55 protein-coding genes (2 of these 55 cut by a window edge) are annotated in these 56188 nt (G+C 63.6%); 33 read left to right on the top strand and 22 right to left on the bottom strand.

Annotation, left to right across the window (positions count from 1 at the left end; all coding sequences use genetic code 11):
• Positions 1-348 carry the end of a phosphatase PAP2 family protein gene (locus ACFPFW_RS14990; RefSeq protein WP_114958082.1) on the top strand. 465 nt of this gene lie to the left of the window's left edge, so only the last 348 of its 813 coding nucleotides appear in the window; the start codon falls outside the window, past its left edge; it ends in the stop codon at positions 346-348.
• Between the two features lie 3 nt (positions 349-351).
• On the opposite strand, the gene ACFPFW_RS14985 is transcribed toward ACFPFW_RS14990, so the two are convergent.
• Complete coding sequence (locus tag ACFPFW_RS14985) at positions 352-1221, bottom strand: MurR/RpiR family transcriptional regulator (protein ID WP_379771327.1); 870 nt, start codon at positions 1219-1221, stop codon at positions 352-354.
• Between the two features lie 166 nt (positions 1222-1387).
• On the opposite strand from ACFPFW_RS14985, the gene ACFPFW_RS14980 reads away from it, so the two are divergent.
• From ACFPFW_RS14980 to ACFPFW_RS14915, 14 genes are all read left to right on the top strand, one after another.
• On the top strand, positions 1388-2914 hold the full coding sequence (locus ACFPFW_RS14980; protein WP_114958084.1) for an amino acid permease: 1527 nt from the start codon (positions 1388-1390) through the stop codon (positions 2912-2914).
• Between the two features lie 67 nt (positions 2915-2981).
• Positions 2982-4346: a glutamine synthetase family protein gene (locus ACFPFW_RS14975; RefSeq protein ID WP_379771324.1), complete on the top strand. Its 1365-nt coding sequence runs from the start codon at positions 2982-2984 to the stop codon at positions 4344-4346.
• Between the two features lie 159 nt (positions 4347-4505).
• Positions 4506-5891, top strand: coding sequence for an aldehyde dehydrogenase family protein (locus ACFPFW_RS14970; RefSeq protein ID WP_114958085.1), 1386 nt, complete (start codon positions 4506-4508; stop codon positions 5889-5891).
• A 7-nt stretch (positions 5892-5898) separates the two neighbouring features.
• The gene (locus ACFPFW_RS14965; RefSeq protein ID WP_114958086.1) at positions 5899-7077 is read left to right on the top strand and encodes an iron-containing alcohol dehydrogenase; all 1179 of its coding nucleotides are present in this window, start codon (positions 5899-5901) and stop codon (positions 7075-7077) included.
• Positions 7074-7943 (top strand): type 1 glutamine amidotransferase, encoded by an 870-nt coding sequence (locus tag ACFPFW_RS14960; RefSeq protein ID WP_114958087.1) that lies wholly within the window; start codon positions 7074-7076, stop codon positions 7941-7943. Before ACFPFW_RS14965 ends, ACFPFW_RS14960 begins: the two co-directional genes overlap by 4 nt.
• 136 nt (positions 7944-8079) lie before the next feature.
• A complete protein-coding gene (gene gnd, locus ACFPFW_RS14955) occupies positions 8080-9078 on the top strand; it encodes a phosphogluconate dehydrogenase (NAD(+)-dependent, decarboxylating) (RefSeq protein WP_114958088.1) in 999 nt (332 codons plus the stop codon).
• A complete protein-coding gene (gene zwf / locus ACFPFW_RS14950; protein WP_114958089.1) occupies positions 9065-10591 on the top strand; it encodes a glucose-6-phosphate dehydrogenase in 1527 nt (508 codons plus the stop codon). The genes gnd and zwf overlap by 14 nt, the downstream gene beginning before the upstream one ends.
• Positions 10588-11295, top strand: a complete 708-nt coding sequence (gene pgl, locus ACFPFW_RS14945) for a 6-phosphogluconolactonase (RefSeq protein WP_114958090.1) — start codon at positions 10588-10590, stop codon at positions 11293-11295. Before zwf ends, pgl begins: the two co-directional genes overlap by 4 nt.
• 45 nt (positions 11296-11340) lie before the next feature.
• Positions 11341-12060: an energy-coupling factor ABC transporter ATP-binding protein gene (locus ACFPFW_RS14940; RefSeq protein ID WP_114958091.1), complete on the top strand. Its 720-nt coding sequence runs from the start codon at positions 11341-11343 to the stop codon at positions 12058-12060.
• Positions 12057-12680, top strand: coding sequence for an energy-coupling factor transporter transmembrane component T family protein (locus ACFPFW_RS14935; RefSeq protein WP_114958092.1), 624 nt, complete (start codon positions 12057-12059; stop codon positions 12678-12680). The genes ACFPFW_RS14940 and ACFPFW_RS14935 overlap by 4 nt, the downstream gene beginning before the upstream one ends.
• Positions 12671-13228, top strand: a complete 558-nt coding sequence (locus ACFPFW_RS14930) for a biotin transporter BioY (protein ID WP_114958093.1) — start codon at positions 12671-12673, stop codon at positions 13226-13228. The genes ACFPFW_RS14935 and ACFPFW_RS14930 overlap by 10 nt, the downstream gene beginning before the upstream one ends.
• Positions 13229-13231: 3 nt before the next feature.
• Positions 13232-13786 carry a biotin transporter BioY gene (locus tag ACFPFW_RS14925; RefSeq protein ID WP_114958094.1) on the top strand — a complete coding sequence of 185 codons (555 nt, stop codon included), beginning with the start codon at positions 13232-13234 and terminating at the stop codon, positions 13784-13786.
• Positions 13783-15273 carry an AMP-binding protein gene (locus ACFPFW_RS14920; RefSeq protein ID WP_114958095.1) on the top strand — a complete coding sequence of 497 codons (1491 nt, stop codon included), beginning with the start codon at positions 13783-13785 and terminating at the stop codon, positions 15271-15273. Before ACFPFW_RS14925 ends, ACFPFW_RS14920 begins: the two co-directional genes overlap by 4 nt.
• Entirely contained in the window at positions 15270-16397 is a 1128-nt protein-coding gene (locus tag ACFPFW_RS14915) for a thiolase family protein (RefSeq protein ID WP_114958096.1), read from the top strand. Before ACFPFW_RS14920 ends, ACFPFW_RS14915 begins: the two co-directional genes overlap by 4 nt.
• On the opposite strand, the gene ACFPFW_RS14910 is transcribed toward ACFPFW_RS14915, so the two are convergent.
• A complete protein-coding gene (locus tag ACFPFW_RS14910; protein WP_114958097.1) occupies positions 16381-16887 on the bottom strand; it encodes a hypothetical protein in 507 nt (168 codons plus the stop codon). The genes ACFPFW_RS14915 and ACFPFW_RS14910 overlap by 17 nt on opposite strands.
• 168 nt (positions 16888-17055) lie before the next feature.
• Between ACFPFW_RS14910 and murI the strand changes: the two genes are divergently transcribed.
• Together murI and ACFPFW_RS14900 are read left to right on the top strand one after the other, a co-directional pair.
• On the top strand, positions 17056-17913 hold the full coding sequence (gene murI / locus ACFPFW_RS14905; protein WP_114958098.1) for a glutamate racemase: 858 nt from the start codon (positions 17056-17058) through the stop codon (positions 17911-17913).
• 2 nt (positions 17914-17915) lie between these two features.
• Positions 17916-18479 carry a GNAT family N-acetyltransferase gene (locus tag ACFPFW_RS14900; protein WP_114958099.1) on the top strand — a complete coding sequence of 188 codons (564 nt, stop codon included), beginning with the start codon at positions 17916-17918 and terminating at the stop codon, positions 18477-18479.
• A gap of 109 nt (positions 18480-18588) precedes the next feature.
• Here ACFPFW_RS14900 and metF read toward each other — a convergent pair whose 3' ends face one another.
• From metF to ettA, 4 genes are all read right to left on the bottom strand, one after another.
• On the bottom strand, positions 18589-19503 hold the full coding sequence (gene metF / locus ACFPFW_RS14895; protein WP_114958100.1) for a methylenetetrahydrofolate reductase [NAD(P)H]: 915 nt from the start codon (positions 19501-19503) through the stop codon (positions 18589-18591).
• The gene (locus ACFPFW_RS14890; RefSeq protein ID WP_114958101.1) at positions 19500-20519 is read right to left on the bottom strand and encodes an ArsR/SmtB family transcription factor; all 1020 of its coding nucleotides are present in this window, start codon (positions 20517-20519) and stop codon (positions 19500-19502) included. Before ACFPFW_RS14890 ends, metF begins: the two co-directional genes overlap by 4 nt.
• A 61-nt stretch (positions 20520-20580) precedes the next feature.
• Positions 20581-21231: a histone gene (locus ACFPFW_RS14885; protein ID WP_162799751.1), complete on the bottom strand. Its 651-nt coding sequence runs from the start codon at positions 21229-21231 to the stop codon at positions 20581-20583.
• Positions 21232-21422: 191 nt separating this feature from the next.
• Entirely contained in the window at positions 21423-23075 is a 1653-nt protein-coding gene (gene ettA / locus ACFPFW_RS14880; protein ID WP_114958102.1) for an energy-dependent translational throttle protein EttA, read from the bottom strand.
• Positions 23076-23744: 669 nt separating this feature from the next.
• On the opposite strand from ettA, the gene ACFPFW_RS14875 reads away from it, so the two are divergent.
• Positions 23745-24476, top strand: coding sequence for a cytochrome c biogenesis CcdA family protein (locus ACFPFW_RS14875; protein ID WP_114958270.1), 732 nt, complete (start codon positions 23745-23747; stop codon positions 24474-24476).
• Positions 24477-24561: 85 nt separating this feature from the next.
• Here ACFPFW_RS14875 and ACFPFW_RS14870 read toward each other — a convergent pair whose 3' ends face one another.
• From ACFPFW_RS14870 to ACFPFW_RS14845, 6 genes are all read right to left on the bottom strand, one after another.
• The gene (locus tag ACFPFW_RS14870; protein WP_114958277.1) at positions 24562-25668 is read right to left on the bottom strand and encodes a branched-chain amino acid ABC transporter substrate-binding protein; all 1107 of its coding nucleotides are present in this window, start codon (positions 25666-25668) and stop codon (positions 24562-24564) included.
• A 97-nt stretch (positions 25669-25765) separates the two neighbouring features.
• A complete protein-coding gene (locus ACFPFW_RS14865) occupies positions 25766-26119 on the bottom strand; it encodes a DUF6867 family protein (RefSeq protein WP_114958269.1) in 354 nt (117 codons plus the stop codon).
• Between the two features lie 10 nt (positions 26120-26129).
• On the bottom strand, positions 26130-26849 hold the full coding sequence (locus ACFPFW_RS14860; RefSeq protein WP_114958268.1) for an ABC transporter ATP-binding protein: 720 nt from the start codon (positions 26847-26849) through the stop codon (positions 26130-26132).
• Entirely contained in the window at positions 26846-27751 is a 906-nt protein-coding gene (locus ACFPFW_RS14855; RefSeq protein ID WP_114958267.1) for an ABC transporter ATP-binding protein, read from the bottom strand. The genes ACFPFW_RS14860 and ACFPFW_RS14855 overlap by 4 nt, the downstream gene beginning before the upstream one ends.
• Positions 27751-29142, bottom strand: coding sequence for a high-affinity branched-chain amino acid ABC transporter permease LivM (gene livM / locus ACFPFW_RS14850; protein ID WP_114958266.1), 1392 nt, complete (start codon positions 29140-29142; stop codon positions 27751-27753). Before livM ends, ACFPFW_RS14855 begins: the two co-directional genes overlap by 1 nt.
• Position 29143: 1 nt before the next feature.
• Positions 29144-30058, bottom strand: coding sequence for an ABC transporter permease subunit (locus ACFPFW_RS14845; RefSeq protein WP_114958265.1), 915 nt, complete (start codon positions 30056-30058; stop codon positions 29144-29146).
• 201 nt (positions 30059-30259) lie between these two features.
• On the opposite strand from ACFPFW_RS14845, the gene fliK reads away from it, so the two are divergent.
• Both fliK and ACFPFW_RS14835 read left to right on the top strand, forming a co-directional pair.
• Positions 30260-32419: a flagellar hook-length control protein FliK gene (gene fliK / locus ACFPFW_RS14840; RefSeq protein ID WP_379771306.1), complete on the top strand. Its 2160-nt coding sequence runs from the start codon at positions 30260-30262 to the stop codon at positions 32417-32419.
• Positions 32416-32679, top strand: a complete 264-nt coding sequence (locus ACFPFW_RS14835) for an EscU/YscU/HrcU family type III secretion system export apparatus switch protein (protein WP_114958263.1) — start codon at positions 32416-32418, stop codon at positions 32677-32679. The genes fliK and ACFPFW_RS14835 overlap by 4 nt, the downstream gene beginning before the upstream one ends.
• Here the strand turns inward: ACFPFW_RS14835 and bcsS are convergent.
• The gene (bcsS, locus tag ACFPFW_RS14830; RefSeq protein ID WP_379771497.1) at positions 32676-33359 is read right to left on the bottom strand and encodes a cellulose biosynthesis protein BcsS; all 684 of its coding nucleotides are present in this window, start codon (positions 33357-33359) and stop codon (positions 32676-32678) included. The two genes, ACFPFW_RS14835 and bcsS, sit on opposite strands and share 4 nt — an antisense overlap.
• Before the next feature lie 169 nt (positions 33360-33528).
• Positions 33529-35733: an esterase-like activity of phytase family protein gene (locus ACFPFW_RS14825; protein ID WP_114958261.1), complete on the bottom strand. Its 2205-nt coding sequence runs from the start codon at positions 35731-35733 to the stop codon at positions 33529-33531.
• Positions 35734-35925: 192 nt separating this feature from the next.
• Here ACFPFW_RS14825 and ACFPFW_RS14820 point away from each other — a divergent pair, with 192 nt between their 5' ends.
• The 4 genes from ACFPFW_RS14820 to ACFPFW_RS14805 all read left to right on the top strand — a co-directional run bounded on the left by ACFPFW_RS14820 (position 35926) and on the right by ACFPFW_RS14805 (position 39768).
• Positions 35926-36531, top strand: a complete 606-nt coding sequence (locus tag ACFPFW_RS14820; protein WP_114958260.1) for an exopolysaccharide biosynthesis protein — start codon at positions 35926-35928, stop codon at positions 36529-36531.
• Between the two features lie 39 nt (positions 36532-36570).
• Complete coding sequence (locus ACFPFW_RS14815) at positions 36571-37458, top strand: NAD(P)-dependent oxidoreductase (protein ID WP_114958259.1); 888 nt, start codon at positions 36571-36573, stop codon at positions 37456-37458.
• A gap of 144 nt (positions 37459-37602) precedes the next feature.
• Positions 37603-38049, top strand: a complete 447-nt coding sequence (gene cueR, locus ACFPFW_RS14810; protein WP_114958258.1) for a Cu(I)-responsive transcriptional regulator — start codon at positions 37603-37605, stop codon at positions 38047-38049.
• Between the two features lie 147 nt (positions 38050-38196).
• The gene (locus ACFPFW_RS14805) at positions 38197-39768 is read left to right on the top strand and encodes a CYTH and CHAD domain-containing protein (protein ID WP_114958257.1); all 1572 of its coding nucleotides are present in this window, start codon (positions 38197-38199) and stop codon (positions 39766-39768) included.
• A gap of 47 nt (positions 39769-39815) precedes the next feature.
• On the opposite strand, the gene radC is transcribed toward ACFPFW_RS14805, so the two are convergent.
• The 3 genes from radC to ACFPFW_RS14790 form a co-directional block, all read right to left on the bottom strand.
• The gene (radC, locus tag ACFPFW_RS14800; RefSeq protein ID WP_114958256.1) at positions 39816-40526 is read right to left on the bottom strand and encodes a RadC family protein; all 711 of its coding nucleotides are present in this window, start codon (positions 40524-40526) and stop codon (positions 39816-39818) included.
• Positions 40523-41353 (bottom strand): type I methionyl aminopeptidase, encoded by an 831-nt coding sequence (gene map, locus ACFPFW_RS14795; RefSeq protein WP_114958276.1) that lies wholly within the window; start codon positions 41351-41353, stop codon positions 40523-40525. The genes radC and map overlap by 4 nt, the downstream gene beginning before the upstream one ends.
• A 66-nt stretch (positions 41354-41419) precedes the next feature.
• Positions 41420-42058 (bottom strand): glutathione S-transferase family protein, encoded by a 639-nt coding sequence (locus ACFPFW_RS14790; protein WP_114958255.1) that lies wholly within the window; start codon positions 42056-42058, stop codon positions 41420-41422.
• A gap of 162 nt (positions 42059-42220) precedes the next feature.
• Between ACFPFW_RS14790 and ACFPFW_RS14785 the strand changes: the two genes are divergently transcribed.
• Positions 42221-43423, top strand: a complete 1203-nt coding sequence (locus ACFPFW_RS14785) for a pyridoxal phosphate-dependent aminotransferase (RefSeq protein WP_114958254.1) — start codon at positions 42221-42223, stop codon at positions 43421-43423.
• 225 nt (positions 43424-43648) lie between these two features.
• Positions 43649-45694 carry an elongation factor G gene (locus tag ACFPFW_RS14780; RefSeq protein WP_114958253.1) on the top strand — a complete coding sequence of 682 codons (2046 nt, stop codon included), beginning with the start codon at positions 43649-43651 and terminating at the stop codon, positions 45692-45694.
• Positions 45695-45897: 203 nt separating this feature from the next.
• On the opposite strand, the gene ACFPFW_RS14775 is transcribed toward ACFPFW_RS14780, so the two are convergent.
• Together ACFPFW_RS14775 and trxB are read right to left on the bottom strand one after the other, a co-directional pair.
• Complete coding sequence (locus tag ACFPFW_RS14775) at positions 45898-46791, bottom strand: LysR family transcriptional regulator (RefSeq protein WP_114958252.1); 894 nt, start codon at positions 46789-46791, stop codon at positions 45898-45900.
• Positions 46792-46803: 12 nt separating this feature from the next.
• A complete protein-coding gene (gene trxB, locus ACFPFW_RS14770) occupies positions 46804-47769 on the bottom strand; it encodes a thioredoxin-disulfide reductase (protein WP_114958251.1) in 966 nt (321 codons plus the stop codon).
• Between the two features lie 175 nt (positions 47770-47944).
• Between trxB and rfbF the strand changes: the two genes are divergently transcribed.
• Genes rfbF through ACFPFW_RS14735 form a run of 7 tightly spaced genes read left to right on the top strand, consistent with a single transcriptional unit; the run spans position 47945 to position 53587 of the window.
• Positions 47945-48712, top strand: a complete 768-nt coding sequence (rfbF, locus tag ACFPFW_RS14765; RefSeq protein WP_114958250.1) for a glucose-1-phosphate cytidylyltransferase — start codon at positions 47945-47947, stop codon at positions 48710-48712.
• Between the two features lie 2 nt (positions 48713-48714).
• The gene (gene rfbG, locus ACFPFW_RS14760; RefSeq protein WP_114958249.1) at positions 48715-49758 is read left to right on the top strand and encodes a CDP-glucose 4,6-dehydratase; all 1044 of its coding nucleotides are present in this window, start codon (positions 48715-48717) and stop codon (positions 49756-49758) included.
• Positions 49742-50983, top strand: coding sequence for a methyltransferase domain-containing protein (locus ACFPFW_RS14755; RefSeq protein WP_114958248.1), 1242 nt, complete (start codon positions 49742-49744; stop codon positions 50981-50983). The genes rfbG and ACFPFW_RS14755 overlap by 17 nt, the downstream gene beginning before the upstream one ends.
• 4 nt (positions 50984-50987) lie before the next feature.
• Positions 50988-51512, top strand: coding sequence for a dTDP-4-dehydrorhamnose 3,5-epimerase family protein (locus ACFPFW_RS14750; RefSeq protein WP_114958247.1), 525 nt, complete (start codon positions 50988-50990; stop codon positions 51510-51512).
• Positions 51509-51997 (top strand): acyltransferase, encoded by a 489-nt coding sequence (locus ACFPFW_RS14745; RefSeq protein ID WP_114958275.1) that lies wholly within the window; start codon positions 51509-51511, stop codon positions 51995-51997. The genes ACFPFW_RS14750 and ACFPFW_RS14745 overlap by 4 nt, the downstream gene beginning before the upstream one ends.
• Positions 51994-52806, top strand: coding sequence for an NAD-dependent epimerase/dehydratase family protein (locus ACFPFW_RS14740; RefSeq protein WP_379771295.1), 813 nt, complete (start codon positions 51994-51996; stop codon positions 52804-52806). The genes ACFPFW_RS14745 and ACFPFW_RS14740 overlap by 4 nt, the downstream gene beginning before the upstream one ends.
• 4 nt (positions 52807-52810) lie before the next feature.
• Entirely contained in the window at positions 52811-53587 is a 777-nt protein-coding gene (locus ACFPFW_RS14735; RefSeq protein ID WP_114958246.1) for a cephalosporin hydroxylase family protein, read from the top strand.
• A gap of 307 nt (positions 53588-53894) precedes the next feature.
• Here ACFPFW_RS14735 and ACFPFW_RS14730 read toward each other — a convergent pair whose 3' ends face one another.
• From ACFPFW_RS14730 to ACFPFW_RS14720, 3 genes are all read right to left on the bottom strand, one after another.
• Positions 53895-54107, bottom strand: a complete 213-nt coding sequence (locus ACFPFW_RS14730) for a hypothetical protein (RefSeq protein WP_379771293.1) — start codon at positions 54105-54107, stop codon at positions 53895-53897.
• Between the two features lie 388 nt (positions 54108-54495).
• Positions 54496-55200, bottom strand: coding sequence for an FkbM family methyltransferase (locus ACFPFW_RS14725; protein WP_114958245.1), 705 nt, complete (start codon positions 55198-55200; stop codon positions 54496-54498).
• A gap of 61 nt (positions 55201-55261) precedes the next feature.
• Positions 55262-56188, bottom strand: partial view of a glycosyltransferase family 2 protein gene (locus tag ACFPFW_RS14720; protein ID WP_114958244.1) — the 3' portion only. It continues 96 nt past the right edge of the window; only the last 927 of its 1023 coding nucleotides appear in the window; its start codon lies off the right edge, out of view — the gene reads right to left on this strand; it ends in the stop codon at positions 55262-55264.

The following is a 56188-nucleotide window of genomic DNA, read 5'->3' as shown; positions in this document are numbered from 1 at the left end:
TGCTCCTTCGTCTCCGGCGAGGCCTCGTCGTCGATCTGCATCCTCGCTTTCGTGCTCGTCATGGCGAAGGAATGGCGGGCGAGGGCCGCAACATGGCTGTTCGGCTATGCTTCCGTGATGTCGATGAACAGGTTGGCCTTCGGCGGACATTTCATGTCCGACATCCTGCTGAGCTGGTGCGTGACCCTGATCGTCGTCATCGCCTGCTATCGTCTCTGCTATTGGACCGAATACCAGCCGATGCGTGCCGGTTCGCTTCGCCTGGTGCGCGAAATTCCGGGAGCAATCAGGCAAAGGATCGCCACCGTTCGAGCGCGGAAGCCCGTCGAGGTCGGCGCAACGGCCTGATTTTTACTCCGTCCGGCTGCCCAGCAATCTCTCACGGATGCTTTCCAGCCGGCCGAGGCGCTCGGTCGTTCCGCCGCCTTCGAGCTCGGTCACGCGGGCGATCAGCGCCTCCGTCAAAGCCGAAAGCGCGCAGAGCGAATCCCACGCGCCCGGCGCGTCCGTGGGCGCCACGAAGACGATATTGGCGAAGCGGCACGCCGGCGCGGCGCGGCTGTCGGTGAACAGGATCACCATCGCGCCCTGCTGGGAGGCGATCTCGCAGAAGCGGACCACGTCCTGCTGATAGCGGCGAATATCGTAGGCAAGGATGATCGAGCGACGATCGACGTCGATCAGGCGGTCCGGCCAGGTCGCTGAGATCGAACCGACCTCCTCGATGCCGCCGCGCACGATCTCCAGATGACGGACGATGGTACGGGCGAGCGACTGCGTGAAGCGGCCGCCGATCGCGAGCGCCGCGCGTTTGCGGTCGGAGAGCGCCTTCGCCGCGGCCTCGAAATCGTCGCGCACGACCAACGAGAATGCCGCCTGCACGTTTTGTGCGACCTGACCGCCGAAATTGCCCAGCCAATCGGCATTGGGCTCCGGCTCCTGCCGAGTCACCCAGCGGCCCAGCGGCGAGGTGCGCTCGGCGGACACTTCGGCTCGCAGATGATCCTGCATCTCCCTGTAGCTCTCGAAGCCGAGCTTCGCCGTCAGGCGCAGCACGGTCTGCGAACTGACGCCGCTGGCGCGCGCCAGCCGGGCGAGGGGATCGAGGCCGGCCACGGGATAGTGATCGCGCAGATAGAGCGCGGCACGGCGCTCCTGCGCGGTCAACGAACTGAGCAGGCTACCGATCCGGTCGGGAAGTGAATGTCTTGCGTCAGTCACACTCTTGTCCACCGTTCGATCCCCTGATTGGCTGGCGGAGCGTTACTTCCAAGTTGACACAATCCTTGCATGTCTGGAACGATCATTCCCAGTCGAGAAGCGGTAATCAACCGCGCGGCTGGGGTGCTGAGGGACGATAGGTCCGAATGGCAGAGGGGACAGAGACATGGCAAGTGGCGGAACAGTGACCGGCGCTCAGGCGAGTCCCGGTGTAACCTATCAAAAGGTCGACGATGCCTATTTCGCCCAGCGGGGCCTCACACGCTACGCAGGCGTGGCGTCGCTTTGGGCGCTCGGTGTCGGCGCCGTCATCTCGGGTCATTTCTCGGGCTGGAACTTCGGTTTCGCGACCGGCGGCTGGGGCGGCATGCTCGTCGCCGGCATCATCATCGCGATCATGTATCTCGGCCTGACCTTCTCGATCGCCGAGATGTCCGCCGCGCTGCCGCACACAGGCGCGGCCTATTCCTTCGCCCGCACGGCGATGGGTCCGTGGGGCGGTTTCTTCACCGGTCTCTGCGAAAACGTCGAATATGTCATCACGCCGGCGGTCGTGGTGACCTTCATCACAGCGTACGTGAATTCGATCTTCGGTCTGGATCCGGCGTATTCACCCGTTATCTGGGTCGTCTTCTACGCGATCTTCCTCGGTCTGAACGTGTTCGGCCTCGAACTGTCGTTCAAGGTGACGATGGTCGTGACCCTGATCTCGCTCGCGGTGCTCGTCTTCTTCTGGGCAAGCGCGATCCCGCACATGGACTTCAGCCGCTGGGCGCTGAACATCGGCGTCGACGCCGAGGGCAAGGCAACCGAACTGGCTGATGGCGGCGGCTCGCTGTTCCCGTTCGGCTTCTCGGGCGTCCTCGCAACGCTCCCGTTTGCGGTTTGGCTGTTCCTCGCTATCGAGCAACTGCCGCTCGCGGCCGAGGAATCGATCGATCCGAAGCGCGACATGCCGAAGGGCATTGTGCTCGGCATGTTCACGCTGATTGTCTCGGCGTTCATGATCGTTCTGCTCAATCCGTCGGTCGCCAATGTAGGCTCGTTCAAGCTCTCGACCTCGCTCGAGCCGCTGCTTGATGGCTTCCGTGCGATCTACGGCGACAGCGGCGTCGTGCTGCTCGGCATCGTGGCGCTGACCGGCCTGATCGCGAGCTTCCACACGATCCTCTACGCGCAGGGCCGGCAAATCTATTCGCTGTCGCGTGCGGGCTATTTCCCGCGCGGCCTGTCGGTAACGCACAAGACGTATCGGACGCCGCACGTGGCGATGATTGTCGGCTCGCTCACCGGTCTTGCGGTCATGCTGGCGATCTGGTTCGCGCTCGGCGCGGAGCAGGGCGGAGCGACCATCGGCAGCGTGCTGCTGAACATGGCCGTCTCGGGCGCGATGTTCTCCTACATCGCGCAGGCCGTGTCGTTCATCCTGTTGCGCAAGAACAGCCCGCATATCGAACGGCCCTACAAGAGTCCGCTCGGCAATGTGGGCGCAGTGCTGACGATCATCATCGCGGTCGTTACGCTCGGCTACCAGGTGCAGGATCCGAACTTCACCAAGGGCGTGCTCTGGGTGCTGGTCTGGTTTGCGATCATGACCGTGTATTTCGCGGTGGTCGGACGCCACAAGCTGGTTCTGTCGCCGGAAGAGGAGTTCGCTCTCTCGAAGGGCGCGGCGGAATACAAGTCGCACTGACCTTGCATCAATGGCGGCCGGACCTCTGCGTCCGGCCGTCGTGTTCCCACCGTTTGAGCGAGCGATCATGGATCCCCGTGATGTGAAGACTGCCGCCGACGCGCGAGCGATCGTCGAAGAGCGCGGCCTCGACCATGTGAAGGTCGGCGTTGTCGATGCCGACGGCATCATGCGCGGCAAATACATGGCCAAGACCAAGTTCTTCGGCGCGCTGGAGAAGGGCTTCGGCTTCTGCGACGTGGTGCTGGGCTGGGATTCGAACGACCAGCTCTACGACAACGTCACCTATACCGGCTGGCATACTGCCTACCCGGATGCGGCAGTGAGGGTGATCCCCGAAAGCTGCCGCGACGTGCCGCTCGAAGGCGACATGCTGTTCTTCCTCAGCGAGTTCGCCGACGCTGCCGAGGAGGTCTGCCCGCGCGGCACGCTTCGCCGTGTGCTCGACCGTGCCAAGAAGCAGGGCTTCGACGTGACGGCGGCCGCCGAATTCGAGTTCTTCCTGTTCGACGAGACCCCGCACTCGGTGCGCGAGAAGCACTATCGCGGGATGACCAACATCACGCCGGGTTTCTTTGGCTATTCGATGCTGCGCTCGTCGGTGCACTCCGATTTCTACCACGACCTGCTGGCGCTCGGCCGCGACATGGATTTCCCGATCGAGGGTCTGCACACGGAGACCGGACCGGGCGTGCTCGAGGCGGCGATCGAATATTCGGGTGCACTTGAGGCCGCCGACCGCGCGGTGATGTTCAAGACCTTCACCAAGATCCTGGCCCAGCAGCGCGGTTGGATGGCGACCTTTATGGCGAAATGGTCGCCCGATTGGCCGGGCCAGTCGGGCCATCTGCATGTCTCGTTCACGAAGGACGGCAAGCCGGTCTTCCACGACGAGACCAAGCCGCACAACATGTCGGACACGATGCGGTGGTTCGTCGGCGGCCAGCAGAAGCTGATGCCGGAACTGCTTGCGATGGTCGCCTGCACGGTGAATTCGTACACGCGGCTCATCCCCGGCTTCTGGGCGCCGACCGATGCAACCTGGGGCGTCGAGAACCGCACCTGCGCGTTGCGCGTCATTCCAGGTTCGCCGAAGAGCCAGCGCGTCGAATACCGGGTGGCGGCGGCCGACATCAATCCCTACATCGCGCTTGCCGCGGCGATCGGTTCCGGTCTCTGGGGCGTCGAGAACAGGATCGAGCCGGATGCGGCGATCAAGGGCAATTCCTATGCGGTGCAGCACGCGCCGGAACGGGCTCTGCCGCGCTCGCTTATGGAAGCCGCGGGGCGACTAAGAGCCTCTGCGGCCGCGCGCGACCTGTTCGGTGACGCCTTCGTCGATCACTACGCCGCGACGCGCGAGTGGGAGGAACGAGAGTTCCGCCGGGCGATCACCGACTGGGAGATGCAGCGGTATTTCGAGATTATCTGAGGCTTTTGCCTCTCCCGCTTGCGGGAGAGGTCGACTCGCGCAGCGAGCGGGTGAGGGCATGATGGCAGCAATGAGCATCGTGCTTGCCCTCACCCCGGAGCGCTGCCGCGCTCTCGACCCTCTCCCGCTTCGCAGGAGAGGGGAACACAAGGAACGAGCATGAGCGAGATCGTATGCGTATCCCCGGTCGACGGACGCGAAGTAGCGCGCAAGACGACGGCCACACCGGCTGAGATCGAGACGGCGCTGGCGGAAGCCCGCGCCGCGCAGGCCGCCTGGCGCAAGACGCCACTTTCCGAGCGCAAGGCGCTGGCCGTGCGGTTCATGGATGCACTTCTCAGCATGAACCAGGAAGTGGTGCCGGAATTGGCGCTGCAGATGGGCCGGCCGGTGCGCTATGGCGGTGAGTTCAGGCCGGTCGAGGAGCGCGTGCGCACCATGATCGAGCTGGCGGATTCCTCGCTTGCCGACATCGTGCCGAAGGAGAGGGACGGCTTCCGCCGCTTCATTCGTCGCGACCCGCTCGGCGTCGTGATGGTGATCGCGCCGTGGAATTATCCGTTCCTGACGGCGGTGAACTCGATCGTTCCCGCGATCATTGCCGGCAATGCGGTGATCCTGAAGCATGCGACGCAGACGATCCTCGTTGGCGACCGCTTTCAGCAGGCGATGGACAGAGCCGGAGCGCCGAAGGGCCTGTTCCGCACGCTCGTCCTGACTCATGACGACACCACGAAGATCCTGTCCTCGGGGTCGGTCGACCATGTGAACTTCACGGGTTCGGTCGCGGGCGGCCGGGCGATCGAGAAGGCCGCCGCCGGCACGTTCACGACGATGGGTCTCGAACTCGGCGGCAAGGATCCCGCCTATGTACGGGCCGACGCCAATTTCGACTATGCGGTCGAGAACCTCGTCGACGGTGCATTCTACAATTCCGGCCAGTGCTGCTGCGGCATCGAGCGCATCTACGTGCACGAGAGCCTCTATGACGGCTTCGTCGAGAAGTTCTCCGACATCACCTCGAAATACGTGCTCGGCAACCCGCTCGACGAGACGACGACTCTCGGTCCGATGGCGCATGTACGCTTCGCCGATCTCGTCCGCGAACAGACGGCCGAGGCTCTGGCGAAGGGTGCCAAGGCGCATCTCGATCCGAAGGACTTCCCGGCTGACAAGGCAGGCACGCCCTATCTCGCGCCGCAGGTGCTGACCGATGTCGACCACTCGATGAAGGTGATGAAGGACGAGAGCTTCGGCCCGGTCGTCGGCATCATGAAGGTCAAGGACGACGCCGAGGCAATCCGCCTGATGAACGACTCCCCTTACGGCCTGACCGCGTCGATCTGGACGCAGGACGTCGACAAGGCGGAAGAACTCGGCAACCAGGTCGAGACCGGCACCGTCTTCATGAACCGCTGCGACTATCTCGATCCGGCGCTCGCCTGGACTGGCGTCAAGGATACCGGCCGCGGCGCGTCCCTCTCCGAACTCGGCTACGGCATGCTGACCCGGCCGAAGAGCTTCCATCTGCGTGAAAAGATCTGAGGACCTGATGAGTGCTGAATTGAAGGGCGCGTGGAATTATCCGACGCGCGTTCTGGTCGGACCCGGCCGCATTTCCGAACTGGCGGACGCCTGCAAGACGGCGGGGATTTCCCGGCCGCTGATCGTCACCGACAAGGGCCTCGTCGATGGCCCCGTGGTGGCCAAGGCGCGCGAGGTGCTGAAGGGCGCCGGGCTGACCTCGGACGTATTCTCCGACGTGAAGGGCAATCCGACGGAAGCCAACGTCAATGCCGGCCTCGTAGCCTATCGCGCCGGCAAGCATGACGGCGTCGTCGCGCTCGGCGGCGGCTCGGCGCTCGACGTCGGCAAGCTCGTTGCCTTCATGGTCGGCCAGACTCGACCGGTGTGGGACTTCGAGGATGTCGGTGATTGGTACACCCGCGCCAATGCCGAGGTGATCGCACCGAGCGTCGCGGTTCCGACGACGGCCGGCACCGGCTCGGAGGTCGGCCGCGCCGCGGTCGTGACCAACGAGACGACGCACGAGAAGAAGATCATCTTCCATCCGCTCATGCTGCCGAAGATCGTCATCGCCGATCCGGAGCTGAGCGTCGGCCTGCCACCGTTCCTGACGGCCGCGACCGGCTTTGACGCGCTCGCGCATTGCATCGAGGCCTATTGCGCGCCGGGCTTCCATCCGATGGCTGACGGCATCGCGATCGAGGGCATCCGACTCATCGCGGAATACCTGCCACGTGCCTACGTCAAGGGCGACGACATCGAGGCGCGCTCGCGGATGCTGGCGGCCGGCTCGATGGGCGCGGCCGCGTTCCAGAAGGGCCTCGGCGCGGTGCATTCGGTCTCGCATCCGGTCGGCGCGATCTTCGACACTCATCACGGCCTGACCAACGGCGTGATGCTGCCTTACGTCCTCGTCGCCAACCGCTCGGCGATCGAGGAGAAGATGGCGCTTCTCGCGCGCGTACTCGATCTGCCGAAGGGCGGCTTCGACGGCGTGTTGGAATGGATGCTCGAATTCCGTAAGGCGCTCGGCGTGCCGCACACCCTGGCCGAGCTCGGCGTCAAGGAAGACCGCGTGGCCGAACTCGCGGAACATGCGGAACGCGATCCGTCGACCGGCGGTAACCCGCTGCCCTTCAAGGCGAAGGAATTCGAAACGCTCATTCGCGCCGCGATCCGCGGGGACCTCGGAGCTGCTGCATGACACGTGCGCCGCGCCTTTTGGTCGTGGAGGGCAACACGCCGAGCGCTCGCGCTCGGCAGGCACAGTTCATGGGCCTCACCTACAGCGAGGCCTATGCCGACGTGCTGCGGGACCTGGCCCCCGATGCTGTCGTCGATATCTGCTTTCCGACGGACGAGGGCGCGAACCTGCCGGATTCCGGCGGGCTTGCCGGCTATGACGGCGTCGCGATCACCGGTTCGTCCCTGAATATCTACAAGGGCGAGCCGGAGAGCATGAAGCAGATCGAGCTTGCGCAGGCGGTCTTCGACTCCGGCGTGCCGTTCTTCGGCTCGTGCTGGGGCCTGCAGGTCGCGTCCGTCGCGGCGGGCGGAACGGTCGTGCGCTCCAAGCAGGGCCGGGAGATCGGGCTCGCCCGCAAGATCGTGCTGACCGATGCCGGACGCAACCACGCCCTGCATGAAGGCAAAGGGCCATCCTATGATGCGCCTGCCGTCCACACCGACGAAGTCGGCATGAAACCCGACGGCATGACGGTGACCGCGACCAATGCATTCTCCGAGGTGCAGGCTGCGGAAATCAAACACGGTAAAGGCACGTTCTGGGGCGTGCAGTATCATCCCGAGTTCACGCTCGACGACATGGCCGCGGTCGTCGCCCGTTATGGTCAGATTCTTGTCGACGAGGGGCCGTTCCGCGACCTCGACGAGCTGAACAGGCACGCCGAGGATCTGCGTGCCTTGGGCAAGGACCCGGCGCGCAAGGACATCGCCTGGCGGCTTGGCTACGATTCCGATGTTCTGGAAACTGGCCGGCGCCTCACCGAAATCCGCAACTGGATCGAAAAATTGGTGAGGCCGAGCATGAGCGCACGCGGTAGACTTTAGTCATCGTCCCGGGATTCGTAGTGCGGATTCCGGGATAACAGCCTTCCGTTTTCGGCACTTGCTCGCCGGCCAAATTGCCGCAAGTCTTTGGACTGTCGTCTAGCTGCCCTATGTCGTCGCCGGGGAGAGAGAATCCATGCAGCTTGGAATGATCGGCCTCGGCCGGATGGGCGGAAACATCGTTCGCCGCCTGCTCAAGAACGGTCATACGGCCGTGATTTACGACCGTGATCCAGCGGTTGTCGCCAAGCTTGCGGAGGAGGGGCCAACCGGTACGTCCGACCTCGCGGATTTCGTCGCCAAGCTCGAAAAGCCGCGCACGGCCTGGGTCATGGTGCCCGCCGGCGACATCACCGAAGCGGTGGTCAATGAACTCGCACGCCTGATGGAGCCGGGCGACACGATCATCGACGGCGGCAACAGTTTCTGGAAGGACGATATCCGCCGCGCCAAGATGCTGGCCGAGAAGGGCATCCATTACATGGATGTCGGTACCTCCGGTGGCATCTGGGGCGTCGAGCGCGGCTATTGCCTGATGATCGGCGGCGACAAGGAAGCCTTCGATCGTATCGAGCCGATCTTCGCCACGCTCGCGCCGGGGCATGGCGACATTCCGCGCACCGCCGGCCGCAACGGCGACTGGGCGCGATCCGAACAGGGCTACATTCATGCCGGCCCGAATGGCGCCGGTCATTTCGTGAAGATGATCCACAACGGCATCGAATACGGAATGATGCAGGCCTACGCCGAGGGCTTCGACATCCTGAAGAACGCCGCTTCCGAGCGTCTTCCGGAAGACGAACGAATCCAGATTGACATCACGGAAGTCGCCGAAGTCTGGCGGCGCGGCAGCGTCGTTACATCCTGGCTGCTCGATCTCAGCGCCGCCGCTTTCATGGAAGACGGCGAGCTTGCCCAGTATTCCGGCTATGTCGACGATTCCGGCGAGGGTCGCTGGACCGTCCAGGCCGCGATCGCCGAGGCCGTTCCGGCCGAAGTTCTGACCTCCGCCCTCTACACGCGCTTCCGTTCGCGCCAGGAACACACCTTCGCGGAGAAGGTGCTCTCGGCCATGCGTAAGGGCTTCGGCGGACATCTCGAACCAAAGGTCCCGCCGCCAGATGTTGATAAGTAACGAGACGCGCAAACCGCCGGCGGCTCCGCCCTGTTCGTTCGTGATCTTCGGCGCCTCGGGTGATCTCACCCGGCGGCTTTTGTTGCCTGCGCTCTACAATCTGGCTGCGACAGGACTGCTCTCCGAAGGTTTCTCGATCGTCGGCGTCGCCCGCCATGATCAGCCGCCTGAAGAGTTTCGCCTCCAGCTACAGGACTCGCTGAAGGAGTTCGCCACTCAGGCCGTCGATCCCGAGACGGCGCAATGGCTTCTGTCCTGCGTGACATATGTCTCGGGCGACTTCGACAACGACGAGACCTACGCCAAGCTCGGACGCGAACTCGATCGGATCGAGCAGAACGGGCGTACCAAGGGCAACCGCCTGTTCTATTGCGCGACGCCGCCGGCGGCCTTCGCGCCGATCGCCCAGCATCTGGCAAAGGCCGGGCTGACGCGCGAGGAGAATGGCGCCTGGCGTCGCGTCATCATCGAGAAGCCGTTCGGCACCGACCTCGAATCCGCCAGGGAACTCAACCGCAAGCTTCTCGCCGTCCTGAAGGAAGACCAGATTTTCCGCATGGACCATTATCTCGGCAAGGAGACGGTCCAGAACATCCTCATCCTGCGCTTCGCCAACGGCCTGTTCGAGCCGGTGTGGAACCGCAATCATATCGACCACGTGCAGATCACCGTCGCGGAGACGGTCGATGTCGGTACGCGCGGCAAGTTCTACGATGTGACCGGCGCGCTGCGCGACATGGTGCCGAACCATCTCTTCCAGCTTCTCTCGCTCGTCGCGATGGAGCCGCCGTCGCGCTTCGATGCGAATGCTGTGCGCTCCGAGAAGGCCGAGGCCTTGGACTCGATCCGTCAGGTGACGGAGAAGGAAGCGATCGCGATGTCGGTACGCGCGCAATATCGCGGCGGCTATGTCGGCGATCGCGAGATCACCTCCTATCGCAAATCGCCGGACGTCATGCCGGGTTCGACCACCGAGACATTCGCCGCGCTGAAGCTCGAAGTCGACAATTGGCGCTGGGCCGGCGTGCCGTTCTATCTGCGCACCGGCAAGGCCCTTAACAAGCGTCGCAGCGAGATCGTCATCAAATTCAAGAACGCGCCGGTTTCGATGTTCAGGAACCTGTCGATGGACGAACTCGGCGACAACGATCTGGTCATCCGCATCCAGCCCGACGAGGGCATGGTCCTGCACTTCAACGCCAAGGTGCCGGGTCCGGAAATCCAGACCGTACCGGTCGGCATGACCTTCCAGTACAAGGACTATTTCGAGGCGGCGCCCGCGACCGGCTACGAGACTCTGATCTACGATTGCATGGTTGGCGACGCGATCCTCTACCAGCGCGCGGATGGTGTCGAAGCCGGCTGGCGCGCGGTGCAGCCCTTCCTCGATGCCTGGGAAAAGGCCGGACCGATGGGCATGCATACTTACGAGGCGGGCAGCGACGGGCCGGAGGCCTCCGAGCACCTGCTCGAAAAGGACGGGCGCACCTGGCGCTCGCTCTATAACGGATGACGCTGAACGTCGAAATCCTGCAGGATCCGGACGATCTCGCCGAGCGTGCGAGGCAGTGGTTTCTGTCGGCGATCGACCATAATCCGGGCCGGGTGGCGGTCTGCCTGACCGGCGGCTCGACGCCTGAGCGTCTCTATCGGCTCCTCGCGGGTGAGAACCTGCCCTGGGAGCGCATCCACGTCTTCTTCAGCGACGAGCGTTTCGTGCCGCCGGGAGACGAATTGAGCAATGCCGGAATGGCGCGGCGGGTGCTGCTCGACCATGTACCCATGCCGGCCGAAAACGTCCATGCGATCCCGACCGAGACCGCGTCGCCGGAAGAGAGTGCCCGTCTCTACGAAGCCGAGTTGAAGGCGTTCTACGGCGCTGACAAGCTCGACGCATCGCGCCCGTTGTTCGATCTCGTACTGAACGGTATGGGAGATGACGGCCACACGGCCTCGCTGTTCGCGGGCATGTCGACGCTGAACGAGAGCGAGAAGTGGGTCGTCGCGTCCGAGCCCGGCATGAAGCCCTTCGTGCCGCGCGTGACGCTGACTTTCCCCGCGCTCGAGAGCTGCCGGTTCTCGGCTTTCCTGGTGGCCGGAGCCACCAAGGCGGCGACTTTGGCACGCGTCCGGGCAGGCGAGGATCTGCCCTCGGCACGGCTGAAACCGCATGGCGATCTGGTCTGGCTGATCGACCGGGCCGCTTCCACCGGCTGACCCGGAACTGGACCGCTCTTCCCGGGACGCGTATGCAGGCAACCCATGCCTGACACGGTTTCGCCCTATCTGAGGTTCGACAACGTTTCGCTCGGCCGAGGGGCGCGAACCGTGTTCGACGGGTTCTCGGCATCTCTAGGCGAACGGCGGGTCGGGCTGATCGGCAATAACGGCTCGGGCAAGAGCACGCTGCTTCGGCTCGCGGCAGGGCTTCTGCTTCCGGATGCCGGCGAAGTCTTCGTCGAAGGACTGGAGACGAAAACCCACCGCGGTGAACTGCCCGGCAATGTCGGTTTCCTGTTCCAGAATCCCGACCACCAGATCCTGTTTCCGACGGTCGGCGAGGAGATCGCCTTCGGTCTCACCGAGAAGGGAATGACGGACGCCGAGGCGAATGCCGCGGCACGCGAACTTCTCGCTGCAAACGGTTGCGAGGGGTGGGAAAAGCGTGCGGTTCACGAGCTCTCGGAAGGACAGCGGCAACTCGTCTGCCTGCTCTCGGTGATCGCGCCTGAACCCTCGGTGCTCCTTCTCGACGAGCCATTCTCGAGCCTCGATCTGCCGACCCGCCTCGACCTGTCGGACCGGCTGCGTGCGCTGCCGCAAGCGGTCGTCATGGCCAGCCATGATTTCGAATTCCTGTCGGCTTTCGACCGTCTGCTCTGGCTTGACGACGGCCGTGTCCGAGAGGACGGCAGGCCCGCGACTGTCATCGCCGCCTACGAGGCGTCCATACGCGGCCTGAAGACAGCGAGGCGGGCATGATCTCGAACTATCTCGGCCGTGAGACCTGGCTGCACCGCATGCCGGCCGGCGCGAAGCTGGCCGCGCTCGCCATTCTCAGCGTCGTCATCCTTCCGGTCGACGACTGGCGCGCGCTTGTCGCGGCGCTCGCCGGAGTGGTGCTGCTCTACGCCTCGCTCGGCAAGGAAGCCTTCAAACGGCTGGCGATGATCCGTTCATTCGCGGTGCTTCTGGCCATCATCGCCGCGCTGCATCTCCTCGCCGGAACATGGCAGGAAGCTGTCGCCGCGGTGGCAAGGCTCGTGATGATGATCCTGCTTGCGGACCTCGTCAGCATGACGACGACCATGCAGGCGATGATGGCGGCATTGACGCCGGTGCTCACATTGCTGCGACCATTCGGCCTCAATCCGAGGAAGCTATCACTTGCGGTTTCGCTCGCGATCCGGTTCATCCCCGTATTGAGCGCCAATTGGGAGGCGCGGAGCGAAGCTTGGCGGGCCCGTACGGGACGGCGGCCTTCGTTCAGACTGCTTGGCCCGTTCATCGCCGATACATTTCGGATAGCGGATCATGTGGCGGAAGCGCTGGATGCGCGCGGTGTCGCGCGGTCCCGGCGCGGGGGACGAGAATGGGGTTGAGAGATCTTGCACTGATCGTCCTGTTCGCGGCCATCATCGCCGCGCTCGGGTGGGTTCCGAAGGTCGATCTGCCGTTCGCGGCCGGTGTGCCGATCACGGCCCAGAGCATGGGCGTGACGCTCGCGGGCGTGATGCTCGGCGCGCGCCGGGGTGCTCTGGCGGCCGCTCTCTTCGTCCTGCTTCTGCTGTTCGGTGCTCCGCTGCTTGCCGGTGGGCGAGGCGGACTTGAAGTATTCGCCGGCCCGACTGCCGGTTTCATCCTCGGTTTCATTCCGGCGGCTTTCGTCTCCGGCTATCTGTTCGATCGCTGGTCGCTCCGTCTTGGAATGTTCGGCGCGGCATTTCTCGCCTCGGTCGTCGGCGGCTATGTCCTGCTGAACCTGATCGGCATTCCGGTGCTGATGGCGGTGAACGGAACGGGTCTCGACGAGGCCGCGGTCACGGCACTGTCGCTTCTTCCCGGTGGATTGTTGAAGGCTTTGGCCACCGGCGTGGTGTCATATGTCACGCGTCCCGATAAGGTGGCGGGGACCGAAGCGGGGGTCTGATTCATGGAAACGCGCGACCTCGTCCGGATCGCTCTATTCGCAGCGATCATCGGAGCGCTCGGGCTGCTCCCGAAATTCGATCTGCCGGTTGCCGGCGGCGTGCCGATCACGCTTCAGAGCCTCGGCATCATGCTGGCTGGCGTCGCGCTGGGCGCGCGCAACGGTGCCCTGGCGGTGCTGCTCTTCATTTTCCTCGTCGCGCTCGGAGCGCCGATCCTTGCGGGCGGCCGTGGCGGCCTTGGCGTTTTCTACGGGCCGAGCGCGGGCTTCATCCTGGGCTTTGTTCCGGCCGCGTTTGTCGCCGGTCTGGTGATGTCCAGGCTAGAGGACGTCCCGATCATCCCAGCGGCCATCATCGCCTCGCTGATCGGCGGCATCGGCGTCATGTATCTGTTCGGCGTGCCATTTCTCGCATGGAAGGCCGACATGACGTTCGTTCAGGCCTTGCTCGCCTGCATGGCCTTCGTGCCGGGCGACATGCTGAAAGCGATTGCTGTCGGCTTCATCGCCGATGCCGCGAGCCGCGCGGTGCCGAAGGCGATCGCCGGACGGGGATGAGCGTCACCGCACCGCTGGCAGGCCATGCGGGCCGGGCGCCCGGCCGAACGGCGTTGATCTTCGAGAACGACCGACTGACCTGGAGCGAGCTGGACCGGACGATGGCTCGGCTCGCGTCGTGGATCGCGGCGCAGACTCCCGACGGTGTGGGGGTTGCGCTCCATTTGCCGAGCGGACCCGCGCTCGCTCTTCTGTTTCTGGCGGTCGCGCATGCCGGCCGCGAAGCACAGATACTCGATGCTTCATGGCCCGACGGGCTCCGTGACGCCGCGCTCGAAGAGCTTGCCCCGGCGTTGATCGTCAGCACCGTCGAGGGCCTCAAATCAATAAAGCGGGCCGTCGTTCTGCCGGACGCGTTCGGTACGATGTCCGAACTGGCGGACACGGTCGGTGCGCCCGCCGAGGCGACAGCATTGCCCATGCCCGCCGCGAGCGCGCCGTTCTATGTCGGCTTCACCTCGGGTTCGACGGGCGTGCCGAAAGGCTTCCGGCGCGGGCATTCGTCATGGACCGCGAGCTTCAAGGGGGCGGATGCGGAATTCGGGATCGGGCCGAAGGATGTGGTTCTCGCGGCAGGAACGCTGACGCATTCGCTGTTTCTCTATGCCGTTGCGAGCGGCCTCCATGCGGGAGCAACGGTCGTGCTGACGCGCGGCTTCTGGCCGGGTGCGGTGCGGCTGATCCCGGCACACGGGGTCTCGGTGATCTACGCCGTGCCGACCCAGCTCGACGTTATGACCGACGCTGCGGAATTAGCAGGACTGGCGCCGTTCGGCTCGGTCCGTTGGGTGTTGTCGTCCGGCGCGAAATTTCCGGAGAGTCGGCTGCCGAAGATACGGCGTAGCTTCCCCGGCGCGCGTTTCGCCGAGTTCTACGGCGCATCGGAATTGAGTTTCGTCGCGCTCGCGCGAGACGACGAGCCGGTGCCGTCGGGCTCGGTCGGGAGGGCCTTTCCCGGCGTTTCGATCAGCATCCGTGATCGGCGCGGCCGCAGGCTGCCGGAGGGACGGGAAGGGCTTGTCTATGTCGAGAGCCCGCTCGTTTTTCTCGGCTATGCGACAGGCACCGGCGACCTGCATCGCGCGGGCGAGGAGGTGTCGGTCGGCGATCGGGGATATCTGGATGAGAGCGGCTTCCTGCATCTCGTCGGCCGCGATGACCGGATGACGATCGTTTCGGGGCGGAACATCCATCCTGAAGAGATAGAGGGCGCACTGGAGCGCCATCCCGCGGTGGCGGCGGCGGGTGTGATATCCGTTCCGGACGAGCGAAGGGGAGTGCGTCTGATCGGCCTGATTCATGCCGAGCCGGGTCCGAAACCCAGTCGCGCCGAACTGACCGAGCATCTCTTGATGAAACTGCCGTCGAACCGCGTGCCGAAGGTGTTTGCGCTCGTCCGCGAATGGCCGCGCACGCGATCCGGCAAGACCGATATTGCCACGCTTGAGACGCTTTGGCGCGACGGCTCCTGCGAGGTGCTGACATGAGGCCGGTCTATATCATCGCGGCACGGCGAAGCGCGGTCGCCTCGCGCAACGGCGCGTTCCGTAATGTCGAGCTTCACGATCTTGCGGCGCCGGTGATTGCCACGGCATTGAAGGACGCCGGTTTGCGGCCGGGACCTGTCGACGAGGTCATGTTCGGCAACGCCCTCTACGGCGGCGGCAATCCCGCCCGGCTCGCGGCTCTTGCCGCAGGCATCCCGGAAAGCATCCCGGCACTGACGATCGATACGCAATGCTGTGCCGGGCTGGATGCGATCATGCTGGCAGCGTCGTGCATCTCGTCCGGCGAGGCGGAGGTCGTCGTGGCCGGCGGAGTCGAGAGCTTCAGCCGCTCGCCGCTGCGCTTCGTCCGCCCGAGCGCGCCCAACGAAATGCCTCGCGAATATTCACGTCCGCCGTTCACGCCGTGGGCCGACCGGGATCCGGACATGATCGAGGCGGCTGGCCTCCTCGCTGAAGAACTCGGCATCTCACGCGTAGAACAGGAGGGGTTCGCCGTCGAAAGCCATCGGACGGCGCTCCGGACGGATCATCGCGATGAGATCGTTCTCGTCGCCCGTCTTCAGCGCGACGAATTCAGCCGCAAGCTCGATGCGGGTGTGTGTGCCCGGCTGCCGGCATTGGCCGGAGATCCGGGGCACGCGGTGACGGCCGCGACGACGGCGGTCGAAGCCGATGCTGCGGCTGCCGTCGTCGTGGTTTCGGAAGAGGTCGCCTCACGCCATTCCGGGCCGAAGCTCAGGATACTCGGCGGCCAGCGGGGAGGAGGCAATCCGGAGCAGCCGGGCCTCGCGCCGATCACAGCGGCGCAGACTCTGCTTCGCCGCCACGGCGTACCCCCGGGCGATCTGGCGCGCGCCGAGATCATGGAAGCGTTCGCCATTCAGGCGATGGCCTGCGTCAACGGTCTCGGATTGGATTCCGGCATCGTGAATGTCGGTGGCGGCGCCTTGTCGCGCGGCCATCCAATCGGAGCATCAGGCGCGATCCTGGCGGTGCGTCTGTTCCATGAGTTGAAGCATCAGCCTGCGCGATCGCTCGGCCTCGCGGCCATCGCAGCCGCAGGCGGTCTCGGAAGCGCGCTGCTGGTCAGCGCGTCAGCCTGATATCGCTCATTCGCACCGGCTTTCCGCCAGGCTTGTCGAGATCGTCGACCGCGAAGCTGAAGCCACTGCCGGTGTTGCTGATCGTCATCTTGGCCTTGGTATCGCCATTGACGGGTTTCGGCCAAGTGACGTCGAGAACGATCGTGTCGCCCTGGCGGCGTCCGGAAAGCGCGGCCGGGCCGATCTTGGAACCGATATAGGTGCCAGTATATCTGCCCGAGGAATCGACCGTGAGGTCCGCGCCGATCCTGCGGGTTACCACCGCCGCGGCCGTACAATTGCCGTCGATCTTCACCGATGAGTCGGTCGAGGCGCCGTTAACTTTGCACTTCACGTTCCACGGGCTACCGTCGGCTGCCGTGCGAACTCCTCCACCCCCCGCGAAGGAGCCATTGAAGCGCTTCAGGAAGTCACCTTCCGCGCTCTGCGCATGGGCAGAGCCGGCAGCGACGACGAACGCAGCGATCAGTGCGAGACGCGAGACGTTCATGTTGACCTCCTTGCGACGGCGGATCAGGCCTCAATTTGAGTGCCTTTGGCAAGCGGCGAGGTGCGGCAGCACTTCGCACACTTGAACGGGGTGTTTTGTTGCGCGTTCGAATTCGTTATCAAAATCGAGCCATTCTAAGGCAACCGGGCGAGTCGATGAGGATCGCGGGTGAGGGTTGATCTGCTGGCGGGAACGACGGATACGGCACGCGGCCCAGTTTCCGGCCGCCCGCCGCGCGTCGGTGTGTTCGATTCCGGAATGGGCGGGCTGACCGTCCATTCGGAGATCGCCACCCAGATGGCAGGCTCCGAACTCGTCTATATCGGCGACACCGAAGTCTTCCCTTATGGTCGTCTCGCGGAGAAAGCCCTGGTCCAGCGCGTTTCGCTCGTGATGGACCAGTTCATCCGTGGATATGCGCCGGACATCGTCTGCATCGCCTGCAATACTGCATCGACCCTGGCGCTACCTGTTCTGCGGGCGCGTCACGACATACCTTTCGTTGGTACGGTGCCGGCCATCAAGCCGGCCGTCGCATTGTCAAAGACGCGCAGGATCAGCGTGCTTGCGACCATGGGAACAGTCGCGCGCGACTACACGCATGAACTCGTTGCTGCCCATGCGCAGGATTGCGAAGTCAATCTCGTGGGCAGTAAAGGACTGGCGAGCCTCGCCGAGGCCGTCTTGCGCGGCGAGACGATCAGGGACGAGGATGTGCTCGCGGAAATCGCGCCCGCTTTTGTCGGTGAGGGCGACAGCCGCACGGACGTCATCGTGCTCGCCTGCACCCATTACCCCTTAATCCTCGATCGGCTGACGGCTTTGGCTCCGTGGCCCGTCAATTGGATCGATCCAGCACCGGCAATCGCACGTCGCGTCGCGGCCCTGGTCGGTCCGTACGAGACAGGTCTCCCCGTATCTGTTCCCCGGGCGTTGTTCACGCAGAGAAATTCTCTTCCTATTCCTCTGCTCGGCGCGCTCTCGGCGCGCGGCTTCGGCCAGGTCGGGCTCGAGGCGATCGGCTAGGCATGCTGAGCCTTCTTTTTCCGACAATGGTGGAAGTCGCCGGCCTGTTCGGCGACGTGCCGCATGAAGGTCACCTCACCGGAATCGAACAGGTGTTCGGCGACGAGCGGGTGATGAGGACGCTTGGCGGCGTGCGCCCGCCGCGGGCGGCGAAAGCGTTCATTGGCCGCGAGCGCGCGCATTGGCGCGAGCACAGCTACGGCATGTGGTTCTTCCGTGATCTGGAGACTGGCGATTTCGCCGGCTGGGGCGGCATCCGCCGCACCGAGGTCGATGGCGAGGAGGCGGTAGAGCTCGCTTACACGCTGGTGCCGGAAAAATGGGGGCAAGGCTGCGCGACCGCGATCGGCAAACTCGCGACCCAGCTCGGCTTTGAGAATCTCGGCCTCACCGACATCGTCGCCTTCGCGCTGACCGACAATACGCGGTCGGAAGCGGTGATGGTGAGGTGCGGCTTCACCTTCGAGAAGCCGATCGAGCGGGCAGGGCTGCCGCATGTGCTCTATCGGCTGAAGGCTGGTTCGTCGTCGTCCGGCCTGACCGGAGGATCGATAGGGCGCCCGTGAGTGGATCCTCCGGTCAGGCCGGAGCATGACGGTGGATACATCGTGCCTGCCCTCACCCGGGGGCGCGTGACCGAGACTCGACCCTCTCCCGCTTCGCAGGAGAGGGGAACTATGCCGCTTCCTCGACCTTGGGGCGCAGGCCCAGCAGATGGCAGATCGCGTAGACGAGATCGGCCCGATTCATCGTGTAGAAGTGGAAGTCGGTGATGCCGCGATCGACGAGGTCGAGCACCTGTTCCGCCGCCACGGCCGACGCGACCAGCTGACGGGTTGCGGGATCGTCCTCCAGCCCGTCGAAGCGCTGCGCCAACCATGCCGGCACGCTTGCGCCTGCGCGGCTCGCGAAATTCGAGACGGCCTTGAACGAGTGCACCGGGACGATGCCCGGCACGATCGGGATTTCGATCCCGGCCTTGCGGACGCGCTCGACGTAGCGCTCATAAGTATCGTTGTCGAAGAAGAACTGGGTGATCGCACGGTCGGCGCCGGCATCGACCTTTGCCTTCAACGCATCGATATCGGCGTCGATCGACGGGCTCTCCGGATGCTTTTCCGGATAGGCGGCGACCGAGACCTCGAACCCGGCGATGTCTTTCAGGCCGGCGACGAGATCGTTCGAATAGGCATAGCCGCCGGGATGCGGCTCGTAATGCGCGCCGATACCAGCCGGCGGGTCGCCGCGTAGCGCGACGATGTGGCGGACACCGGCCTCCCAATAGGCGCGGGCGACGTCGTCGATCTCTTCGCGGGTCGCGGCGACGCAGGTGAGGTGCGCTGCGGGTGGCGTTTCGGTTTCGCGCACGAGGCGCGTGACGGTCTGGTGCGTACGCTCGCGCGTCGAACCGCCCGCCCCATACGTCACCGACACGAAACGCGGGGCGAGCGGAAGCAGTTTGCCGATCGACGCCCACAGGCTGACCTCGGCCTCCGCCGTTTTGGGCGGAAAGAACTCGAATGAGACGCCGATCTTGCTGTGATCCTCGCGGCGGCTCAGGCGTTCGCTGTCGTTGTTGTTGTTTGTCATGCCACGGCCCGGCCGGTGTCTGTGAGTGGGATATCGGTGATGATGCGCGGATCGCGTGCGAGCCAGATCGACACGGTCAACTTGTCGGGCTCGCCTCCCGGAGCCGCGAGGTCGTGATGCTGCACGGGCTCCAGACCCGCCTGGCGCAGCCAGTTCTCGACCTGATCCGGGGCGAAACCGAGGCGGCGATGGGCGTGCTGGTCGCGCAGAAATTCGAGCTCATGCGGCGCGAAGTCGACGATGAGCAGGCGGCCGCCCGGCGACAGCGCTCGGGCCGCTTCGCGGATGGCGCGCGCCGGCTCGTCGAGGAAGTGCAGGACCTGATGGATGACGACGAGGTCGAAACTCTGCGGCGGGACGGGCAGGGCATAGACGTCACCCTGCCGAAGCTGAGCCGAAAGCAGACCCTTGTGCGCGAGATTGGCGCGCGCGACCGACAGCATGTCGAGCGAGGCATCGACGCCGACGGACCTTGTCGCCTGCGGGCCGAGCAACTCGATGATGCGGCCGGTGCCGGTGCCGATGTCGAGCATCGCATGGATGGGTTTGCTACCAACCGCGACGCGGATCGCCGCTTCGACTGCCGTCTCCTCGACATGCAGAGCGCGGATGTTTTCCCAATTGTCGGCGTGTTGCGAGAAATAGGCGGCAGCCTTTTCCGCGCTCGACGAACGCACCTCGGCGAGCCGTTCACGGTCGCGGGCGAGATCATGGTCGCCCCGATCCAGACGCTGCAGAACTGCCTGCGCGACGCCGGAGGCGGGCTCGCTGTCGGTCAGCCGAAAGAAAGCCCAGCTACCTTCGCGCTGGCGCTCAACCAGACCGGCCTCGACAAGGAGCTTGAGGTGGCGCGAGATGCGTGGCTGCGACTGGCCGAGAATGTCGGTGAGGTCGGAAACGTTAAGCTCGCCCTGCGCGAGCAACGCAAGGATACGCAAGCGCGTCTCTTCGCCGGCGGCGCGGAGCACGGAAAGAAGAGGAGGCAGCGGGAACTGCCTCGATTCACGTTCGGACATAAAGATATCTTTATGCCGTCTGGCTCAGCGCCGCAAGATGCCTTGCGGCTCAGTCGTTAATTTAGGAAGCGGCCGGACCGGGTTCTGAACCGCCGTCTTCGGCCGGCCCGGGCTTCGCGGGGGCAGGCTTCTTCGGTGCGGTGCGCTTGGCTGGGGTCTTGGGCGTCGTAGTCTTTGGAGTGGTGGCCTTCGGAGCGGCAGGCTTCGCTGCTTTCGGCGTTGCCGCTGGTTTGGCAACCGCCGGCTTTGCGGAAGCGGAGCTGATGGCCGATGCGCTGGAAGAGGCGGCGGTCTTCGAAGCCGCAGGCTTTTTCGTGGCGGGCTTCTTGGCGGCAGGCGCTTTCGCGGCTGCTGAAGCGGCCGAGGAACTGGCCGCCTTCGCTGGCGCCTTCGGCTTCGCAGGCGGCTTGGGCTTGGCGGCCTTCGCGGCCGGAGCCTTGGCGGTCTTCGGTGCCGCTGTGGACTTGGCGGCGCTGCGGGCCTTGGTCGTGCTTGCCTTCGGCGGTGCGCGGCGGGCGGTCGACTTCGGCGCGGCCTTGCGGACGGTGGTCGCCTTCTTCGGCGCGGGTTCCGACTTCGAGTGGGTGATGCTGTCCGCGACTTCGTTGACGGTCGCCTGGGCCTTCTTCACCAGGCCCTGCACGCGATCGTCATCACCCCATTTCAGGAGTGTTTCCTTGACACGCTCCCACAGTGATCGTTCACCGGCCATAGCTGCTTGCCTCGTTTATTGCGCGTTCCCCTGTGCTGGAAACTACACTCCGACTGGGTGAGTTCCAAGGGAACCTAAAGGATGCGCGCAATAATGGGCAGCAATCGCCAACAAATCATTTTTGCCGCGACGCGGTGAACAGGTTTTTCGCGTGGCTTCCGCGCCGCGAAGGGCACGGAAACAGACGGCCGTCAGCGGCTGAACTTCTTGTACTTCAGCCGTTTCGGCTCGACGGCATCGGGACCGAGGCGACGCTTCTTGTCTTCCTCGTAGTCCTGGAAATTGCCCTCGAACCATTCGACATGGCTGTCGCCCTCGAAGGCCAGCATGTGCGTCGCAATACGGTCGAGGAACATGCGATCATGGCTGATGACCACGGCGCAGCCGGCGAAATCTTCCAGCGCTTCTTCGAGTGCGCGGAGCGTCTCGACGTCGAGGTCGTTGGTCGGCTCGTCGAGGAGAAGGACGTTTGCGCCCGACTTCAGCATCTTGGCGAGATGGACGCGGTTGCGCTCACCACCCGAGAGCTGGCCGACCTTCTTCTGCTGGTCGGAGCCCTTGAAGTTGAAGGCCGAGGTGTAGGCGCGCGAGTTCACCTCTTTCTTGCCGAGGTAGATGATGTCGTTGCCGCCGGAGATCTCTTCCCAGACGTTCTTGTTGGGATCGAGCGCGTCGCGCGACTGATCGACATAGCCGAGTTGCACGCTCTCGCCGATTTCGATCTTTCCGGCATCCGGCGTTTCCTGACCGGTGAGCATGCGGAAGAGCGTGGTCTTGCCGGCGCCGTTCGGGCCGATGACGCCGACAATGCCGCCGGGCGGCAGCTTGAAGGTGAGGTCATCGATCAGCAGGCGGTCGGCGAAGCCCTTGGTGAGGCCGGTGAAATCGACCACGTTGTTGCCCAGGCGCTCGGCGACGGGAATGACGATCTGCGCCGTGCCCGGCGCCTTGTCGGCAGCCTTCTTGACCAGTTCATCATAACGCTGGATGCGCGCCTTGCTCTTGGCCTGACGGGCCTTGGGCGAGGCGGAAATCCATTCGGACTCGGCGGCGAGGGCGCGCTGGCGGGCGCTGTCTTCACTGGCCTCCTGGGCGAGGCGCTTCTGCTTCTGGCCGAGCCATGAGGAGTAATTGCCCTCGTAGGGAATGCCGCGGCCGCGGTCGAGTTCGAGGATCCAGCTCGTGACGTTGTCCAGGAAATAGCGATCGTGGGTGACGATCAGGATCGCGCCCGGATAGTTGCGGAGGTGGTTCTCCAGCCACTGCGTCGTCTCGGCGTCGAGATGGTTGGTCGGTTCGTCGAGGAGGAGCAGGTCCGGCTGTTCGAGCAGGAGCTTGCAGAGGGCAACGCGGCGGCGCTCACCGCCTGAGAGATTGTTCGGATCCGCGTCGTCCGGCGGGCAGCGGAGCGCCTCCATTGCCTGGTCGACGCGGGCATCGAGATCCCAGAGGCCCTGAGCCTCGATCTCGTCCTGCAGCTTGGTCATCTCGTCCGCGGTCTCGTCGGAATAGTTCACCGCGAGATCGTTGTAGCGGTCGAGGATCGCCTGCTTCTCGGCGACGCCGAGCATGACGTTCTGGCGGACCGTCAGCGAAGGATCGAGGTGCGGTTCCTGCGGCAGGTAGCCGACCTTGGCGCCCTGTGCGGCCCAAGCCTCGCCGTTAAACTCCTTGTCGATGCCGGCCATGATGCGCAGCAGGCTCGACTTGCCGGAGCCGTTGACGCCGAGCACGCCGATCTTGGCGTCCGGATAGAAGGAGAGGTGAACGTTCTCGAGGACCTTCTTGCCGCCCGGATAGGTCTTCGACAGGCCACTCATGTGGTAGATGAACTGACGTGCCATGGCGGCCGCGCTCCGGATATTTTTGCTGGGACTGGGATTTTGGCGTTGTTCTAGAGGGCGGAGCGGGGACGGGCAAGGGCAAGATGGGCGCGCTTCATCCTCGCCTGCCCAAAACAACGATGTCGGAAAGATCGCCCCTCGGAGGGGCGGGGGATGCGGTCGCATCCTCTGAATGGTTTGTGTGTTGACGCGATCCGCATCCCACGCACGGCGGTTAAGTCGGAGGAGGCGGGCGCTTCCACGGCCGATGGCCGTCGAAGGTTTGAGAGCCTTCGAAGACCACGGCTCGTCCCCAGTGCATGGCACGGACGGGTCATGGTGCCCGACGGGCCCGCGCGTCAGACGACCTTCTCGGTCGTCCTACATCCTCCGGCCTCCCGGGAGCGGGGTTCCGGACCCCGCCCGCAGGCGCCGCTCCTCATCCCGCGCCGGCCGGCCGGTACCTGGCAAGCGCCCCTCGCAGGGTGAAGATGACGGGAGGATAAGCACATGATAGGAATATTGTCAAGTCTCTCCGTCATTGCCGGGCTTGACCCGGCAATCCAGCCAGCTGCCCGTTGCTTGGCTCTGGATGCCCGGGTCGGGCCCGGGCATGAGAGCAGAGAGGGTATGGGGTGGTGGGACAAGGCAGCGCTGGCGCCTCTCCCTGCGCGGGACTAGAACCACGCCATGCACGAGATCACGCTTCCCGCCGTCTTCCTTGCCGGCATGCTGAGTTTCCTCACGCCCTGCGTGCTGCCGCTCGTGCCGGCCTATCTGTCCTATCTCGCGGGCACTTCGCTGGAGGAGCTCCAGGCGAAGCGGCCGGGGAGAGCGGTGCTGCTCCGCACTCTGGCGACGGCGCTGCTGTTCGTCCTTGGTTTCGGCACGGTGTTCGTCGCGTTGGGCGCGACGGCCTCGGTGTTCGGCGGCCTCATCCGTCAGCATCTCGCCTGGCTGACGATGGCGGCCGGCATCGGCATCATCGTCATGGGTCTGCACTTCCTCGGTGTGTTCAGGATCGGGTTTCTTTACCGCGAGGCCCGCTTCAACCCGGCCAAGCCGGTCGGGATCTGGGGCGGCTATCCGATGGGCCTGGCCTTCGGCTTCGGCTGGACGCCGTGTATCGGGCCGGTTCTCGCGGCGGTGCTGACGGTCGCGGCAGGCGAGGCGACGGTGACCCGAGGAGCTGGACTGCTTGCGATCTATGCGGCGGGGCTCGGCCTGCCATTTCTGCTGGCGGCCCTGGCGATGGGGCCCTTCTCCCAGTTTCTCGGCCGCTTCCGCCGCCATCTCGGTCGGGTGGAGCAGGTGATCGGCTTTCTGCTGATCCTCGTCGGGATCGCCTTCCTGACGGGTTGGATCACCCGGTTTTCATTCTGGCTGCTGGAGACGTTCCCGGTGCTTGGAAAACTGGGGTGATCTTACCCTCTCCCTCGTTGGGAGAAGGCAACAAAAAGCCCGCCCCGGTTTCCCGGAGCGGGCTCTGTCATTCAGAGGCCGACGATTAGTTCACGTAATCGTACTTGCCATCCTTCCACTCGTAGACGACGTAGCCCGGCAGGGTGACATCGCCCTTGGCGTCGAACTTGACGTCGCCGATGACGGTCTTGAACGAGCCCGAGTCGAGCGCCTTGATCACGGCCGGAGCTTCGGTCGACTTCGCGGTCTTCACGGCCTCGGCCCATGCCTGAACAGCGGCGTAGGTGTAGAGGACGTAGCCTTCCGGCTTCACGCCGGCGGCTTCGAACTTCTTCACGATCTCGGCGTTCGCGGCGTTCTTGGCCGGGTCCGGCGAGAAGGTCATCAGCGTGCCTTCACCGTCCTTGCCGGCGATGGTCCAGAACTCTTCGCTGACGAGCGCGTCGCCGGCCATGACCGGAGCCTTCACGCCCTGCTGGCGAAGCTGCTTCACGAGGTTGCCGGCTTCGGTGTGGTAGGTGCCGGCATAGACGAGATCCGCGCCCGCGGCCTTCAGCTTCGAGACCAGGGCCGAGAAGTCGGTGTCGCCCTTGTTGAACGCGTCGACGAGGACCGGCTTGCCGCCGGCGGCCTCGTAGGCCTTCTGGGCTTCCATCGCGAGACCTTCGCCGTAGGGCGACTTGTCGTTCAGGAAGGCGATCTTCTTGCCCGGGAATTTGGACTGGATGAACTTCGCGGCGGCCGGGCCCTGCTGGTCGTCACGACCACAGACGCGGTAGATGCCGGGGCCGGGGCGCTGGTCGGTGAACTTCGGGTTGGTCGAAGCCGGCGAGATCTGGACGATGCCGGACTCGGCGTAAACCGAGGAGGCCGGAATCGACGCGCCCGAGCAGTACGAACCGACGACGAACGATGCGCCCGAACCGGCGACGCGGTTGGCGACCGAGGTCGATTCCGTGCCGTCGCACTTGTCGTCTTCGATCTGGATGGCGATCTTCTTGCCGAGCAGGCCGCCGGCAGCGTTGATGTCGGCGACAGCGCGCTCGGCGCCGGCCTTCATCTGCGCACCGAAGGTCGCTTCGCTGCCCGTGATCGGGCCCTGAAGAACGATCTTGATATCCTGCGCCTGGGCAGCACCCGCGAAAGCGAGCGATGCGCCGAGCAGAAGGCCCGTCAACAATTTCTTGGTCATCAGCCTCTCCATGTCTTCTCGGAGGTTCTTGGCCCCGAGCGGCAGCAGCCGCATGCAAGTATTGTGCATGGCTTTTCAATAAGGGAAAGCCAGTTCTTCATGCGGCATCCGAGTTGCGCAGCCGCCAGGAGAACGAGCCATCAGGCTCGACAGCCCACGCATAGCGGCGCGTCATCTGCCGGACCCGCGTGAGGCGGTGTCCGAGCAGCGCGGCGGCGCTGAGAATGATGAAGTCGACGAGGTAGAATTGCGCCGACAGAAGCGTGCCGTGGAACAGCGCGAAGTGGATGAAGCGCACGGCGGCGGCGAGGGGGATCATCCACACAACCGCGCGCCAGGCCGGCTCCCAGCCGATCGCTGTTGCACGTCCCGTCATCATCGCTGCCGAGCAACCGAGCACGAGCGTGACGATGATGAAATCCGAAATGCCGACTTCCCAGAGAATGCCCATGCCGGCTCCTTCAGTGTCCGCCTTCGAGGTATGCAGCTCGCACTTCCTCGCGCGAGAGCAATTCCGCGCTCGGCCCCGACAGCGTGATCCGGCCATTGACCATCACGTAGCCGCGATGCGCGAGCTTGAGCGCATGATACGCGTTCTGCTCGACGATGAAGACCGTGAGGCCTTCGGTCTGGTTGAGTTGGCGGATCGCGTCGAAGATCTGCTTCACGATCAGCGGCGCGAGGCCGAGCGACGGCTCATCGAGGAGAAGCAGGCGAGGGCGGCTCATCAATGCGCGGGCGATCGCGAGCATCTGCTGCTCGCCGCCGGACAGCGTGCCGCCGCGCTGGGTAAGGCGCTCCTTGAGACGCGGGAACAGCGTGAAAACGCGCTCCAGATCCTCTTCGAAGTGTTCCGCGCCGGCGACGACCGAGCCCATCTGCAGGTTTTCGAGCACGCTCATGCGGGCGAAGATGCGGCGGCCTTCGGGCGACTGGGCGATGCGCAGCCGCGCAATGTGATGCGCGGCCATCCGGGTAATGTCGCGACCCTCGAAGACGACATGGCCTTCACGGGCGCGCGGGGCGCCGAAGATGGTCATCATCAGGGTCGATTTGCCGGCACCGTTCGAGCCGATCAGCGCGACGATCTCGCCCTGATTGACCTCGAGGTCGACGCCCGCGAGCGCGCGGATATTGCCGTAATAGGTGTGGACGCCCCTGATGGAGAGGAGAGCGCTCATCGCGAGACCTCCTCCTGCACGGCTTCCGTCTCGTCTTCCTCGACGCCGAGATAGGCGGCGATAACCTTCGGGTCCTGACGGACATCGGCCGGGGCCCCGTCGGCGATCTTCTTTCCGTAGTCGAGCACGATCACGCGGTCCGAAATCCCCATCACCACGCTCATGTCGTGTTCGATCAGAAGGAGCGAGGTCTGGTGCTGGTTGCGGATGTAGAGGAGGAGCTCGTTGAGCTCGTGGCTCTCGTTCGCATTGAGGCCGGCGGCCGGTTCGTCGAGGCAGAGCATGACCGGTTCCGAGCACATCGCGCGAGCGATCTCCAGACGCCGCTGGGCGCCGTAGGGCAGGCTCGCGGCCGGGTCGTCGGCACGGTCGATCAGCTTCACGCGCTCCAGCCAATAGCTGGCGCGGTCGATCGCCTCCTTCTCGGCCGCTCCGTAGCCGCCTAGACCGAAAAGACCGAGGAACGAATATCCCGAGGCCACCATCAGCTTGTTGTGCTGGGCGATGAGCAGGTTTTCGAGCAGCGTCATGCCGCCGAACAGGCGGATGTTCTGGAACGTGCGCGCGACGTGGGCCGTCTGTGAGACCTTATGGTTCTGCAGCCGCTCCAGAAGGAACAGCTCGCTGCCGTTCTTCTTGACCGACTTGAGGCCCGAAACCGTAACTTCGTCGATCTGCGACAGAATCGCCTCGTCGCCATGGACGAGCGCGAGACGACCTTCCGACGGCTTGTAGAAACCTGTGATGCAGTTGAACACGGTGGTCTTGCCGGCGCCGTTCGGGCCGATGATTGCCGTGATCTCGCCGCGGCGGGCGTCGAACGACAGGCTGTCGACGGCAACAAGGCCGCCGAAGCGCATCGAGAGATTTTCGACGCGCAGAAGGACTGGATTGGCCGACATCAGCCGCGTCCTTCGCTGACCATGGCCGCACTGACCGTCTTCTTCTTCTTGAGGAAGACCGATGGATCGCGCGACGAGATGATGCCGCGCGGACGCCAGACCATGATGATCACCATGACGAGGCCGAAGATCAGCATGCGGTACTGAACCGGATCGAAGCCCTCGCCGAAGATGGCTCTGATGAAGCCGAGGTTCCGCAGCATCTCGATGCCGCCGATCATGATCAGAGCCGAGAAGACGACGCCGAGATTCGAGCCGAGGCCGCCGAGGACGACGATGGCGAGGATCAGCGCCGACTGCAGGAAGGTGAAGTCAGACGGGCTGATATAGCCCTGACGCGCGGCAAAGACGGTACCGGCGAAGCCGCCGAACATCGCTCCGAGCGCGAACGCCGTCAGCTTGGTGTTGACCACCGAAATGCCGAGCGAGCGGCAGGCGATCTCGTCTTCGCGCAGGGCTTCCCAGGCCCGCCCGATCGGCAGGCGGCGCAGGCGGATCGTCACAAGCAGGACGATGAAGGCGAGTGCCAGGATCACGTAATAGAAGAAGATCAGGCGGTGCACCGGCGAGAACGGGATGCCGAAATACTGGGCGAAGCTGTTCTCTCCCGTCGCCACGAACTGCAGGCCGAAGAAGCTCGGCCGCGGAATCTGGTTGATGCCGGACGCGCCGCCGCTCAATTCGCGCCAGTTGATCAGGACGAGGCGGATGATCTCACCGAAGGCGAGGGTGACGATCGCCAGATAATCGCCGCGCAGGCGCAGCACGGGGAAGCCGAGGACCACGCCGAACAGCGCGGCGATCAGGCCCGCGATCGGCAGGCAGAGCCAGAACGACATGCCGAAATTCATCGACAGGATCGCGAAGGTGTAGGCGCCCACGGCGTAGAAGGCGACGTAGCCGAGGTCGAGCAGGCCGGCGAGACCGACCACGATGTTCAGACCCCATCCGAGCAGGATGTAGGTCATGACCAGGATGCCGAGATCGACCCAGTAGCGGCCGGTGACCAGGCCGCCCGAAATCCAGACCGACAGGAAGGGGTAGGTCAGGGCGATCAACACCATGGCCGGAACGAGGTATTTGCGCAGATTGAGCGCGGTCTTGGTTTCCAGAATGGTGCCCGCGGCGGCCCGCGCCTTCGGGCTCCGAGCCTCACGCCAGATGGTGAGGTTGAGGAAGATGCGGCCGAAGAAGACGATGGCGGCAAGCGCGAGAACCGTGCCCCAGCGTTCGTTGAATTGGTAGCGGCCGCCCTGTGCGACGGTCTGCAGACCGACAATCGGAGCGGTCGTCGCGAGCGTGATGAGGCCCCAAATGGCCGCGTCCTTCAGGAGGGCTGCGGCGGGATGAGGGTCTTTCGCGGGAGAAGTCTCGACGGGTTCGTCGGTCATCTCACACCTTTTCAACTTCGGGCCGGCCGAGGAGACCGGTCGGCAGGAAGATCAGGACGATGGACAGGATCGAGAACGCGGCGACGTCCTTGTAGTCGACGGAGACATAGCCGGCGAAGAAGGTCTCGATCAGTCCGATTGTAATACCGCCGAGCACTGCGCCCGGCAGCGAGCCGATGCCGCCAAGCACCGCCGCCGTGAAGGCTTTGATGCCGACGACGAAGCCCGCGTAGAAATCGGTCGAGCCATAATAGAGCAGGTGCATCAGGCCGGCGACGGCGGCGAGCGCGGCGCCCATGACGAAGGTCAGCGATATCGTCCGGTCGACGTCGATGCCCAGCAGCGAGGCCATTTTCATGTCCTGCTCGCAGGCGCGCTGGGCACGTCCCAGCGGCGTCTTCGTCACGACATAGGTGAAGATGACGAGAACGACGACGGTCATCACCATCACGGCGATCTGCGAGTACTGCAGCCACACCGAGAAGGTCGATTCCTTGAAGAACTCGATGCCGCCCGGGATCAGCGAAGTGAAGGCCTTCTTGTCCGCGCCCTGGGCGTTCTGGGCATAGTTCTGCAGCACGATCGACATTCCGATCGCCGAGATCAGCGGCGCCAGGCGGAACGAGCCGCGGAGAGGGCGGTAGGCCATGCGCTCGACCGTCCAGCCGTAAAGCGAGGTCAAGAGCACCGAAAGGATGAGGATGATCAGCAGAACCAGGATCACGTTCGTGACGCCGAGCGTAAAAAGCCCGACCAGAACGACCAGCGAAATCATCGTCGATATCATGAAGATATCGCCGTGCGCGAAGTTGATCATGCCGATGATGCCGTAAACCATCGTATAGCCGATGGCGATGAGGCCGTAGATGGAGCCGAGGGAGACTCCATTGATCAATTGCTGGAGGAAATACTCCATGCGCCTCTTACTCTCTTTCCGGAAGACTGGCGCGAAGCGGGATTTCGCATCCGTTGACCGGTTGTTGGGCCGAAAGGCCGGTACACGTGCAATGCAGGCAAGAATGATGCCTGCCCCAATGCGGCCACAACATCCGCAAGGCCGTGACGCTTTGCAAGAGAATTGAAAGGCTGTTCGGGTTTTTCTCACCGAATGAGCGACGTGCGTAACATCGGAGCACGCATTTCCACGAATCCGGTCGCAACCGTGCGCCCGATCGAAGGAACATCCTTGTTCCCGCTCGGCCAGCTGGTCGAGGCGAAGGTCGCGGCCGTTCTGGCCGACGGATTGTTCAAGTTCATCAGTTCCGACGGCGGCGAGTTCGAACTGCCACTGCCCGAGAAACTGCCGGAAGGCACGCCGGTTCGGGTCTCCGCGAAGCCGGACGGCAGCGTGACGGTCACGGTTACCGGCGAAGCGCCTGACCAGAGCGAGGCGATGATCGCCGCCGCGCTGAAGGAAGCCGTCCGCGGCGCCGCCGCCAAGCAGGCGACGATGTCGCCATTGTTCGCGACGCTCGAGGAGTTGCCGGATCGCCCGGATCTGCCGCAACCCGTCCGTCAGGCGGTGCAGAGGCTGTTGTCGATGCGGACGCCGTTTGACGCGCCACCCCGGCCTGCGGCGCTGGCGCAGGCCATCTCGCGATCGGGGCTGTTCACGGAGGCGCAGCTTGCAACGAGCCCGGACACGCCGCCGCCGCTCGATCTGAAGGCCGCGCTGTCGTCATTGCGGGCGGTTGTCCAGACGCTGGTCGATGCCATACCGCTTGCAACGACCGCTTCGGCTGCCGGACAATCGGTGCCGGCCCCCGCTGCCACGGCACAGCCGAGCGCGCCGCCATCGCAGACCCCCGGAAATGCGTCGCCGCCGAACCTGGCGCCGTTGACCCAGCCGACATCGGCTCAGGCTTCCCCCATTCCGCCGAACGTGCAGGCGCCGCCGCCTCCGCAGAATTCCGGTCTGTCCGTGGTCCAGGTCCGACCGCAGGTTCCCGTTTCCGCCGCGGTTTCCGTTTCGCCGCCAACAGCCGTGCCGGCGCAATCATCTTTGCGCATGGCGCAGGTTCCTGCCGCGCAACTCGCGGTGCCGGTTGTGGCTGTCATGCTCCAGGGCGACGAGGCGATCCAATCAACCGCACAGCCAAGCTCGGCAACAGGAGCCGCGCCGCAAACGGTGCCGAACGGGCAGGGTGGTCCTGTATCCGCACCGCAGCAGATGCCGGCGGCTCCGGCGCAGGCAATCGTCCAGTCCCAGCTGGCGCTCCCGGCGCCGGACGCGCAGACCCTGTTGCCAGCCCCGACGTCCGGCTCTCCACGGGCGCCTCAAATGCCGATCGTGGAGAATGGTGCGCCGCAGCCGGCGCCCGGAGCCTCCGTCGTCACGGCGCGCGGAACCTTGCTGCAGGTGTCGCCGGCGCCTTTGCCCGCTCAGCCCGCTACCGCGCCCATGCCGTCGGTCGCTGCTCAACCGCAACCGACGCCGCCTCAAACCGCATCCGTACCGTCCGTTCCGCAGGTCGTACCGCCCGCACCTCCTTCTACTATCTCGGTTCCGCCGGGCCTCCCTGGAATGCCGGAAGCCATTCTCCCACAGGGCCAACCCGCACCAGGTCCACTCGTACGCGCTGCGACCTTGGCCTTGGCGCAAGCCGCGGCGCTTCCGATTGGCGAGCCGAACCTGCCGCTCCCTGGCCAACAACCAGCGCCCGCGCCGGGGCACCTTTATCCTTCGGCACAGAAGCCCGACGCGCCGCCGCCGACGCACGGTTCTCCGCCGGTCTCGCATGCTCCCGTCGATGCCCACGACGCGCTCCGTGCCGCCGCGCAGACCCAGCCGCTGGAAGAGATCGCGCCGCGTCTTCTCGCCGACACCGAGGCCGCGATTTCGCGCGTCAGCCTGCATCAGATGGCATCGCTGCCGGACGATCATGCCCCCAGCCGTTTCGATGCGCCCGACGCCCGCTGGTCCTGCGAGATTCCGATCGCGCTCGACGGCCGGACCGCGCTGATGGGCTTCGTCGTCGAACGCGACGGCAAGAAGAACGACGATCCGCGAAAGCAGAAACGCTGGCGGGTTCAAGCCGCGCTAGACCTGCCGGAAACCGGGCCGCTTCAGGCGGACGTACAGATGCGGGGGACAGCGGTCGTGGCCGGCATATGGGTCGAGCGCAGCGACATCGCCCAATTGCTGGAGGAGGCGCTTCCGCTGCTTCGAGACGGTTTGACCGCCGCGGGCTTCGACGTCGAAGAGCTCAACGTCCGACTGGGGCACCTCAGATCGCATCTGCCGCCGCCGGGCGCCTTCCTGGACCAGCGCTCATGAGCGAGACCAAGCCCACGATCGCGGTCGCGCTCGAATACGACTACAAAGCCGCGCCGCGCGTAACCGCGTCGGGGCGAGGCGCGGTCGCGGAAGCGATCCTCGCGGCGGCGAAGGAGCATGGCGTCGCGATCGAGGAGAATCCCGCGCTCGCTGAAGCCCTGTCGCATGTCGAGCTCGATACCGAGATTCCAGAACAGCTCTACCGGGCAGTCGCCGAAGTCCTGACCTTCGTGCTCAGAACGACAGGGCGGTTGCGCTAGAACTTCGCGTCGACGCCGAGGCGACCGTAGGCGCCGGTGTCGTCTCCATCGTCCAGAGCGCCAATGCTCGTCTTGAAGCGAAGTCCCTTGATCGCGACGTTCTGGATGTAGAGTCCGGCGCGGCGCTGGTCCGACCCGGCATTGCCGAAGACCTCGATCTCCGGTCCGACAAAGACGCCGCGCCAGAGGTGCATTCCGCCGGCAACCCGAACCCTATAGAAATCGAATGCCGTGCCATAGGCGATCGAAGCTTCGATACGGCGATTGGCAGAGGGCTCCCACCAAAGCTCGCCGATCAGCCGCGCTCCGACACCGGTTCCTGACACATCGTTCTCCGGGTCCTCTACATCGAGGCGATGGTCCTCGACCTCGACACCGGCGAGAGCCGTGACCGCGAGGCCTGGGCGGAGGCGCCGCCAGCCGGCGACGATTTCGCCGAGAGTGACGTCCCCGTGGATGCGGCCGCTCGCTGCATATTCAGAAGCGTAATCATAACCGCCGACACCGCCGGCAAGACGAAGGACGGGTCCGGAAAGATCGCGCGATTTCAAGGCGATGTCGGCACCCGCCCAACTGAACATGGAGACCGATGAGATATCGACGCCGCTGAAATACAGGAGCCGACGGAGACCTCCCCGGGAGGCCGGCTCGGCGGCCAAATCGAACGGGCAGGCAACCATGAAGGCGCACGCAGCCCAACCGCCGAATCGTAGAAACATCGCCACGCCCGCCTCGTGGTGAAGTCAAGTTCGAGGGCAAGCTAATCACAGCTTCCTGTGGCAGGGAAGGTCGAAAAAAGAAAAAGCCTCCAGCGGGTTACGCTGGAGGCCTGTCATGATGTGGCAGGGCTCAGTTGAGGTTGAGCTTGCCGAGGCGGATGAACTGCGTCTCGCCCGAGGAGCCGTCGACACCGTCGTTGTCGGTGATGATCAGCGCCTCGCCCGACTTGTCGATGGCGAAGCTCTCGACCTTGTCGAGAACGTAGCCGTTCGGCTTCTTGAGGTCGGGCAGGAGGTCGCGGACCGTGGTCTTGGTCAGGACCGGAAGCGTGCCGCCGATCGGAGCCGGCGTGACGCCTTTCAGCGAGACCTTGGTCAGCTTCTTCAGCCTGGCCGCGTCGCCAACGAGGTTGTCGCGCTCTATGACGATCAAGCCCCCGTCGACAGCGGTGATCTCGGACAGCCCAACCCAACCGCCTTCGACCTTGTCGAGCGGGTAGTAGACCGCGCCCCAGCTCTTGTCGGAAGGCTTGTAGGCCAGGAGCTTGGTCATGCCCTTGGCATCGTCCTTCCACTCGCGCTGGACGGCGAGCCAGACGATCTGGTCGGCGCCGGTGCCGGTGACCGCGACACCCTCGAAACCGAAGCGGGTCTGCTGGCTCTTGAGCGCGTCCGGCAGCTCGACGATCTCTTCCACGTCGCCCTTGGCGTTGACGCGGATGAGCTGCGAGTTCGTGGCGTTTTCCTTCTTGTCCGGATTGCCTTCGGACGCGAGCCAAAAGCCGCCTTCCGGACGAACCGCGATACCCTCGAGATCGAGGCCCTTGGCCGGCTCGCCGTCACGGGTGACGGTGATGGCGCCGGTGATCACGGCCGGGGTCTTGGTCGTGTCGATCGTCAGGATGCGGCCCTGCGAGTAGAAGCTGTCGGTGACCTCGAAGATCTGGCCCGGGTTTGCCGGATCGACCGCAGCACCCGAAAGAGCGCCCCAGCCGGACGGCAGGCCGTCCTTATCGGCCGAGACGATGGTCGGATAATTCGCCGTACCTTCGGCGCGCGCATAGACAGTGACCATCGAGCCGGGGCCGCCGTCTTCACGGTTGTCCGCCTCGCTGGCGGTCACGAACAGCTTGCGGTCCGGAATGGCCAGCAGGCCCTCGGGACCGACGCCACCCGGCAGCATCTGGAGGAGGGTCGGGGCCTTGCCGGCGCCGTTGTCCTTGTAGACGCCGACGACAGAGGCACGCTCCGCGCCGACGAAGATCAGGCGGTCGGCGCCGAATGTGCCAACCGCGATGCCCTCGACTTCGACGCCCTTCTTGTTGCGCTTGTCGGGGTAATGGCCGATGCGAACCGCTTCGTATTCGAACGAGGCGCCAGACTCGTAATCGACCTTGCCGTCCTTGTTGAAGATCGTGAAGCCGCGGCTGCCGCCCTTCCAGTCACCTTCATTGGCGGTGACGAAGCGGTCGTCGTCGAGCCATTCGACGGCGTCCGGCTCGCGGACGACGTCTTCCGCCTTGCCCGTGAGCGCGATGACGCCGTCCTTCTTGGTGTCGATCTTGTCGAGAGTGACGGAGCCGGCCGGGAAGTGATCGATGACCTTGCCCGATTTGCCGTCGACGACGACGAGGTGGTTATTCTCCTGCAGCGTGAGCGCGATCTCGCCCTTGCCGTTGACGTCGACGAATTCTGGCTCGGCATCGTCGGGAGCGATCGGGGAGAGATTGCGGACGTCGACGAACCTGGTCGAGGTGCAGTCGGCTTCGCCGCCCTTCAGATTGACGATCGCGAGGCTGCCAGACGGCATCTGCGGGATGGCGCCTTCGCTCAGGTCCTCGTCGCGCTCGTTTTCGATCGCGATGGTGAGGAAGGACTTGTCGGCAGCGGCTGCGACCGAGTCGGGCTGGCCGCCGAGATCGCATTTCGAGACGACCTTCTTCGAGGCGATGTCGATCGTGGCCAGGTGGCCGGTCGGGTTCTGCTTGTTCTCTCCGGTGTTCACCGCAGCGAAGGCGCGGTCGCCGACGACCTTGACCGAGGTCGGCTCGCCCTCGAGCTGGATGAAGCCGGCGGCCTTCGGCTGCGCCGGATCGGTGATGTCGACCATGCCGAGCGCCTTGCGCGGGCTGTCGGTGTAGACGAGCAGCTTGCCGTCTTCAGATACGGAGATGATCTCGGAGACCGTCGGCTTGGATTTGTCGGCGTCCGCTGGCAGGTTGTTGACGACCGGGAAGGTCGCGACACGGTTGAACACCTCGGCCGCCACGGCGGGTGTGAAAGCCGTGCTGGCGAGAAGTGCCACGGCGGTGGCCTTCAGGAAATTCGCGCGCATTGAAACGCCCCCCATTGATTGGAACGCTGAGCGCTTATCGAGCGCAAATGACAGGAACGTGACAGTTGGAAAGAAGGTTCGTACGCCATTGTTTTACCTTGACGGCGTGAAGCTTCTCCGACATTCGCGAGCCGAAATGCGGACGTAATGTTTGTCTGTTATAGGCTGCGGTACACACAGGAGACGTTGCGGGTGGATCATCGCGCGCCGCGAACATCGGAAATCATCGCGGCTCTGCCAGACAGTTTCGTGGGCGACTCGCTGACCATCGGCGAGCTGATCGTCGCCTTGCGCAATCGTGTCTTCGGCGTCGGTATTCTGATCTTCGCCATTCCGAACATCTTTCCCATGCCGCCCGGCGTGCCGGCCGCCATGGGCGCGGTCCTGATGCTGCTCGGCGGCCAGCTTGCGCTCGGATGGAATTCGATCTGGCTGCCGAAGAAGTTGCAGAGCCGTTCCATTCCCCGGGAGACGCTGAAGCGGATCGCCGATCGCTCGGTGCCGTGGATTCAGAAATTCGAGAAAATCAGCAAGCCGCGGTTGGATGCGTTCACGACGCCGATCGCGGTGCGCTGGGTTGGCGCGGCGGTCTTCGTCCTCGGTTTCGTCCTGCTGATGCCGTTTCCCTTCCTCGGCAACATTCCGCCCGGCGCGGCGGCCTGCGTGTTCGGTCTCGGCCTCGTCGAGCGCGATGGCCTCATCGTCGTATTTGGCTATCTCGCCTCATTGGTCGCACTCGGGATCACGGCTCTTGCGACATGGGTGCTCTACGCCGGGGCAAGCTTCCTGTTCTTCTGAGGCTTGCCCGAAATGGGCCCAGCTTGTAGCGAACCGGGCATGACGAATTTTCCCAACATCGCACTCCTCGGCACCGGCCTGATGGGCGCGCCGATGGCGCGTCGGCTGCTCGGCGCAGGCTTCCCCGTCACCGTCTGGAACCGCTCTCCGGAGAAGGCGAAGGCGCTTGAGCCGTTCGGTGCCGTCGTAGCGGCGACCGCTGCCGACGCGGTGAAAGCGGCAGAGATAGTCGTTACCATGCTCGACAACGGCGCGGTGGTGACCGACGTGCTGTTCGGTCTGGGCGTAGCCGAAGCGATGCCCGCGGGAGCGGTGGTCGTCGACATGAGTTCGATCCCGCCCGCCGTCGCCCGAGACCATGCCGCCCGGCTGGAGGCGATGGGCAAGAACCACCTCGACGCGCCCGTCTCGGGCGGCACGGTCGGGGCGGAGGCCGGGAGTCTGGCGATCATGGCTGGCGGCAGGGTCGATGTCTTCGAGCGCGTCCTGCTGGTGTTGGCGCCGATGGGCCGGGCTCTGCGCGTCGGACCCTCGGGAGCTGGGCAGGTCGCCAAGCTCGCCAATCAGGCGATCGTCGGGATCACCATCGGCGCGGTTGCGGAAGCATTGCTGCTCGCCGAGCGCGGTGGCGCCGACCCGGCGGCGGTCCGCGACGCCATCCGCGGCGGTTTTGCGGAGAGTCGAATTCTGGACGTCCATGGTCGCCGGATGATCGAACGGGATTTCACGCCAGGCGGCAAAGTGAACACCCAGATCAAGGACCTGGAGACGATTGTTGCCACGGCGAATGAGGTGGGCCTGGACCTTCCGCTCGCGCGCGACGCGCTGCGCCGCTATATCGAACTACGCGACACGATGGGCGGTGGCGATCTCGACCATGCCGCGCTCTTCCTGCAACTCGAAGCGGCGAGCCCCGCCAAACACTAGAATGTGACACTCCAGCGCGTTGGAACCAAGAGACGCGCCTCGGGTTTTCCCTCAAGGTCAACGAACCGCGAAGATGCTCTGATCGGCGAGGTCGATCCACAGCAGCGTTCCATTGACGATGCAGGAGACGCGAGAGGAAGCGCGATGAACATCGCAGAAGCCGCACGGCGCGCCGGGCTCACGCCCAAGGCCATCCGCTTTTACGAGGCTCAGGGACTGTTGCGGCCGAACCGCGCCGCCAATGGGTACCGGGCCTTCGGGGACGCCGATGTCCACACCCTGCGGTTCCTGAAGCGAGCGCGAGATCTCGGCTTCTCGGTCGAGGAGTGCAGGGCGCTTCTGGCGCTCTATCACGAAACCGACCGTTCCAGTGCCGAGGTAAAGAAGCTTGCCGAGAATCGGGTCGCGGAGATCGACCGCCGGCTCGCCGATCTCGCTTCCATTCGTTCGGCTCTCGCGCATCTGGCCGAAACCTGCAGCGGAGAGGACCGGCCGGAATGCCCGATCCTGGAGGATCTCGCGTCAGATGCCGATCAGGACGAGGAGCGCAAGCGGACCCACAATCCGATGCGCCATTCGAGCGCGGCCTGAAGGCAGTGAGCCCGTCGCACCGGGACTCTTACCCCTGACCTCGCCGCTCGGCGCGCGATCATATTTTCAGCGTGCGACGATCGACTCCAGCGCTTCTGTCACTGTGTCGCTGAATTGTCGTAAACTCCCGATGCGCGGGAGCAAGTCGTGGAAACGGCGTTCAAAAGCGGAGCGAGGCACCGGGGCGCGGACACCATTGAGATCGAACTGAGGCTGTTGGCGTCGCCTGACGTGCTGTCCCAGATTTGCAATGCGCCCGCCGTGCTCGAGCGCGCCCGAAACAAGGGCGTCGTGCGGCGGCTTGTAGCGATCTATTACGACACCCCTGATCGCCTGCTCATGCAGGGCGGTTTGACGTTGCGTGTGCGGCGTAGCGGCAAACGATATGTCCAAACCATCAAGTGTGCCTCCGGCAGCGATCCGATGGTGCGCGCCGAATGGGAAACCCACGTTGCGACGATGGCGCCGGACCTGAGCGGTCTGCCCAGAGAGATTGCTGCTCCGTTCGACCAATTCGGCGATGACAATCTCGTGCCGATCTTTGCCACCCGGGTTCGCCGTCATTCGCAAGCGCTCGAATTGCCCGATGCAAAGATCGAGATCGCCTTTGACGAGGGGGTGATCGAGGCCGGCGAAAGACGCGAGCCGGTCTCCGAGATCGAACTGGAGCTGAAGGAAGGCGGTGCAGGTGCGCTCTATGAGCTCGGCCTGTCGCTGCTCGAGGTCGCGCCGCTGCGCCTGTCGGTGCACAGCAAGGCCGAGCGCGGATATGCGCTCGCCTTCGACATGCCTCCCGCAACGCTCAAAGCCGGGCCCGCCGGCATCAGCACCGAGGACACCGTCGACGAGGCGGCGGCCAAGCTGTTTGCGAACTGCCAGCACCATCTGATGGCGAACCTGGCCGCGGCGCGGAGCGGGCAAAGTCCCAACGGCGTCCACCAAGCGCGTGTGGCGCTGCGGCGGCTGCGGACGGCCATCGCCATCTTGCGACGCGAGCTACCGGCGACCTCTCTTCGGGCGCTTGCGGCTGACGCACGGTCGCTGGCCCGGACATTGGGTTCGGCTCGCAACTGGGATGTGTTCGTCACCGAGACGATTGCCGAGATCGACGAAGCCGATCTGCCGGATGTGGATTCCGGCAGGCTGCGCAGCGTGGCCGAACCGTTTCGTGGACGAAGCCATGCAGGGTTGCAGGAAGAACTCGAGAAACCGCAAACCAATCGCTTTCTATTGTCACTCGGCCGGCTGATCGAGCGCCGGAACTGGCGTGACGACGTCGCCAGCGAAACGCCGGCGATCCTGGCCGAGCAGGCGTCGGTTTTCGCCAGCCGCTGTCTGGCCCGACTTCAGCGGAAGGCGATCAAGCAGGGGCGTCATTTTCGGCACTTGCAGCCCGAGCATCGCCACGCACTTAGACTGACCCTGAAGAAGCTGCGCTACGCGGTGGAATTCTTTCTGCCCCTCTACGCGGAACAGGCGCTGGCCAGGAAATATCTCAAACGCCTGTCGAGATTGCAGGACGCCTTGGGCACGGACAACGATGTGACGACGACGCGCACGCTTCTCCGCGACATCGAGGGAAGCACCGCGCATCCCGATGTTCATCGGGCCATCGGCGTGGTCATCGGATGGCAGGGCCGCTGTCAGATCGATGCAACTAAACGTCTGCGTCGACGGTGGCGCGCCTTCAAGAAGGCGACGCCGTTCTGGGCAAGTTGAATGCAAATTTCGTCTCTTCCGCATGCGGAAGAGACGAAACGTCGAGATCAGATGAGCCCGAGCCCCTTGAGGCTGGCATGGCCTGCGCGGCCGATGATCAGGTGGTCGTGCACGTTGATCCCGAGGGGTTTCGCGGCCTCGACGATCTTCTGCGTCATCAGGATGTCCGCGCGGCTGGGTTCGGGATCGCCTGAGGGGTGGTTGTGGACGAGGATAATCGCGGTCGCGGACAATTCCAGCGCTCGCCGCACGACCTCGCGCGGATAGACCGGCGTATGGTCGACCGTTCCGGTCTGCTGCACCTCGTCGGCAATCAGTGCATTCCTGTTGTCGAGGAAGAGGATGCGGAATTGTTCGCGGTCGGCGAACGCCATCGCGGTACGGCAGTAATCAACAACCTTGGCCCATGAGCCGAGCACCGGCTTCTGGGCGATCTCACCCTTGGCGAAACGGCGGGCGGCGGCCTCGACCAATTTTATCTCGGTGACCGCGGCTTCCTTGATGCCCTTCGTTTCCATGAGCAGGACCGGCGGGGCGGCGACGACCTCGGCGAAGGAGCCGAACCGGCGGATGAGCGTCTTGGCCAGCCCCTTTACATCCTGCCGCGGAATGGCGCGAAACAGGATCAATTCCAGCAGTTCATAGTCCGGCAGGGCATCGGCGCCGCCCTCGCGGAAGCGGCTGCGCAGTCGATCGCGATGACCGAGATAATGCGGGGCCGCGTCCTCGAATCCGGATCGCGGCTCCTCAGTGCTCATGCGCGGGCGAGAAGCGGGTTGTCGTAGCCGGCGGGCGACAGGGTGAAGATCTCGACGCCTGTTTCCGTCACACCAATGGAATGCTCGAACTGCGCCGAGAGCGAGCGATCGCGGGTCACGGCGGTCCAGCCGTCGGCCAGAACCTTCACATGCGGGCGGCCGAGATTGATCATCGGCTCGACGGTAAAGAACATGCCCGGCTTCAGCGCGACGCCTTCACCTGGGCGGCCGTAATGCAGGATGTTCGGCTCGTCGTGGAACAGGCGGCCGAGGCCGTGGCCGCAAAAATCGCGCACCACGCTCATCCGCTCCTCGCCTTCGGCGAAGGCCTGGATGGCCGCGCCGATATCGCCGGTCGTGCCGCCGGGCTTGATGGCGGCGATGCCGCGCATCAGGGATTCATGCGTCACTTCGATCAGCCGCTCGGCCCGGCGCGGAATGTCACCGGCCGCGTACATGCGGCTCGAATCGCCATGCCAGCCGTCGACGATAACGGTTACGTCGACGTTCAGGATGTCGCCATCGCGCAGGGGCTTGTCGTTCGGAATGCCATGGCAGACGACGTGGTTGATCGAGATGCAGGTCGACTTGGTATAGCCGCGATACATCAAGGTTGCCGGGATCGCCCCGTTGTCACGGGCGAACTCGAACACCATCGTGTCTAGCTCGGCGGTCGTGACGCCGGGCTTCACCTTGCCGACGAGAAGATCGAGCGCTTCGGCAGCCATCCGGCCGGCCTTGTGCATGCCCGCGAAATCTTCGGGGCCGTGCAGCCTGATCTGGCCGTTCTTGCGGTTCGTGGCGAGGGAAGCGTCGATATAGGTCATGATCGGCAACAATGTATGCATTCAGCGGCGCGCCGTCACCCTGAACCATAAGGTGTACGAAGTTTGTCAGGCCGGCTGAGCTGCTGCGACCTTCTGCGGAGTCCAGGTGATCGGCACGTGCCCGGACTCTGCTTCGAGGCGCGCGAGCCAGGCCCGGACGGCCGGGAAGGGGGCCAGATCGAAGTCGCCCTCGTGCGCCAGATGCGTGTTCGCATAGAGTGCGATGTCCGCGATGCTCCGCGCGTCGCCAGCGAAATAGGGGTGTGAGGAGAGCTGGGTATCCATCACCCGCAGCGCCTGGTAGCCGCGGTCTTCCCATTCTTCCAGCAGGTTACGCTTCAATTCCCGCCCGCCGCGCACCAGCGACAGCCACCAGCGCGCCTGGCCGATGAACGGGTCGTGCGAGTGCTGTTCGAAGAACATCCAGCGCAGCACCTCGGCGCGGGCGAAACGCTCGGCCGGGAGGAGAGGGGTGCCTTCGGCCAGATAGTGCAGGATGGCACCCGATTCCGGCAGATGGCGGCCATCGGTCAGCACCAGCATCGGCACCTGGCCGGTCGGATTGGCGGCCAGGAATTCCGGCGTGCGGTGGCCGCCGGACAGGACGTCCACTTCGACGAGCTCGAAACGCCGGCCGAGCCAGGACAGCAAAAGCCGCACCTTGTAGCTATTTGCCGAGAGCTGCATGGAGTAAAGAGTCAACATCCGCGTCTCTTGCGTTATATGCGTGAGCGTCGTCAAGCGCGTGCCGTCAGGTTTGTCGAAAGGCTGTTGCAAAACTGTTTCATTTTGCGGCTTGCGCGCTCGGCTTCGGCGCACTAGGTTCCGCGCCGCCTTCCAATCCCTTCAATGTTTCGGAGATGTGACATGGCCTTCCTGGCCGAGAGCCTCAAGCGCGTTAAGCCGTCCGCCACGCTCGCTGTGACGCAGAAAGCCCGCGAGCTTACGGCAGCCGGCCGCAGCGTGATCTCGCTCGGCGCCGGCGAACCCGATTTCGATACGCCGGACAACATCAAGAAGGCCGCCATCGACGCAATCAATCGCGGCGAGACCAAATACACGCCCGTGCCCGGTATCCCGCAGCTGCGCGAGGCCATCGTCAAGAAGTTCAAGCGCGAGAACAATCTCGACTACACGGCGGCGCAGGTCATCGTCGGCACTGGCGGCAAGCAGATCCTCTACAACGCCTTCGTCGCGACGATGAACCCTGGCGACGAGGTCATCATCCCGGCGCCGTTCTGGGTGTCCTATCCGGAAATGGTCGCTCTGAACGGCGGCACTCCGGTCATCGTCGACACGACGCAGGAGAACAGCTTCAAGCTCCAGGCGAAGGACCTCGAAGCCGCGATCACGCCGAAGACCAAGTGGCTGATCTTCAACTCGCCGTCGAACCCGTCCGGCGCGGCCTACAGCTATGACGAGTTGAAGGCGATCACCGACGTCCTGGTGAAGCACGACCATGTCTGGGTTCTGACCGACGACATGTACGAGCACCTGACCTATGGCGACTTCAAGTTCGTCACGCCGGTCGAGATCGAGCCCAAGCTCTACGATCGCACGCTGACGATGAACGGCGTCTCCAAGGCCTATGCGATGACCGGCTGGCGTATCGGCTACGCGGCCGGCCCGCTGAACCTCATCAAGGCGATGGACATGGTGCAGGGTCAGCAGACTTCCGGCGCTTGCTCGATCGCCCAATGGGCGGCGGTGGAAGCGCTCAATGGTCCGCAGGACTTCATCGAGGAGCGCCGCAAGATCTTCGAGCAGCGCCGCGATCTCGTCGTGTCGATGCTGAACCAGGCCAAGGGCATTCAGTGCCCGGTGCCGGAAGGCGCGTTCTACGTCTATCCGTCCTGCGCCGGCACGATCGGCAAGACCGCGCCGTCGGGCAAGGTGATCGAGACCGACGAGGATTTCGTTTCCGAGCTTCTGGAGACCGAAGGCGTCGCGGTGGTGCATGGCTCGGCCTTCGGCCTTGGCCCGAACTTCCGCATTTCTTATGCGACTTCGACAAAGGCGCTCGAAGAGGCCTGCCAGCGTATCCAGCGGTTCTGCGCCAGCCTTCGCTGACGCGGGGCAGGGGTTCCGCGCCTCGCTGCGCTGAATCGACTAAATCGCCTGCACAAAGAAAGGGCGCTCCTCAGGAGTGCCCTTTTTTGCGTCTTGCGTCCGTATCCGTGCGGGTGTCCCATCGATGGACCGGGCGCTTGGCCGCGCGCCTCGGGCCTGAGCGTGGGGTGGGGAGCCCGTCGTAAAGCGGTCACGTCTCTGACGCCCGGGTAGGGAGCTACCACCATGGGCCAAGACGTAAGACCAGTTGCGGGTCCGCGATGCATTGCACTCGTGGGCCCGTTCCAGAGCGGCAAGACAAGCTTGCTTGAAGCCATTCTCGCCTATTCCGGTGCGATTCCGCGTGCGGGCAATGTCGAGGACGGCACGACCATTGGCGACACCAGCGCCGAGGCCCGCGCCCATCGCATGAGCACTGAGATGAATGTCGCCACGGTCGACTTCTTCGGTGACGCCTACACTTTCGTCGACTGCCCCGGCTCGGTGGAATTCCTGGAAGACATGCGGCGCGCTTTGCCCGCGGTCGACGCGGCCGTCGTTGTCTGCGAGGCCGACGAGCGGAAAGTGCCGGCGCTGCAGCAGATCCTTCGGCTCCTCGAAGATCAGGGCATTCCGCGCTTTCTCTTCCTCAACAAGATCGACAAGGCGGAATCGCGCATCCGCGACGCGCTCGAAATGCTGCAGCCGTCCTCACGCACGCCGCTCCTTGTGCGTCAGATTCCGGTCTGGGAGAACGAGATCATTACCGGCTATATCGACCTCGCGCTCGAACGCGCCTTCGTCTACCGCGAGCATGCGGAGTCGAACATCGTCGACATCGCCGAGGGCGAGCGCATCCGCCAGCGCGAGGCGCGCTTCGCCATGCTGGAAAAGCTCGCCGACCACGACGACGAGCTTCTCGAGACCCTGCTGGAAGATCTCGAGCCGCCGAAGGACCGCGTATTCGACGATCTGTCGCGCGAACTGAAACAGGGGCTCGTCGTGCCGGTTCTGCTCGGCTCGGCTTTGCGCGGCAACGGCGTGTTGCGGCTCCTGAAGGCTCTTCGTCATGAGGCGCCCTGCATCACGGCGATGGCGACCCGTGCCGGAATGGCAGGCGAGGGCGATCCCGCGGCATACGTGCTGAAGACCGTCCACACCGCGCATGGCGGCAAGCTGTCGGTCGTCCGGATGATGCGCGGCGCGATCCCCGACGGCGCAACCGTCATGGGCTCGAACGGTGCCAAGGCCCGCATCGCCGCGATCCAGCGCCTGACCGGCGCAGCCTCGGTAAAGGTCGGCTCGGCGGTGCTCGGCGATACGGTCGCACTGGCGCGACTCGACGGCATCCAGACCGGCCAGATGGTGACGGCCGGACCGGTGGCGCTTCCCGAAATCGAAGTTGAAAGCCCTGACGCCGTTGTCAGCGCGACTTTACTGACGAAGGAGCGCAAGGACGATGTGAAGCTCTCGGCCGGCCTTGCCAAGCTCGTCGAGGAAGATCCGTCCTATCATCTGTGCCAGACCGGCGAGGGAGGCGAAATCCGTCTCGACGGGCAGGGCGAGATGCATCTGCGTGTCGCGACCGAGCGGCTTGCCGAGCGTTTCGGCGTTGCCGTGACGTCAAAGGCGCCGCGTGTCGGCTATCGCGAGACCATCCGCGGCAAGACCAGCCTGCGCGGCCGCCACAAGAAGCAAAGCGGCGGGCATGGGCAGTTCGGCGACGTCGTTCTCGAGATCGAAGCCCTGCCGCGTGGCGAGGGCATTCGCTTCGAGGACAAGATCACCGGCGGCGTGGTGCCGCGTCAGTTCATCCCGTCGGTCGAGAAGGGCGTCCGCGACGCGCTGAGACAGGGGCCGCTCGGCTTCCCCGTGACGGACGTGCTGGTGCGTCTCGTCGACGGCTCGTTCCACACGGTCGATTCGTCCGACGCCGCGTTCCAGGCCGCCGGCCGCATCGCCATCAGCGAGGGCCTGCCGCAATGCTCGCCGGCTCTGCTGGAGCCGATGTTCAAGGTCGAGGTCTATGTGCCGAACGACGCCACGGCGAAGATCAACGCGATCCTTTCCGCCCGGCGCGGCCAGATCCTCGGCTTCGATGCGCGCGGCGGCTGGCCGGGTTGGGACGTCGTGCAGGCGATTTTGCCGGAGGCGGAAATCGGCGATCTGATCATCGAGATCAGATCGGCCAGCGCGGGCGTGGGCAGTTTCACCGCCGGCTTCGACCATATGGCGGAGCTTGTGGGACGATCTGCCGATCAGGTGATCGCAAGCAGGCACGCGGCGGAGTGAGTTCCCCTCTCCTGCGAAGCGGGAGAGGGTCGAGAGCGCGGCAGCGCTCCGGGGTGAGGGCAGCACGATGCTCATTGCTGTTATCATGCCCTCACCCGCTCGCTGCGCGAGTCGACCTCTCCCCCTGAACTCGGGTGTTCCCGAGTTCAGATGTAAAGTGGCGAAGTCGGGCACACCCGACTTCGCTCGGGAGAGGGGAACGCTCAGCTCAACGCCTGAACCTTCGACAGCAGGAAGTCGCGGAAGACCTGGATGCGGCGGACGCTGCGGAGCTCTTCCGGATAGGCGAGATAGGCTTCGAGCGTCGGCGATTCCGCGTTCGGCAGCAGCCGGACGAGGTTCGAATCCGGCTCGATGAGGTATTGCGGCAGGATGCCGATGCCGACGCCGCCTTCGACGGCCCGTTTCAGGCCGAGCATGTTGTTGACCGACATGTTCGGCTGCCGCGGCTCACGGTCGTCGCGGCCGACCATGGCAAGCCAGTTCAGCGGCTGCAGGAAGCTCGGCACGAGGCCGGCGAAGCCGACGATGCGATGATTGTCCAGGTCCTGGACGTCGCGCGGGCTGCCGAAGCGAGCGATGTAGTCCGGCGAGGCATAAACCCAGTAATGCACCGGGAACAGCTTGCGCTGGATCAGCTCGGACTGGGTCGGCTGGCGCAGGCGAATGCCGATATCGGCCTCGCGCATGGCCAAGTCGAGCTCGTCGTCGGTCAGCATCAGCGTGACGCAGATTTCGGGATAAAGATCGAGAAATTCCGAGATCAGTGGCGCCAGCCAGCCGCCGCCGAGACCGACCGACGTCGTCACCTTGAGCACGCCATGCGGTCGCTCGCGGCTGTCGGTGAGCAGGAGCTTGGTCGATTCGAGCTTGGCGAACAGTTCCTGCGTTGTGCGGAACAGGAGTTCGCCCTGTTCGGTCAGAAGCAGGCCGCGCGCATGGCGATGGAACAGCGGGACCTTGAGCTCGTGCTCAAGCGCCGAAACCTGGCGGCTGACGGCGGACTGGGAGAGGCCCAGTTTGTCGCCACCATGGGTAAAGCTCTTTGCTTCGGCGGCCGCGTGGAAGATGCGCAGCTTGTCCCAATCGAGCGACATAATGTGACCGGTCTATTCCGCCGCCAATTGGAGAGCATTCAGGCCATGCAAATAGCGCTCGGCGTCTAGAGCGGCCATGCAGCCCATTCCGGCAGCCGTGACCGCCTGCCGGTAGATATGATCTGACACATCGCCCGCCGCGAATACACCCTCCACATTGGTGAAAGGCGTTCCAGGCTGAACCTTGAGATAACCGGCCTCGTCGAGTTCGAGCTGTCCCTTGAACAATTCGGTCGCCGGGGCATGGCCGATCGCGACGAACACGCCCTCGACCATCAGCTGGGTCTCGACCCCGCTCTTGATGTTCTTGAGGCGCACGCCCGAGACGCCGGGAGGCGTGCCGGAACCCAGTACCTCGTCGATCACCGAATCCCAGATCACTTCGACCTTGGGATTGGCGAACAGGCGATCCTGCAGGATACGCTCGGCGCGGAAGTGGTCGCGCCGGTGCACGACGTAGACCTTCGAGGCGAAATTCGTGAGGAAGAGGGCCTCCTCGACGGCCGTGTTGCCGCCGCCGACGACCACGACCTCCTTGCCGCGGAAGAAGAAGCCGTCGCAGGTGGCGCAGGCGGAAACGCCGAAGCCCTTCAGCCGCTCCTCGCTCTCGAGCCCGAGCCAGCGCGCCTGCGCGCCTGTCGCGATGATCAGCGCGTCGCAGGTCCAGATCTTGCCGGACTCGCCCTTGAGCGTGAACGGACGCTTCGACAGGTCGACCGAGGAGATGTGGTCATTCTCCATGATCGTGCCGAACCGCTCCGCCTGCTCGCGCATCTGGTCCATCAGCCAGGGCCCCTGAACGGCCTCGGCGAAGCCGGGATAGTTCTCGACATCCGTCGTGATGGTGAGCTGCCCACCCGGCTGGATGCCCGCGATGATGACAGGCTTCAACATGGCACGCGCCGCATAGACCGCAGCGGTGTAGCCGGCGGGGCCGGAGCCGAGGATGATGAGGCTATGATGTTCGGGGGAGGGCATGAGAAGCTTTCAAAAGCAGCGGAACGCAATCGCGCTCCTGAGTTCGCGCTAATGTAAGGAGGTAGCGGGAGCGCTTTCAAGCCAACGCCCACCATCGCGCCGAGCTTTGTGCACAAGCCTTACCCTGTCGGCCTGTTACATGCTATCCGAGCGGCCCCACGTCATAGGGTCGTAGATGAAAGTCGTCATACTTGCAGGTGGACTCGGAACCAGGATTTCCGAGGAATCGCATCTGCGCCCGAAGCCGCTGATCGAAATCGGAGGGCGTCCCATCCTTTGGCACATCATGAAGCGGTATTCTCATTGCGGATACAATGACTTCATCATCTGCGCGGGATACAAGGGGTACATGATCAAGGAGTTCTTCCTGAACTACTTTGCTCATCGATCCGACATAACCGTCGACCTGACGACCAACAGCGTCGAGTTCCATCAGAGCTTTGCCGAACCGTGGCGGGTAACGATCGTTGATACCGGCGAGGCGACGCTGACGGGTGGGCGCTTGAAGCGCATCCGGCATCACCTCGTCTCGGGCGAGCCGTTCTTCATGACCTACGGCGACGGTGTTGCGGACATCGATCTCACCGAGGAATTGGCTTTCCATAAGCGAAATGGTCGTCAGGCGACGTTGGCCGGGGTCATTCCTCCGGGCCGCTACGGAGCGCTCGACCTCGCCGGCGACGAGGTGATGACGTTCATAGAGAAGCCGCCCGGCGACAATGCCCGCATCAATGGGGGCTTTTTCGTTCTGGAGACCTCCGTGCTGGACCGCATAGAAGGCGATCAGACCTCGTTCGAAGGTGACGTCCTGAACTCCCTTGCCCGGGATCGGCAGCTTTCGGCTTATCCCCACAACGGCTTTTGGCAGCCGATGGATACGCTTCGCGACAAGAACCACCTCGAAGCTCTGTGGTCCGCCGGGCAGGCGCCTTGGAAAGTCTGACGATGCGCTTCTGGCAAGGAAAAAGGGTTCTCCTGACCGGCCATACCGGCTTCAAGGGCGGCTGGGCGGCCGCGATGCTGTCTCGCTTGGGCGCCGACCTGACGGGCCTCGCTTTGGCTCCGGACACCGAACCCAGTCTCTTCGATCAGGCCGGGCTCGACGCCGTGGTTGATCACCATGTCGTCGATCTGCGGGATGCCGGATCTGTCCGCGGTCTGGTGCACCGCGTTCAGCCGGATCTGGTCCTGCACATGGCGGCCCAGCCGCTCGTCCTGAGATCCTACCAGGCGCCGGTCGAGACCTTCGCGTCGAACGTCCTCGGCACGGTTCATCTTCTCGACGCGCTTCGTGATCTGGACGGCCTCGGCGTCGTCCTTGTCGTGACCTCCGACAAGGTATACGCCGACGATGGTACCGGAGCGCCTCGCGACGAAAGCGCGACGCTCGGCGGGCGTGATCCGTACTCCGCATCGAAGGCAATGACGGAGATCGCGGTTGCGAGTTACGCGAAAAGCTTTTTCGACAAGACCGGGACCGTCGTCGCGACGGCACGCGGCGGAAACGTCGTTGGCGGGGGCGACTATTCAGTGGACCGCATATTGCCCGACGCGTGGCGATCGGCGCGGGCTGGAACGCCGCTCGTTCTACGCAACCCGCACGCGGTCAGGCCCTGGCAACACGTCTTGGACTGCCTGACAGGCTATCTGCTGTATGTGGAGAGACTTGCGAAAGACCCGGACGGCCCCAGGAGCCTCAATTTCGGTCCGGACGACGAGGCCGTCAGCGTGGAGACCATGGCGCGAACCTTCCTGGACGGACTGAACCGGCAGACGCAGATCATGGTCGAGCCCCGACCGGACGTCGTGGAAACGCGGCATCTCGCTCTTGACGCGGCGCGCGCGAGATCGCTGCTGGATTGGCGTCCGAAGCTCGACGCGAAGCAGGCCGCCGCCTGGTCCGCCGACTGGTATCGCCGTGTTGGCGATGGCGAACCCGCCATTCGAGTGACCCTGGATCAGATCGATCACTATGCCCAGCTCAACTGATCGCAGATTCTGTTGCAAGTCCTGCGGCTCGGAGCTGCGGGACGTCTTCCTCGATCTCGGCGAGCAGCCCCTCGCGAATGCATTCCTCGTGCATGCGGATGAGGACGAACGCCGCTATCCGCTCACCGTCCGGGTCTGCGAAGAGTGTTTTCTGGTTCAGGCGGATCACGACATTCCGGCCGACGCGATCTTCACCTCGGACTATGTCTACTTCTCGTCCACCTCCAAGAGCTGGGTCGAGCATGCACGGCGCTATGCCGAGGTGATGATCGATCGCTTCGGGCTCACCCCCGGCTCACGCGTGGTGGAGGTCGCCTCCAACGACGGATATCTGCTCCAGCACTTCAAGGCTGCCGGCATCCCTGTTCTCGGCGTGGAACCCACGGCGAATACGGCAGCGGTGGCCCGTGAGCGCGACATCCCGACGGAAAGCGCGTTCTTCTCGGCCGAAGTCGCCGCCGATCTGAGGAAGCGTTATGGCCCAGCCGACCTGATGGCCGCGAACAACGTGCTTGCTCACGTGCCGGATATCGTCGGCTTCGTGCGAGGTTTCGCGGAGCTTCTCGCGCCCGACGGCGTGGCGACGTTCGAGTTCCCCCATCTCATGGAGATGATCGAGAGCGGAAAGTTCGACACTGTCTATCATGAGCATTATTCCTACCTCTCGCTCGTAGCAGCGGAATCGGTGTTCCGGCGGTGCGGACTTCGGGTCTTCGATCTCGAGACGCTACCGACCCAGGGCGGGTCGCTGCGGCTCTATGTCTGCCAGGATGGCAGCTCCTGGAAGGAGACGCCGGCCGTCGAAGCGTTCCGCGCCCGGGAACGGGCGCTCGGCATGCACGAAATGGCCGGCTACCGGGGCTTCGAGCCAAGGGTGCAGAAGATCAGGGACGCATTTCTCGGATTTCTCGCCGATGCCAAATCCGAGGGACGTACGATCGCCGCCTATGGCGCGGCCGCCAAGGGCAACACCTTCCTGAATTTCTGCGGCATCACGGCGAGCGACATCGTGGCGGTTGCCGATGCCTCTTCTGCGAAGCAGGGGAAGTTCCTACCCGGGAGCCGGATTCCGGTCGTGACACCAACGGAACTCGCCGGCCTTGGCCCGGATTATGTGCTGATCCTGCCATGGAACCTCGCGTCGGAGATCGAAGCCCAACTCGCCTATTTGGCAGCTGACGGAACGCGATTCGTGACCGCGATCCCGCGACTCGATATCCATTGACGCCATGAGGTTCGCTGCGACCGACATCGCTGGCGTATTCGAGGTCCATGCCGAGCCGCATGTGGATCCCCGCGGGGCCTTTGCCCGGCTTTACTGCCCCGACGAATTCGCCAGGGCGGGGATCGACTTCACCTCGGTTCAGATCAACCTGTCCACGAACCCCACGGGAGGAACGCTGCGCGGCCTTCATTTCCAGGATCCGCCCTTCGCAGAGGCGAAGCTCGTGCGCGCGGTCCGCGGGAAGGCTTTCGACGTCGCGGTCGACCTGCGCCCGGACAGCCCGACATTCAGGCAATGGACGTCGGTGGTCCTCGACAGCCGGTCGATGAATGCGATTTTCATCCCCGAAGGCTGCGCCCACGGCTTCCTGACACTGGAGGACGACACCGATCTCCTCTATCAGATGGGCCGCGCCTACGAACCGGGGCAGGCCCGGGGTTACCGCTATGATGACCCGGCGTTCGGGATTGGATGGCCGAAAGAGATCAGAGTGATCAGGGACGCGGATCTGGAGTGGCCGGCCGCGTGATCGAGATTCATCCCACTGCTCGAATATCATCGCTTGCGGATATCGAGGATTCCGTCCGCGGAAGCCGGATTGTCGTCGGCGCCAATTCGGTGATCGATTCATTCGTGAAAATCAAACCCGCCGGAGGGCGGGGCGATTTGGTGGTCGGCAGCGACTCCGTGATCAATTCGGGCTGCGTTCTTTACACCGGAAACGGTCTTGAGATCGGAGATCAGGTCGCTATCGCCGCGAACTGCGCCTTCGCGCCAACAAATCATGAATTTTCCAGCCGGAGCATCCCCATCCGCAGCCAAGGATTCCGACCCAGCAAGGGAGGCATCAAGATAGGAAACGATGTGTGGATCGGCGCAAATTGCGTTTTCCTGGACGGATCGGCCGTGGGCCAAGGCTGCGTAATCGGCGCGAGCTCTGTCGTAAGAGGTAGGCTGGACCCTTACGGCATTTATGCCGGGAATCCGCTGGTCAAAATCGGCGAGCGGACATGATCTCGACGGTAATCGGGGGCACCGGCTTCATCGGAAGCCATCTGGTACGTCATTTGAAAAGTCTGGGGCGAGACGTCTTCGTGCCAAAGAAGGGTAGCGAAGAAGTCCTGAGCCGACCGCTGGGACAGGTTTTCTATTGTGCCGGCCTAACCGCCGATTTTAGGTGGCGGCCATTCGAGACGATCGATGCGCATGTTTCCTACCTCGCCAGAATACTGTCAGTAGGAGCCTTCGACAGCCTTCTGTACCTGTCTTCGACACGTATCTACGCAGGACTTCGGTCCGCATCTGAAGACGAAGAGATTCGTGTGAGGCCAAACGCTCCCGATGACCTTTACAATATCTCGAAGGTCGCCGGGGAGGCCCTGTGCCTGGCTCAGGCAAATCCGAGAGTGCGAATAGCGCGACTATCAAACGTCGTCGGCCTCGATCTTGAGTCGAGCAATTTTCTGATGGCTGTAATTCGTGAAGCCGTACGTGGGCGGATAGAGCTGCAATCGAGTCCGGAATCCTCCAAAGACTATATTGCGATCGAGGATGTCGTTTCCCTGCTCACGCTCATCGCCGACAACGGGGAACATCGGGTCTACAACGTGGCTTCGGGAAAGAGCATTCGTCATGCCGAAATATTGGAGAGGCTGCAGCAACTTACGGGGTGCGACATCGTGCAGGCCAAAAGCGCCCCGGGAATGGATTTCCCGGACATTTCGGTTTCACGTCTCAAAGGCGAATTTCCGTTCGAGGCTCAGTCTATCCTCGATTATATCCCCCTCATAATAGACGCGAGCCGTCAGGCGGCGAGAGAGTAGAGTTATGGATCCGGTCTCTCAGTTCAAACATGAAAAGAGTGCTCGCATTGCCTCCTATGGTTCCGACGAGTCGTTCAATAGGCTGTCGCAAGACTGGCTCCGAGAGTCGATGGCGCGGCAGTACGTATACAATTTTGAATGGCTGGGCCGACCGATCATTCAATATCCGAGCGACATCATCGCTGTTCAGGAACTCATTTGGTCAGTCCGACCTGATTTGATCATAGAGACCGGAATCGCTCACGGCGGATCGCTGATCCTGAGCGCCTCGCTTCTGGCGCTTCTCGATCTGTGTGATGCGGCCGAGACGGGTGAGCTTCTGGATCCACAAGCTCCGAAGCGAATGGTCATCGGGGTCGATATCGACATCCGATCGCACAATCGTGCGGCCCTCGAAGCCCATCCGTTGGCAAATAGGTTCAACCTCATCCTGGGTTCTTCCATCGACCCCCAAATAGTATCGTCCGTGCGTGAGATTGCTCAAAAATACAACAGGATCATGGTGTTTCTCGACAGCATGCACACGCAAGATCATGTTCTTGCGGAACTGGAAGCCTACGCGGGCCTCGTTTCGAGCGGCAGTTACTGTGTTGTCTTCGACACCTTTGTCGAGGACATGCCGAAGGGTTTTTTCCTATCTCGACCTTGGGACGTTGGAAACAACCCCAAAACGGCCGTCCATAAGTTTCTGGCAAAACACGATGAATTTGAGTTGGACCTTGAGCTTCAGAGGAAGCTGCAAGTGACGGTCGCACCAGATGGTTTTCTCCGCCGGCGGTGACGCCGGCGAGGATCGCTGGATGGGGTCAGAGTTTGCCTAGCAGGCGATAGCCGGTCTTACGACGAGCATCACGCCAAAACATCCGGAACAGCTTATAACGGGTGCGCACCGAAAGAGGCGGGAGGAAATCGCGAACTCGGAAACACCCCATCGTATAGAGCCAGCGTTGGGAAAGGCGTTCTTTCCAAGCTTTGGCCTTGTATAAATTTTCCGAGTCTGAACCCCGGAAGAAGAGATACTTTTCTTCGGGGACGTAGGTGACCAAATCCCGGACGACGAATTCCGCTATCGTATATGACGCCGCACACTAGGCGCGACCGAGTTCGGGCCAGCGACGCAACATGATCTCCGCGCCGCCGGCGGAGCGGACCACGCCGTAGAACCATTCCGAGGGAAAGATCAGACCTCGTGGAAGGTCACCCGCGGCGAGCTTGCTCCCGAAGTCGAAGATATCGGATTTCGGGGTCAGGTGTTTGATACCGTCCGGCTCATAACGGTCGACCGAGCCGACGGCCAGCATTTTGCTTGGATCGGCTTCGAGCGCCGCAAGGAGGGACTTGAGAAAGCCAGGGGTGGAGAGATCGTCGCAGGCACGCAGGCAGAAATATTCGCCACGAGCGCTCGCCAGTTCGATCGTGTGGGAAAATTTGCGATGGCGTCTCGATGAAACTCGTTTTCGATCAGTTCAAAACGGGAGTCTTTTTCGCAGAATTTTCGAGCAATGAGTAGCGTGTCATCAGTCGACTTATTCTCGACAATTATCGCCCGGAAATCTCGATAGTCTGATCTGCGATGCATTGGAGACTCTGTTCCATGGTCTTCGCGCCGTTGTAAATTGGAAAGGCGACGATCAGCTTTGTCTTTGTCACACGGAATCCCTAACTTGGATTTTGCTTCTGCTGCGCCGATCAAGATCTGATCAGTGCAAGAGAATCTCCCTCCGTTCGGAGTTGCTGGAAGCCGAGCGCAGCAAGTCTACGAACCACTCGCGCCGGCTGCTCCGGATCAACAATATGTGGATGAGTTTCGATCAGTATTTTCCGTACACCGGGGAATTCGGTGGCACCAATTAATTCCTCCTCCGCTCCTTCGACATCCATGGATACGAGCGTTGGCCTCTCTTTTTCGAGGACGGCGGCGATTGGCTCGCTCGGTATGCTCTCGGTATCGGTCTGGTGTTGGCGGTCAATGAGGCTCGATGAAAATAGGTTGCCGGTAATGTGAAGGGTGACGGCCCTGCCATCGGCCGTGATGGCTTTCATGTGCAAATGCGGGGAGACTCCGTTGAGTGCGAAATTGCACAGTATGAGTTTCTGAAGCCTCGGATTGGCTTCGTAGGCTACGACGTTTTCACTACCGACCGTCATTGCTGAAAGCGATGCGATGAGGCCGGTGCACGCGCCTATGTCCAGGACGCGGTCTTCGGGGGTGAGCAACATTTTCAGCAGCGCACGTTCGGGCGCCTCATACACTCCCTTGAAGATTTTTGCCCGGATAGGCCTCAGAAGAGGGTCATTCGGGTCGGTGCTGACGAGAACGCCGTCGATCGTCGCGGTCCTCGCCCGTAGAGCTCGAAGCGTCAGGGCGCGGAGATTGGTCAGGATGCCGGTCATCGGGCTCGCTTAGCATAAAATGCGGTCACCGGAGCCGTTCGTGCCAAGAATGGCCACACGCTTATTCCACCGAGAAGAAACCCATCCGAGCGAGTTTCCTCGCGCCCGTATAGGTAATCGATGTTGCCGTTTCCAGTACTATCTGAGCGGGTTGTTGAATTTTCTCAAGTATATCCTGGTATATCTGTCCGCCGCCAAAATGTTGGCCGTTGCGGACGACTTCGGCAAAATCATCCGAGAAGCCTGAGAAGAATTTGAAATGCAGAAGTGCTCCTGCCGGAGCGGAGAAGTTTCTCCAGTAGGGGTTTGGGAAATGTATGCTCTTGTCCAGTCTGGTGAGAGAATCCCAATGCATTAGAGGATATTTCATTAGTTCGGCTTTGCTTTGGAAAAAGCGTTGCCGAACCCCGCCCTTCAAGCTCCAGGCGCGAGCGCCCGCCCTCAGGTCATATCCGTCCTCATCTACCAGGCTGGCGATAGTCCAAGGCATACCATCGCGCGGGAAGGCATAATCGGCCGCTTCGACATATCCCGGAGGATACATGTCCAGCATGGGAGCCGGCATATGCCTTATACCCCGTTTTTCGAGCCACGATATTAGCTGAGGCAAGCTCGGCGCGGCTGCGAATACGAGAAATTCGTCGGAATCGACATTCAAGTACCAGCGACCTCGGCCGTATCGATTGACCAGGATCTGGCGCCAGGCGCGACCACGATAGGCATCGCTGTATCGGCAATTCGATTCATAGAGATCGACATCAGGTTCCTGCGAGAGGAATTCTTTCGTTCCGTCAGTCGATCGATCGTCAACGATGAGAAACCGAGTGACGCCGAGTTGGCGATAGTGAGTCAGAAACGGCTGGAGCAGGCGCTTGTCGTTGTGGGTCAACGTAATCAGCGCAACGTCGTCCTCATTCAGTGCGCGAAACGCTTTCCCGACCTGCTGGATTCTGATCTTTTTATATCGCATCCCGGGAAACAAATCCCC

The sequence above is a fragment of the Flaviflagellibacter deserti genome (assembly GCF_042652085.1).
Classification (GTDB): Bacteria; Pseudomonadota; Alphaproteobacteria; order Rhizobiales; family Methylopilaceae; genus Flaviflagellibacter; species Flaviflagellibacter deserti.
The sequence above is the reverse complement of the archived record's forward strand: the minus strand, read 5'-3'. Positions and strand labels throughout refer to the sequence as shown.

Bases quoted from the DNA above. Each gene is read 5' to 3' on its own strand.
- ACFPFW_RS14935 (WP_114958092.1), top strand. From the start codon at position 12,057: ATGATCTCGAACTATCTCGGCCGTGAGACCTGGCTGCACCGCATGCCG.
- pgl (WP_114958090.1), top strand. From the start codon at position 10,588: ATGACGCTGAACGTCGAAATCCTGCAGGATCCGGACGATCTCGCCGAG.
- ACFPFW_RS14915 (WP_114958096.1), top strand. From the start codon at position 15,270: ATGAGGCCGGTCTATATCATCGCGGCACGGCGAAGCGCGGTCGCCTCG.
- ACFPFW_RS14815 (WP_114958259.1), top strand. From the start codon at position 36,571: ATGACGAATTTTCCCAACATCGCACTCCTCGGCACCGGCCTGATGGGC.
- ACFPFW_RS14740 (WP_379771295.1), top strand. From the start codon at position 51,994: ATGATCTCGACGGTAATCGGGGGCACCGGCTTCATCGGAAGCCATCTG.
- ACFPFW_RS14755 (WP_114958248.1), top strand. From the start codon at position 49,742: ATGCCCAGCTCAACTGATCGCAGATTCTGTTGCAAGTCCTGCGGCTCG.
- ACFPFW_RS14825 (WP_114958261.1), bottom strand. From the start codon at position 35,733: ATGCGCGCGAATTTCCTGAAGGCCACCGCCGTGGCACTTCTCGCCAGC.
- ACFPFW_RS14930 (WP_114958093.1), top strand. From the start codon at position 12,671: ATGGGGTTGAGAGATCTTGCACTGATCGTCCTGTTCGCGGCCATCATC.
- ACFPFW_RS14885 (WP_162799751.1), bottom strand. From the start codon at position 21,231: ATGGCCGGTGAACGATCACTGTGGGAGCGTGTCAAGGAAACACTCCTG.
- gnd (WP_114958088.1), top strand. From the start codon at position 8,080: ATGCAGCTTGGAATGATCGGCCTCGGCCGGATGGGCGGAAACATCGTT.
- ACFPFW_RS14980 (WP_114958084.1), top strand. From the start codon at position 1,388: ATGGCAAGTGGCGGAACAGTGACCGGCGCTCAGGCGAGTCCCGGTGTA.
- ACFPFW_RS14890 (WP_114958101.1), bottom strand. From the start codon at position 20,519: ATGTCCGAACGTGAATCGAGGCAGTTCCCGCTGCCTCCTCTTCTTTCC.
- ACFPFW_RS14875 (WP_114958270.1), top strand. From the start codon at position 23,745: ATGCACGAGATCACGCTTCCCGCCGTCTTCCTTGCCGGCATGCTGAGT.
- ACFPFW_RS14725 (WP_114958245.1), bottom strand. From the start codon at position 55,200: ATGACCGGCATCCTGACCAATCTCCGCGCCCTGACGCTTCGAGCTCTA.
- metF (WP_114958100.1), bottom strand. From the start codon at position 19,503: ATGACAAACAACAACAACGACAGCGAACGCCTGAGCCGCCGCGAGGAT.
- cueR (WP_114958258.1), top strand. From the start codon at position 37,603: ATGAACATCGCAGAAGCCGCACGGCGCGCCGGGCTCACGCCCAAGGCC.
- ACFPFW_RS14750 (WP_114958247.1), top strand. From the start codon at position 50,988: ATGAGGTTCGCTGCGACCGACATCGCTGGCGTATTCGAGGTCCATGCC.
- ACFPFW_RS14975 (WP_379771324.1), top strand. From the start codon at position 2,982: ATGGATCCCCGTGATGTGAAGACTGCCGCCGACGCGCGAGCGATCGTC.
- rfbG (WP_114958249.1), top strand. From the start codon at position 48,715: ATGCGCTTCTGGCAAGGAAAAAGGGTTCTCCTGACCGGCCATACCGGC.
- rfbF (WP_114958250.1), top strand. From the start codon at position 47,945: ATGAAAGTCGTCATACTTGCAGGTGGACTCGGAACCAGGATTTCCGAG.
- ACFPFW_RS14845 (WP_114958265.1), bottom strand. From the start codon at position 30,058: ATGGAGTATTTCCTCCAGCAATTGATCAATGGAGTCTCCCTCGGCTCC.
- ACFPFW_RS14925 (WP_114958094.1), top strand. From the start codon at position 13,232: ATGGAAACGCGCGACCTCGTCCGGATCGCTCTATTCGCAGCGATCATC.
- ACFPFW_RS14920 (WP_114958095.1), top strand. From the start codon at position 13,783: ATGAGCGTCACCGCACCGCTGGCAGGCCATGCGGGCCGGGCGCCCGGC.
- trxB (WP_114958251.1), bottom strand. From the start codon at position 47,769: ATGCCCTCCCCCGAACATCATAGCCTCATCATCCTCGGCTCCGGCCCC.
- map (WP_114958276.1), bottom strand. From the start codon at position 41,353: ATGACCTATATCGACGCTTCCCTCGCCACGAACCGCAAGAACGGCCAG.
- ACFPFW_RS14785 (WP_114958254.1), top strand. From the start codon at position 42,221: ATGGCCTTCCTGGCCGAGAGCCTCAAGCGCGTTAAGCCGTCCGCCACG.
- ACFPFW_RS14910 (WP_114958097.1), bottom strand. From the start codon at position 16,887: ATGAACGTCTCGCGTCTCGCACTGATCGCTGCGTTCGTCGTCGCTGCC.
- zwf (WP_114958089.1), top strand. From the start codon at position 9,065: ATGTTGATAAGTAACGAGACGCGCAAACCGCCGGCGGCTCCGCCCTGT.
- ACFPFW_RS14835 (WP_114958263.1), top strand. From the start codon at position 32,416: ATGAGCGAGACCAAGCCCACGATCGCGGTCGCGCTCGAATACGACTAC.
- ACFPFW_RS14970 (WP_114958085.1), top strand. From the start codon at position 4,506: ATGAGCGAGATCGTATGCGTATCCCCGGTCGACGGACGCGAAGTAGCG.
- ACFPFW_RS14730 (WP_379771293.1), bottom strand. From the start codon at position 54,107: ATGCTGGCCGTCGGCTCGGTCGACCGTTATGAGCCGGACGGTATCAAA.
- ACFPFW_RS14735 (WP_114958246.1), top strand. From the start codon at position 52,811: ATGGATCCGGTCTCTCAGTTCAAACATGAAAAGAGTGCTCGCATTGCC.
- bcsS (WP_379771497.1), bottom strand. From the start codon at position 33,359: ATGGTTGCCTGCCCGTTCGATTTGGCCGCCGAGCCGGCCTCCCGGGGA.
- ACFPFW_RS14855 (WP_114958267.1), bottom strand. From the start codon at position 27,751: ATGTCGGCCAATCCAGTCCTTCTGCGCGTCGAAAATCTCTCGATGCGC.
- ACFPFW_RS14960 (WP_114958087.1), top strand. From the start codon at position 7,074: ATGACACGTGCGCCGCGCCTTTTGGTCGTGGAGGGCAACACGCCGAGC.
- ACFPFW_RS14775 (WP_114958252.1), bottom strand. From the start codon at position 46,791: ATGTCGCTCGATTGGGACAAGCTGCGCATCTTCCACGCGGCCGCCGAA.
- ettA (WP_114958102.1), bottom strand. From the start codon at position 23,075: ATGGCACGTCAGTTCATCTACCACATGAGTGGCCTGTCGAAGACCTAT.
- ACFPFW_RS14940 (WP_114958091.1), top strand. From the start codon at position 11,341: ATGCCTGACACGGTTTCGCCCTATCTGAGGTTCGACAACGTTTCGCTC.
- ACFPFW_RS14780 (WP_114958253.1), top strand. From the start codon at position 43,649: ATGGGCCAAGACGTAAGACCAGTTGCGGGTCCGCGATGCATTGCACTC.
- livM (WP_114958266.1), bottom strand. From the start codon at position 29,142: ATGACCGACGAACCCGTCGAGACTTCTCCCGCGAAAGACCCTCATCCC.
- ACFPFW_RS14870 (WP_114958277.1), bottom strand. From the start codon at position 25,668: ATGACCAAGAAATTGTTGACGGGCCTTCTGCTCGGCGCATCGCTCGCT.
- ACFPFW_RS14790 (WP_114958255.1), bottom strand. From the start codon at position 42,058: ATGTTGACTCTTTACTCCATGCAGCTCTCGGCAAATAGCTACAAGGTG.
- radC (WP_114958256.1), bottom strand. From the start codon at position 40,526: ATGAGCACTGAGGAGCCGCGATCCGGATTCGAGGACGCGGCCCCGCAT.
- ACFPFW_RS14860 (WP_114958268.1), bottom strand. From the start codon at position 26,849: ATGAGCGCTCTCCTCTCCATCAGGGGCGTCCACACCTATTACGGCAAT.
- ACFPFW_RS14865 (WP_114958269.1), bottom strand. From the start codon at position 26,119: ATGGGCATTCTCTGGGAAGTCGGCATTTCGGATTTCATCATCGTCACG.
- ACFPFW_RS14900 (WP_114958099.1), top strand. From the start codon at position 17,916: ATGCTGAGCCTTCTTTTTCCGACAATGGTGGAAGTCGCCGGCCTGTTC.
- ACFPFW_RS14965 (WP_114958086.1), top strand. From the start codon at position 5,899: ATGAGTGCTGAATTGAAGGGCGCGTGGAATTATCCGACGCGCGTTCTG.